General features: G+C 70.6%; 48 protein-coding genes and 4 pseudogenes (1 of these 52 cut by a window edge). 21 read left to right on the top strand and 31 right to left on the bottom strand.

The window, feature by feature from the left end; genetic code table 11:
* On the bottom strand, window positions 1–2,763 hold the 5' portion of the coding sequence (locus AB0F29_RS24685) for a VCBS repeat-containing protein (RefSeq protein ID WP_361875668.1). Its footprint begins 357 nt before the window's first position; only the first 2,763 of its 3,120 coding nucleotides appear in the window; its start codon is at window positions 2,761–2,763; the stop codon falls past the left edge of the window.
* Between the two features lie 330 nt (window positions 2,764–3,093).
* Here AB0F29_RS24685 and AB0F29_RS24680 point away from each other — a divergent pair, with 330 nt between their 5' ends.
* The 3 genes from AB0F29_RS24680 (at window position 3,094) to AB0F29_RS24670 (ending at window position 10,058) form a co-directional block, all read left to right on the top strand.
* The gene (locus AB0F29_RS24680; protein ID WP_361875665.1) at window positions 3,094–9,360 is read left to right on the top strand and encodes an RHS repeat-associated core domain-containing protein; all 6,267 of its coding nucleotides are present in this window, start codon (window positions 3,094–3,096) and stop codon (window positions 9,358–9,360) included.
* A 92-nt stretch (window positions 9,361–9,452) separates the two neighbouring features.
* Window positions 9,453–9,716 (top strand): hypothetical protein, encoded by a 264-nt coding sequence (locus AB0F29_RS24675; RefSeq protein ID WP_361875662.1) that lies wholly within the window; start codon window positions 9,453–9,455, stop codon window positions 9,714–9,716.
* Window positions 9,717–9,734: 18 nt separating this feature from the next.
* Window positions 9,735–10,058 carry a hypothetical protein gene (locus AB0F29_RS24670; protein WP_361875659.1) on the top strand — a complete coding sequence of 108 codons (324 nt, stop codon included), beginning with the start codon at window positions 9,735–9,737 and terminating at the stop codon, window positions 10,056–10,058.
* Between the two features lie 73 nt (window positions 10,059–10,131).
* Here the strand turns inward: AB0F29_RS24670 and pip are convergent, their stop codons facing one another.
* The gene (gene pip, locus AB0F29_RS24665; protein WP_361875656.1) at window positions 10,132–11,100 is read right to left on the bottom strand and encodes a prolyl aminopeptidase; all 969 of its coding nucleotides are present in this window, start codon (window positions 11,098–11,100) and stop codon (window positions 10,132–10,134) included.
* A gap of 89 nt (window positions 11,101–11,189) precedes the next feature.
* Here pip and AB0F29_RS24660 point away from each other — a divergent pair, with 89 nt between their 5' ends.
* A complete protein-coding gene (locus AB0F29_RS24660; RefSeq protein WP_361875654.1) occupies window positions 11,190–11,645 on the top strand; it encodes a VOC family protein in 456 nt (151 codons plus the stop codon).
* 10 nt (window positions 11,646–11,655) lie between these two features.
* On the top strand, window positions 11,656–12,147 hold the full coding sequence (locus AB0F29_RS24655) for a hypothetical protein (protein ID WP_361875652.1): 492 nt from the start codon (window positions 11,656–11,658) through the stop codon (window positions 12,145–12,147).
* Between the two features lie 54 nt (window positions 12,148–12,201).
* Here the strand turns inward: AB0F29_RS24655 and AB0F29_RS24650 are convergent, their stop codons facing one another.
* The 3 genes from AB0F29_RS24650 to AB0F29_RS24640 form a co-directional block, all read right to left on the bottom strand.
* Window positions 12,202–14,304 (bottom strand): serine/threonine-protein kinase, encoded by a 2,103-nt coding sequence (locus tag AB0F29_RS24650; protein ID WP_361875649.1) that lies wholly within the window; start codon window positions 14,302–14,304, stop codon window positions 12,202–12,204.
* Window positions 14,305–14,417: 113 nt separating this feature from the next.
* Entirely contained in the window at window positions 14,418–15,218 is an 801-nt protein-coding gene (locus AB0F29_RS24645) for an SDR family oxidoreductase (protein ID WP_361875648.1), read from the bottom strand.
* Window positions 15,219–15,373: 155 nt separating this feature from the next.
* A complete protein-coding gene (locus tag AB0F29_RS24640; RefSeq protein ID WP_361875645.1) occupies window positions 15,374–15,991 on the bottom strand; it encodes a TetR/AcrR family transcriptional regulator in 618 nt (205 codons plus the stop codon).
* Window positions 15,992–16,027: 36 nt separating this feature from the next.
* On the opposite strand from AB0F29_RS24640, the gene AB0F29_RS24635 reads away from it, so the two are divergent.
* Together AB0F29_RS24635 and AB0F29_RS24630 are read left to right on the top strand one after the other, a co-directional pair.
* Window positions 16,028–16,828: an alpha/beta hydrolase gene (locus AB0F29_RS24635; protein WP_361875642.1), complete on the top strand. Its 801-nt coding sequence runs from the start codon at window positions 16,028–16,030 to the stop codon at window positions 16,826–16,828.
* A gap of 172 nt (window positions 16,829–17,000) precedes the next feature.
* Window positions 17,001–17,330 (top strand): nuclear transport factor 2 family protein, encoded by a 330-nt coding sequence (locus AB0F29_RS24630; protein WP_361875639.1) that lies wholly within the window; start codon window positions 17,001–17,003, stop codon window positions 17,328–17,330.
* Between the two features lie 37 nt (window positions 17,331–17,367).
* On the opposite strand, the gene AB0F29_RS24625 is transcribed toward AB0F29_RS24630, so the two are convergent.
* The 3 genes from AB0F29_RS24625 to AB0F29_RS24615 form a co-directional block, all read right to left on the bottom strand.
* Window positions 17,368–18,885 (bottom strand): helix-turn-helix domain-containing protein, encoded by a 1,518-nt coding sequence (locus AB0F29_RS24625; RefSeq protein ID WP_361875636.1) that lies wholly within the window; start codon window positions 18,883–18,885, stop codon window positions 17,368–17,370.
* 74 nt (window positions 18,886–18,959) lie between these two features.
* A complete protein-coding gene (locus tag AB0F29_RS24620; protein WP_361875633.1) occupies window positions 18,960–19,781 on the bottom strand; it encodes an SAM-dependent methyltransferase in 822 nt (273 codons plus the stop codon).
* The gene (locus AB0F29_RS24615; RefSeq protein WP_361875630.1) at window positions 19,756–20,625 is read right to left on the bottom strand and encodes a helix-turn-helix transcriptional regulator; all 870 of its coding nucleotides are present in this window, start codon (window positions 20,623–20,625) and stop codon (window positions 19,756–19,758) included. Before AB0F29_RS24615 ends, AB0F29_RS24620 begins: the two co-directional genes overlap by 26 nt.
* 414 nt (window positions 20,626–21,039) lie before the next feature.
* Between AB0F29_RS24615 and AB0F29_RS24610 the strand changes: the two genes are divergently transcribed.
* Window positions 21,040–21,447 (top strand): hypothetical protein, encoded by a 408-nt coding sequence (locus AB0F29_RS24610; protein WP_361875627.1) that lies wholly within the window; start codon window positions 21,040–21,042, stop codon window positions 21,445–21,447.
* Window positions 21,448–21,673: 226 nt separating this feature from the next.
* Here AB0F29_RS24610 and AB0F29_RS24605 read toward each other — a convergent pair whose 3' ends face one another.
* Window positions 21,674–21,955 (bottom strand): transposase, encoded by a 282-nt coding sequence (locus AB0F29_RS24605; RefSeq protein WP_361875624.1) that lies wholly within the window; start codon window positions 21,953–21,955, stop codon window positions 21,674–21,676.
* On the opposite strand from AB0F29_RS24605, the gene AB0F29_RS24600 reads away from it, so the two are divergent.
* Window positions 21,944–22,573, top strand: a complete 630-nt coding sequence (locus AB0F29_RS24600; protein WP_361875621.1) for a class I SAM-dependent methyltransferase — start codon at window positions 21,944–21,946, stop codon at window positions 22,571–22,573. The genes AB0F29_RS24605 and AB0F29_RS24600 overlap by 12 nt on opposite strands.
* A gap of 97 nt (window positions 22,574–22,670) precedes the next feature.
* On the opposite strand, the gene AB0F29_RS24595 is transcribed toward AB0F29_RS24600, so the two are convergent.
* Entirely contained in the window at window positions 22,671–23,612 is a 942-nt protein-coding gene (locus AB0F29_RS24595) for an alpha/beta hydrolase (protein ID WP_361875796.1), read from the bottom strand.
* Between the two features lie 116 nt (window positions 23,613–23,728).
* Here AB0F29_RS24595 and AB0F29_RS24590 point away from each other — a divergent pair, with 116 nt between their 5' ends.
* Window positions 23,729–24,709: a WYL domain-containing protein gene (locus AB0F29_RS24590; RefSeq protein WP_361875618.1), complete on the top strand. Its 981-nt coding sequence runs from the start codon at window positions 23,729–23,731 to the stop codon at window positions 24,707–24,709.
* A gap of 343 nt (window positions 24,710–25,052) precedes the next feature.
* On the opposite strand, the gene AB0F29_RS24585 is transcribed toward AB0F29_RS24590, so the two are convergent.
* Both AB0F29_RS24585 and AB0F29_RS24580 read right to left on the bottom strand, forming a co-directional pair.
* The gene (locus tag AB0F29_RS24585; RefSeq protein WP_361875616.1) at window positions 25,053–25,562 is read right to left on the bottom strand and encodes a YdeI/OmpD-associated family protein; all 510 of its coding nucleotides are present in this window, start codon (window positions 25,560–25,562) and stop codon (window positions 25,053–25,055) included.
* Window positions 25,563–25,811: 249 nt separating this feature from the next.
* Window positions 25,812–26,444 (bottom strand): hypothetical protein, encoded by a 633-nt coding sequence (locus AB0F29_RS24580; protein ID WP_361875613.1) that lies wholly within the window; start codon window positions 26,442–26,444, stop codon window positions 25,812–25,814.
* A 258-nt stretch (window positions 26,445–26,702) separates the two neighbouring features.
* On the opposite strand from AB0F29_RS24580, the gene AB0F29_RS24575 reads away from it, so the two are divergent.
* The 4 genes and pseudogenes from AB0F29_RS24575 (at window position 26,703) to AB0F29_RS24560 (ending at window position 30,346) form a co-directional block, all read left to right on the top strand.
* The gene (locus AB0F29_RS24575) at window positions 26,703–27,134 is read left to right on the top strand and encodes a hypothetical protein (RefSeq protein ID WP_361875610.1); all 432 of its coding nucleotides are present in this window, start codon (window positions 26,703–26,705) and stop codon (window positions 27,132–27,134) included.
* Window positions 27,131–28,950, top strand: a pseudogene (locus AB0F29_RS24570) (alpha/beta hydrolase). Before AB0F29_RS24575 ends, AB0F29_RS24570 begins: the two are co-directional and overlap by 4 nt.
* A complete protein-coding gene (locus AB0F29_RS24565) occupies window positions 28,947–29,537 on the top strand; it encodes a hypothetical protein (protein WP_361875607.1) in 591 nt (196 codons plus the stop codon). The pseudogene AB0F29_RS24570 and the gene AB0F29_RS24565 overlap by 4 nt, the downstream one beginning before the upstream one ends.
* Before the next feature lie 176 nt (window positions 29,538–29,713).
* Window positions 29,714–30,346 (top strand): DUF1707 domain-containing protein, encoded by a 633-nt coding sequence (locus AB0F29_RS24560; protein WP_361875605.1) that lies wholly within the window; start codon window positions 29,714–29,716, stop codon window positions 30,344–30,346.
* 126 nt (window positions 30,347–30,472) lie between these two features.
* Here the strand turns inward: AB0F29_RS24560 and AB0F29_RS24555 are convergent.
* The 10 genes and pseudogenes from AB0F29_RS24555 to AB0F29_RS24510 all read right to left on the bottom strand — a co-directional run.
* Window positions 30,473–30,706 (bottom strand): annotated as a pseudogene (locus tag AB0F29_RS24555) (hypothetical protein); the annotation flags it as partial.
* 410 nt (window positions 30,707–31,116) lie between these two features.
* Window positions 31,117–31,743: a hypothetical protein gene (locus AB0F29_RS24550; RefSeq protein WP_361875602.1), complete on the bottom strand. Its 627-nt coding sequence runs from the start codon at window positions 31,741–31,743 to the stop codon at window positions 31,117–31,119.
* Window positions 31,744–31,879: 136 nt separating this feature from the next.
* Complete coding sequence (locus AB0F29_RS24545) at window positions 31,880–32,581, bottom strand: HNH endonuclease family protein (protein WP_361875794.1); 702 nt, start codon at window positions 32,579–32,581, stop codon at window positions 31,880–31,882.
* A 204-nt stretch (window positions 32,582–32,785) separates the two neighbouring features.
* Window positions 32,786–35,386 (bottom strand): hypothetical protein, encoded by a 2,601-nt coding sequence (locus tag AB0F29_RS24540; RefSeq protein ID WP_361875599.1) that lies wholly within the window; start codon window positions 35,384–35,386, stop codon window positions 32,786–32,788.
* Window positions 35,386–36,066 carry an ABC transporter ATP-binding protein gene (locus tag AB0F29_RS24535; RefSeq protein ID WP_361875596.1) on the bottom strand — a complete coding sequence of 227 codons (681 nt, stop codon included), beginning with the start codon at window positions 36,064–36,066 and terminating at the stop codon, window positions 35,386–35,388. Before AB0F29_RS24535 ends, AB0F29_RS24540 begins: the two co-directional genes overlap by 1 nt.
* A 225-nt stretch (window positions 36,067–36,291) precedes the next feature.
* Window positions 36,292–36,405: pseudogene (locus AB0F29_RS24530) on the bottom strand (IS5/IS1182 family transposase); the annotation flags it as partial.
* 40 nt (window positions 36,406–36,445) lie between these two features.
* Window positions 36,446–38,050, bottom strand: a complete 1,605-nt coding sequence (locus tag AB0F29_RS24525; RefSeq protein WP_361875593.1) for a tetratricopeptide repeat protein — start codon at window positions 38,048–38,050, stop codon at window positions 36,446–36,448.
* Window positions 38,051–38,373: 323 nt separating this feature from the next.
* Entirely contained in the window at window positions 38,374–39,162 is a 789-nt protein-coding gene (locus AB0F29_RS24520; RefSeq protein ID WP_361875590.1) for a hypothetical protein, read from the bottom strand.
* Window positions 39,163–39,351: 189 nt separating this feature from the next.
* Complete coding sequence (locus AB0F29_RS24515; RefSeq protein WP_361875587.1) at window positions 39,352–39,630, bottom strand: type II toxin-antitoxin system RelE/ParE family toxin; 279 nt, start codon at window positions 39,628–39,630, stop codon at window positions 39,352–39,354.
* 3 nt (window positions 39,631–39,633) lie between these two features.
* Complete coding sequence (locus AB0F29_RS24510; RefSeq protein ID WP_192815852.1) at window positions 39,634–39,912, bottom strand: type II toxin-antitoxin system Phd/YefM family antitoxin; 279 nt, start codon at window positions 39,910–39,912, stop codon at window positions 39,634–39,636.
* A 207-nt stretch (window positions 39,913–40,119) separates the two neighbouring features.
* Here AB0F29_RS24510 and AB0F29_RS24505 point away from each other — a divergent pair, with 207 nt between their 5' ends.
* Window positions 40,120–41,262, top strand: a complete 1,143-nt coding sequence (locus AB0F29_RS24505) for a hypothetical protein (protein WP_361875583.1) — start codon at window positions 40,120–40,122, stop codon at window positions 41,260–41,262.
* Here the strand turns inward: AB0F29_RS24505 and AB0F29_RS24500 are convergent.
* Window positions 41,235–42,020 (bottom strand): SAM-dependent methyltransferase, encoded by a 786-nt coding sequence (locus tag AB0F29_RS24500; RefSeq protein ID WP_361875580.1) that lies wholly within the window; start codon window positions 42,018–42,020, stop codon window positions 41,235–41,237. The two genes, AB0F29_RS24505 and AB0F29_RS24500, sit on opposite strands and share 28 nt — an antisense overlap.
* Before the next feature lie 362 nt (window positions 42,021–42,382).
* Between AB0F29_RS24500 and AB0F29_RS24495 the strand changes: the two genes are divergently transcribed.
* Window positions 42,383–43,285: a type II CAAX endopeptidase family protein gene (locus AB0F29_RS24495; protein ID WP_361875577.1), complete on the top strand. Its 903-nt coding sequence runs from the start codon at window positions 42,383–42,385 to the stop codon at window positions 43,283–43,285.
* Between the two features lie 83 nt (window positions 43,286–43,368).
* Here AB0F29_RS24495 and AB0F29_RS24490 read toward each other — a convergent pair whose 3' ends face one another.
* From AB0F29_RS24490 to AB0F29_RS24475, 4 genes are read right to left on the bottom strand one after another with little or no spacing between them, the layout of a single operon-like run.
* Window positions 43,369–44,568 carry an ABC transporter permease gene (locus tag AB0F29_RS24490; protein WP_361875574.1) on the bottom strand — a complete coding sequence of 400 codons (1,200 nt, stop codon included), beginning with the start codon at window positions 44,566–44,568 and terminating at the stop codon, window positions 43,369–43,371.
* Window positions 44,565–45,425, bottom strand: a complete 861-nt coding sequence (locus AB0F29_RS24485; RefSeq protein ID WP_361875571.1) for an ABC transporter ATP-binding protein — start codon at window positions 45,423–45,425, stop codon at window positions 44,565–44,567. The genes AB0F29_RS24490 and AB0F29_RS24485 overlap by 4 nt, the downstream gene beginning before the upstream one ends.
* Window positions 45,422–46,495 carry a peptidoglycan-binding domain-containing protein gene (locus AB0F29_RS24480; protein WP_361875568.1) on the bottom strand — a complete coding sequence of 358 codons (1,074 nt, stop codon included), beginning with the start codon at window positions 46,493–46,495 and terminating at the stop codon, window positions 45,422–45,424. Before AB0F29_RS24480 ends, AB0F29_RS24485 begins: the two co-directional genes overlap by 4 nt.
* A complete protein-coding gene (locus AB0F29_RS24475; protein WP_361875565.1) occupies window positions 46,492–47,169 on the bottom strand; it encodes a hypothetical protein in 678 nt (225 codons plus the stop codon). The genes AB0F29_RS24480 and AB0F29_RS24475 overlap by 4 nt, the downstream gene beginning before the upstream one ends.
* A gap of 134 nt (window positions 47,170–47,303) precedes the next feature.
* Between AB0F29_RS24475 and AB0F29_RS24470 the strand changes: the two genes are divergently transcribed.
* From AB0F29_RS24470 to AB0F29_RS24460, 3 genes are all read left to right on the top strand, one after another.
* Window positions 47,304–48,020 (top strand): response regulator transcription factor, encoded by a 717-nt coding sequence (locus AB0F29_RS24470; protein ID WP_361875562.1) that lies wholly within the window; start codon window positions 47,304–47,306, stop codon window positions 48,018–48,020.
* A 140-nt stretch (window positions 48,021–48,160) separates the two neighbouring features.
* The gene (locus tag AB0F29_RS24465) at window positions 48,161–49,648 is read left to right on the top strand and encodes a HAMP domain-containing sensor histidine kinase (protein WP_361875791.1); all 1,488 of its coding nucleotides are present in this window, start codon (window positions 48,161–48,163) and stop codon (window positions 49,646–49,648) included.
* Entirely contained in the window at window positions 49,645–50,163 is a 519-nt protein-coding gene (locus AB0F29_RS24460; RefSeq protein ID WP_361875559.1) for a GerMN domain-containing protein, read from the top strand. Before AB0F29_RS24465 ends, AB0F29_RS24460 begins: the two co-directional genes overlap by 4 nt.
* 127 nt (window positions 50,164–50,290) lie before the next feature.
* On the opposite strand, the gene AB0F29_RS24455 is transcribed toward AB0F29_RS24460, so the two are convergent.
* A complete protein-coding gene (locus AB0F29_RS24455; protein WP_018958676.1) occupies window positions 50,291–50,890 on the bottom strand; it encodes a TetR/AcrR family transcriptional regulator in 600 nt (199 codons plus the stop codon).
* A gap of 336 nt (window positions 50,891–51,226) precedes the next feature.
* Between AB0F29_RS24455 and AB0F29_RS24450 the strand changes: the two genes are divergently transcribed.
* Complete coding sequence (locus tag AB0F29_RS24450) at window positions 51,227–53,524, top strand: glycoside hydrolase family 3 N-terminal domain-containing protein (protein WP_361875788.1); 2,298 nt, start codon at window positions 51,227–51,229, stop codon at window positions 53,522–53,524.
* A 78-nt stretch (window positions 53,525–53,602) separates the two neighbouring features.
* Here AB0F29_RS24450 and AB0F29_RS24445 read toward each other — a convergent pair whose 3' ends face one another.
* Window positions 53,603–54,481 (bottom strand): hypothetical protein, encoded by an 879-nt coding sequence (locus tag AB0F29_RS24445; protein WP_361875556.1) that lies wholly within the window; start codon window positions 54,479–54,481, stop codon window positions 53,603–53,605.
* 353 nt (window positions 54,482–54,834) lie between these two features.
* Here AB0F29_RS24445 and AB0F29_RS24440 point away from each other — a divergent pair, with 353 nt between their 5' ends.
* Window positions 54,835–55,476: a TetR/AcrR family transcriptional regulator gene (locus AB0F29_RS24440; RefSeq protein ID WP_361875553.1), complete on the top strand. Its 642-nt coding sequence runs from the start codon at window positions 54,835–54,837 to the stop codon at window positions 55,474–55,476.
* 198 nt (window positions 55,477–55,674) lie between these two features.
* Here the strand turns inward: AB0F29_RS24440 and AB0F29_RS24435 are convergent, their stop codons facing one another.
* Window positions 55,675–56,385 carry a putative adhesin gene (locus AB0F29_RS24435; RefSeq protein WP_361875786.1) on the bottom strand — a complete coding sequence of 237 codons (711 nt, stop codon included), beginning with the start codon at window positions 56,383–56,385 and terminating at the stop codon, window positions 55,675–55,677.
* Window positions 56,380–56,853 (bottom strand): annotated as a pseudogene (locus AB0F29_RS24430) (DUF4157 domain-containing protein); the annotation flags it as partial. The gene AB0F29_RS24435 and the pseudogene AB0F29_RS24430, both read right to left, overlap by 6 nt.
* Window positions 56,854–57,041: the final 188 nt, after the last annotated feature.

Raw genomic sequence — 57,041 nt, 5'->3', positions numbered from 1 at the left:
GACGGGTGCTCGGGAATCGTCCAGGTAGAAGGACGTGGAGCCGTAGTACAGCCAGAGGAAGTCGCCCTCCTTGACGAGGAGGTCGGGGTATCCGGCGACATCGGCGGTGCCGTCGTTGTCGGTGTCCAGGGGGCCGTCGACGTCACCGATGGCGAGGATCTGGTCCGCGTTCCTCCAGTGGTTGTTGGCCGGGTCGAAGACGTCGAGCGCCTGGCGTTCGTACAGGCAGGAGCGGGAGTGCCCGTCGGCCTGTTCGTCCTGGGCGGTGCAGGCCCAGCCGACGCCGTTGTTCGGGTAGAGCTGGAGGGTCTTGCCCTCGTCGCCCGGGATCGCCGCGACGAGGTCCTCGAAGCCGTCGCCCGTCCAGTCCCCGCGGTGGGTGATGGAGGCCCCGGTGAAGTCGCCGTTGCTCGCGGTGGTGGCGGCTCCCACGTAGCCGTTGCCCTGGCCGGGGTACAGCCACAGCTCGCCGCTGCCGCGTACCCCGTAGAGGTCGGCGTTGTCGTCGCCGTTGAGGTCGCCGGCCTGGTCCGGGATGGTGAGACCGTCGGCGTAGAAGAGGTAGGAGGCCCGGTCGGAGCGGTTCTGGGCGGCGTCGAGGCTGCGGACGTAGAGACGCTGCGCACCGGCCGAGGGCGGGGTCAGGACGAGTTTGGCGTCGGGCTTGCCGTCTCCGTCGAGATCGGTGCCGGGGCTGACGTTGCGGACGGCGGGGTCCCAGTCGCTCCAGTACTCGTAGGACTTCACGTCGTTGACGCCGCCGTTGCCGAGGATGAACGTCCCCGCGGTCCGGGCCTTGCCGGTGGTGGCGGGCCAGCCGTCGGAGCCGTCGGGGAACTGCTGGGAGCTGACGGTGGGCGGGGTGCTGGGGCGGGTGGGATCGAAGTCGAAGCGGCAGGTGCCGGGGTTGGGATTCCAGGCGGAGTTGGCGGTGGAGTCGAGCGCCTGCACCTTCCAGCCGAAGTTGCCCTTGGCCGCCGTCAGGTACTTCTGCAACGTGGCCTTGGGCACCTTGACCCGGGCGACCGTGCCGGAGGTGACGGAGACGATCTGGTTGAAGATCTCGGCGCCGCCGGAGAGGTTGTTGGTGCCCCACAGGCGGAACTGCGCGCGCACCGTCCCGCCGTCAGGGTCGGAGACCTTCGCGGTGAGCGTGACGTCGGTGTTCCCGATGGTCGTGTACGGGGCGACCATGTCGCACCCGCCGGAACTGGGGACCGTGTCCAGGCTGTTGGGCACGTTGGGAACGGTGTTGTACGTGGTCGACAGGGCAGCCGTCGTGGCGTCGAACTTCTTCCACCCGAAGACGTCGTTCTCCATGCTGTCGGGCGCCTGCAGCCCGAAGGTGAGCGTGTTCCACTTGTTGGCGATGCCGTCCTTCGCCGCCGCTGTCACGTCGAAGGCGAGGTTCCCGGCGGGGCAGTCCGATCCCCAGCCGCGGGAATCGTTGACCGAGTCCAGCTTCTTACGCCGTTCGGGCCGGTTGTTCCAGGTGGTGGACGCGGAGATCGCGCTGGTCGCCCAGAGCTCGACGGGTTTGTTCGTGCACGACCACGACCAGGTGTTCCTGATCCGGAAGGTGGAGGAGGACACCACCTTCTTGGTGGACCACAGGTTGGAGGACTTCATGCGGAAGTAGGAACGGGCCAGGCCGTTGGTCTCGTTCTCGTACCCCACGCGGGCGGTCGTCGTGCCCTTGGCGCCGTCCCAGTTGGCCCCGTTGAAGTACGAGTTGTTCGGGTACCGCTTGTAGGCGATGGTCCAGGAGTGGCGGGAGCCGGAGACGGCCGGGTCCAGGAGAACCGGGTACTGCGTGTCCTTGCCCGTCAGAAGATCCTGGTCCGGTGTCAGACTCAGCGTTCCGTCCGTGACGGCGAGCCCCATGGCCGCCTGTCGCGCGCCGTAACCGGGCTCGAACTCGTCGGCAGGCGGCGGCGGTCCGCCTGTGGCGGTGTGGGCCGAGCGGGCGGCGGCGGGCGGCGCGGCCGTGCTGCTGTCCCACATCATGGGGGCCGGTGCGGTGAAGACCGTCTCGCCCGCCGGGTTGAGGGCCGAGAAGTTTCCATGGGGGTCGGTCTTCGTCACCAAGCCATCTGTCTCCAGGCCGAATTGGACCTTCCTCAGGGCGGGATCGGCGGCGGCCGCGGGGGTTTTGACGACCAGGAGACTGGTGAATCCGGCAGGGTTCGCCTTGACCTTGAGATCGACGTCGGTGAGGACGTTCCCATAGGTCACGGTGTCGCCGTCGACCTCCGGCTCGGGAAGTGAATCCGGCCACGTCCAGGACATGCTGCGACCGTCGCGAATCACTGTTGCCAGAGGCCCGTCGCCGCCGCCGGAAAGACGCACGTCCACTTCGGTGGCTTTCGGTGACAGAGAGCCGTCCGAAAGGGGCTTCAGCGTGGTGTCCATCGAAACGAGTTTGCCGCCCTGACGTACGAACTGCGGTAGTGCGTAGGTGTCTTGGGTGAAAGTCCCGTCGGGGTTGGCGAACACCTGGGTCGTCTCGGTGCGCTGGGCGAGCACTTCCGCCGGGCGGCCGGACTCTGCGGCCTTCGCCTGTGCGGCGGCCTCGGGATCCGCCTGGGGGACGGCCTTCGGGCCCGCTTCCGGGTCGGTGGCGACGGTGGCGGCCACGGGTTCCGCGGCGGAGGCGTCCGGAAGCTGCTGGGGGACACCGAGCGTCATGAGGGCGGCGAGTGCCGCCGCGCCGGTGATGCCCCCCTTTGCTCTCCATCTGGTCTTGCTTCGCAAAAGTTCCATTAAAGAAGTCCCTCCCGGGTCAGTTTGAGTCGCACCCTAGAACGTGAGGGAAGTGTGTTGAAAGTGGCCTCGATGTGACGGCGCCTCAATCCCTGAAATCGGCGACCTTTATTTCGTATTTTTCGGTGCATATAACAATGAATCCAGCACCCTTCCCTTCATGGAAGGGTGCTGGTTCGTCAAATCGTTACCCCCGCCCCGTGTTGATGCTGTGAAAGTCTTGCTAACTTCCGTGGTCAGCTGTGACTTTTGGGCAATGGGTGGGGAGTTCTGCGCATGTTTTCGGGTGGGGTCGTCAGTACGGGACGTTTGAGGAGACGGGCGCAGCCGGTGGCGGCCACTCTGGCCGCGATCCTGTTCACCGGGCTGCTGGGAGCGCCGATCGCGGCAGCCGCCGAACTCGACCTGTCGAGGCTGCGGAAGCCTGACGCGGTCAAGACCGACGAGGTCGAGAGGCGGGGTACGGCGAAGTCGGATCAGACGGCCCGGAACCCGTGGAAGAAGCCCGAGGTCACCTGGCCCGAGGCCGGTACCGGGACGGCCGCCCTGAGCGAGAAGGGCGCCCCGGCGAAGGCCGGTTCACTGCCTGTCAGCGTGAGCCGCCCCGCATCCGAGGCCGCGGCGCCGGCGAAGGCTTCGGCGCTGAGGTCCGCTCCCGGAAGGACTCAGGAGCCGGGTCCGCGAAAGGTCCAGGTCCAGGTTCTCGACCGCGCCACCACCGAGTCGTTGGGTGTCGAAGGGGTCGTGCTGGCTCTCCGTCCCACGGCGGGTGCCGAGGGCACCGTGGACGTCAAGGTCGACTACACGGACTTCCGGAACGCCTACGGCGGCGACTGGGCGTCCCGGCTCACGTTGAGTACGCTCCCGGCCTGTGCGCTGAACACCCCGGGCAAGAAGGGCTGCGCCACCGGCGAGCCCCTGCCCACCACCAACGATGTGAAGTCCGGCGCGCTCGAAGCCGCTGTCGAGCTGCCCGCGGCCGCGCCGGCCGGCTCCGGGGCCGCGGGAACCGACCCCGTCACGCCGAGGTCGGGTGCGCGTGCCGTCTCCGGCGGCACCGTGCTGCTGGCCGCGACCGCCGCGGCGGGAGGCCCGTCGGGAGACTTCGGGGCCACTTCCCTCTCCCCCTCCGCGTCATGGTCCGCGGGCGGCTCCAACGGCGCGTTCTCCTGGACGTACCCGATCTCCGCACCGGCCGTCGCGGGCAGCGCTGTTCCCGACCTGAAACTGGGCTACTCCTCGCAGTCGGTCGACGGCCGTACCGCCTCGACGAACAACCAGGCCAACGCCGTCGGTGACGGCTGGTCCATGGAGCCGGGCTACATCGAGCGCCAGTACATCTCCTGTACCGAGGACACCAAGAACAGCACCACCACGGCCAAGGTCGGCGACCTCTGCTGGAAGAAGGACAACGCCGTCATCAACCTGGGCGGCCAGTCCAACACCCTGGTCAAGGACTCCACCACGGGCAAGTGGCACCTGGAGAACGACGACGGCACCAAGGTCGAGAAACTGGCCAGCACCGCACGGGCCAACGGCGACAACGACGGCGAGCACTGGCGAGTGACGACCCCGGACGGTACGCGCTACTACTTCGGCTACAACCGCCCGTCGGGCTGGGCCGCCGGCAAGGACGAGACCAACTCCACCTGGACGGTGCCGGTCTACGGCAACCAGCCGGACGAGCCCTGCTACGCCGCGGCGTTCAAGGACGCCTGGTGCCAGCAGGCCTGGCGCTGGAACCTGGACGCGGTCATCGACCCGCACGGTGACGCCATGACGTACTACTGGAACAAGGAGACCAACTACTACGGCCGCAACGTCAACCCCAGCACGGGTGCGTCCACCGCGACCCCGTACGTTCGCGGCGGCTCCCTGAAGCGCGTCGAGTACGGCCTGCGGGGCGGCAACTTCTACGCGCAGCCCGCCGCCAAGATCGACTTCACGAACAGCGAGCGCTGCCTGAGCGACTGCGGCACCTTCGACAAGGCGCACGCGAAGAACTGGCCCGACGTCCCCTTCGACCGCTACTGCGCCTCGGGGACGGAGTGCAAGGACCGCTACTCGCCCTCCTTCTGGAACCGGACGCGGCTGACGAAGATCGACACGTCGGTCCTCGTCGGAACCGCCTTCAAGCCGGTGGACACCTGGGCCTTCACCCATCAGTTCCCCTCGACGGGAGACGGCAGCTCCCCCGCGCTGTGGCTGGCGTCGATCACGCGCACCGGGCACGGGGGAACCGGCTCGGTCACCCTGCCCGCCGTGACCTTCATGGGCAAGACCATGCCGAACCGGGTGGAGGGAGCGACCACGGGCGGCAAGCCGGATCCGGTGCCGCCGCTGTGGCGTTACCGCGTCCACGGCATCAACACCGAGACCGGCGGAACGATCGGCGTCACCTACTCCGCAGCCGACTGCAAGGCGGGCAGCGTTCCCACCCCGGCCTCGAACACGCGGCGCTGCTACCCGGTGAAGTGGTCGCCCCCGGACGCTCCGGCCGCCGACTACGAGCCGTACCTCGACTGGTTCCACACCTACGTCGTCACCCAGATCCTGGAGAACGACAGGACCGGCGGGGCCCCCGCCAAGCAGACCGACTACACGTACCTGGACGGCATGGGCTGGACCAAGGCCAAGGACGACGAGTTCACCGACGCCAAGCACCTCACGTACGGCGACCGCAGGGGATACGGCCGCGTCCAGGTGCGCAGCGGTGTCGCCCCCGACAAGCGGACCCTCAAGGAGTACCGCTACTTCCGGGGCATCGACGGGGCCGCGGTCAAGGACCACGAAGGCATCGCCGTCACCGACAGGGAAGCCTTCGCCGGGATGACCCGGGAAGAGGCCACGTACAACTGGGACGGCGGCAAGCTCGAAACCACCACCAGCCACGAGCCGTGGCGGTCGGCCGCGACGGCCACGGAAACCCGTGCCGAAGGACTGCCCACCCGCTACGCGTACGCCACGGCCGGCAAGAGCGAGCAGACCCGTACCGCCGTCGGCACGGGCTGGCGCGGTACCCGCACCGAGCGCACCTTCGACGCGCTGGGCCAGACCCTGACCGAGTCCTCGCTCGGGGACACGGCGAAGACGGGCGACGAGCGGTGCACCACCACCACGTACGCCCGCAACCCGTCGCTCAACATCCTCACCACGGTCTCCGAGACGAAGACGGTGGCCAAGGCCTGCGGCACCACACCGTCCCTCCCCGGGGACCTGATCTCGTCCGCGCGGCACTTCTACGACGGTGCGACGAGCCTGTCCACCCCGCCGGTCAGGGGTGACGTGACACGGCTGGACGAGCAGGACGCCAAGGGCACGGGACACCTCACGACCGCCACCCACACCTACGACCAGCACGGCCGCGAGCAGACCTCGACGGACGCGCTTCAGGCCACCACGCGGACCGAATACACCCCGGCAACGCTCAAGGCGCCGACGACGGTCGCCGTGACGAACGCCAAGGGCCACGTGGCCACGACCACGCACGACCCGGTCCGGGGAGCGGTCACCGCGACGGTGGACGCGAACGGCAAGCGCACCGACGCCGTCCACGACGGTCTCGGCCGGGTCCTGAAGGTATGGGAGCCGGGCTGGCCCAAGGCCACCCACGAGGACAAGCCCTCGGCGGAGTACAGCTACGTCATCTCCAGGACCGAGGCGAACGCCGTCGTCACCAGGACGCTGAAGCAGAACGGCGCCTACAACACCACCTACGCGCTCTACGACGGCCTGCTGCGCGAGCGGCAGACGCAGGCCCCGGCCACCGGCACCCAGAACCGGATCATGACCGAGACCCACTACGACACCCGTGGCTGGGCCTGGCAGACGTACGCCCCCTACTACGCCGAGGGCGCGCCGTCGGCGAAGCTGTCCTCCGCCGCGGTGAACACCGTGCCGACGGCGGTGCAGAACCACTTCGACGGGCTCGGCCGGGTCACGGACGCGCTGTCGGTGAAGTTCGGCGACGAACAGTGGCGCAGCAGGACGGTGTACGAGGGCGACCGCACGACCGTCGTCCCGCCGAAGGGCGGAACGGCCACCACCACGGTGACCGACGCGCGTGGACGCACGACCGAGCTTCTGCAGTACACGAACGCCCAGCGCACGGCGTCCCAGAAGACGACGTACACGTACGGGAAGTACGACGAGCCGAGCACGGTCAGGGACCCCGACGGCAACGTCTGGAGCCACACGTTCGACAGCCGGGGCCAGAAGACCAGGAGCGACGACCCGGACAAGGGCGTCACGGACACGACGTACGACAACCTGGGACAACCGGTCACCATGACCGACGAACGCGGTGTCACGCTCACCACGGAGTACGACGTGCTGGGCCGTAGGACCGAGGTCAGGCAGGGCAGCACGACCCTGTCGAAGTGGAGCTACGACACGCTCGCCAAGGGGCAGTTGACCAGCAGCACGCGTTACGCCGGAGGGGCCGCGTACACCACGGCGACCGACGGTTTCAACGACCGCTACCAGCCGACGTCCACGACCACCACGGTTCCCGCCGCGGCCGGTGGCCTGGCGGGCACGTTCACCTGGACCTACGGGTACAAGCCGGAAACCGGGGCTCTGCTCTGGACGCTCAATCCGGCCGTGGGCGACATTCCGGCCGAGCGGGTCGTCACCAACTACAACAGCAACGACCAGCCGTTCCGCACCAGCGGTCAGTTCGGCGCGCTCGTCTCCAACACCCTGTACGACGTCTTCTCCCGCCCCGTGCGTACCGAGTTCAGCGCCGACCTCGGCAAGAAGGCGTACAAGACGCAGGTCTACGACGAGCACACGGGCCGGGTCGTCCAGCAGACGACGGACCGGGACATCGCCCCCCAGCGCGTCGACGACACCACGTACGCCTACGACCCGTCCGGCAACGTCACCGGCGTGACCAGCACCAGCGGTCAGGACGCACAGCAGTCCACCGACACCCAGTGCTTCACCAACGACCCGCTGGGCCGGCTGACCGAGGCGTGGACGGCCACCACCGACTGCGCGGCGGCCCCCTCGGCCGCCACGGTCGGTGGCCCGGACGCGTACTGGCTCAGCTACGGCTACGACAAGCTCGGCAACCGCACGAAGCAGACCGAGCACGCCACCTCGGCGGGGACGACGGACGCCGTCACCGACTACACCCAGCCGGCTCCCGGCGAGGACCGGCCGCACGCGGTGCGGCAGGCCTCCGTCACCGGCGGACCGGACGACGGCCGTACGAGCGCCTTCGAGTACGACAAGACCGGCAACACGACCAAGCGCACCATCGGCTCGACGGTCCAGTCCCTCACCTGGGACCCCGAGGGGCACCTGGCGACGCTCACCGAGGCCGGCAAGCAGACCAGCTACACGTACGACGCCGACGGCAACCGCGTCATCGCGAAGAACGGCGACGGGTCCAGCACCCTCACGCTCCCGAACGGTGATCAGCTGAACCTCGCGGCGAACGGTGCGAAGACCGCGACCCGGTATTACACGCATAACGGCGAAACGGTCGCGGTGCGCAACGGCAAGTCCGTCGCCTACCTGATCAACGACCACCAGGGCACGGCGATGACGGCCATCGCGGTCGGCTCGCTCGCCCTGACCCGCAGGAAGCAGCTGCCGTTCGGCGGCCTGCGATCCGGGCAGTCGACGGTCTTCGGCTCCCGCGGCTTCGTCGGCGGGACGAATGACCCCACGGGTCTGACCCACCTGGGCGCCCGCGAGTACGACCCGGTCCTGGGCCGCTTCCTCTCCGTCGACCCGGTCATCGACTTCGACGACCCGGCGCAGATGAACGCCTACAGCTACGCCCACAACAGCCCACTCACCAAGTCCGACCCGACGGGCCTGCGCCCGGACGGCCCGGTGGGCGGCAACTCGTACAACGACGAGCGGTGGGCGAATGACCGGGGCATGACGGCCGGCTACACGAAGAAGAACAGCAAGTGGGTGTGGAAGCAGGCACCGAAGAAGGACGCCGAATCTCAGCGGAGGTACGCTAGTTACCGGGCGAGCCCGACCACTTACATGATTCCCAAGACCCCGAAGTACGTTCCCGGATACAAGATCTATCGCGGCAAGAACCTCCAGAACGGGCCGGATGTCGCCGGCGCGGTGAAGCGAGGGCTCTCCAGTGCGTGGGGAGGCATCAAGACGGCCGGTAAGAAGGTCAAGGATGCCGGTGAGTACGTCATGTCCTACAGCCGGACATCGGGTGGCTGCGTAAGTGTCGGCGGAATGGTCGGTGCCGGCTATGAAGAGTCCTACTGCTTCATGAGAGTCGGGGAGGACTACGCGTTCGCGCGCGTCCAGGAAGAGCAGTCGGGTCTGGAGGCGTCGGTCGGCGTGACGTTCGGCCTGGTGTGGAGCAACGCGGATTCGATCGATCAGGTCCGAGGCGAATCCGCTGGATTCGGTGGCAGCGCGGGGCCGTTGACCGTGAGTCATCGAGGCACCTTCGGAACCAGGAATTCGAGAGGCGATATCGTGCACGGCTACACCACATCCGCCGGAGCCTTCGGCGGTGCGGGGGGCAATTTCGGGGCCGGCTCCACTCAGATCGCGAAGGCGAGTACGGTGTGGGGTGAAGTGGGCGATTTCCTGAAGTTCTGGTAGCGGATGCTCTGTGCCGCCGGGGAACCCCGGCGGCACAGCTTTCCGGATGTTTTCTCCGGATGGAAGTCAGTCAACAATGCGCAGGGTGGAAAATGTCGATCAACAGCGAAATCCTTTCTGCCTCCGGGGCCGGATCTTCCTATCTGTATGCCGTGGTGCAGGGATTGATGGGGCTGTGCGGCTTCCTCCTCCTGCTGAACTTCCGTGATGCCGCCTACCGGGTGTATGAGTTCTTCCTCAACCACGGCCCCTTCGCTCCGGGCCCCGGTTTCGGCCCGGTGGTCATTCGGGCCGTGGGGGGAATCCTGGGGCTGTCCCTGACCTGGACGGCGGTCAGTACCCTGTTCTCCAGCTGAGAACGCACCGTTCACTTGGTGATCTCCCTTGCTGCGGTGCGCGGCCCCACGAGGGCCGCGCACCGCCGGAGGAACAGTATGTATGAGATTCTCGTTGCGGCTCGGACTTCCCACTCCGTGAACTACGGGGAGCTGGTGATAGGTGCCTTCATGGCCCTGTTCGGATCTTTGCTCGCCTTGAATGTGAAAGGCTGTGCGGAAATCGTTACTGACTTTTTTGGGATGCTCATTTCGGCCTTCCATCACCATGACCTTCTTCTGAGGATTCCGGCCGGGTTTTTCGCGGTGGCCGGCACTGTTTTGGTTGTGATAAATCTCAAAATCGCCTTCTTCGGGTTCTGAGGTGCCGTGCTGCCGACTGAGCTGAGGGAGGACGGGCCTCGCTCGATTCCGAGGCGTGTGCCGCCTCGTCGCTTCACCCCCCGAACCCGTCCAGCGCCCCCAGCACCGCCCGCCGGGTCTCCGTGCCGCCCGTGTGCCCCGCGTTCTCGATGATCGTCAGCTCGGCGTCCGGCCAGGCGCGGGCGAGTTCCCAGGCGGTGATCAGGGGACTCGCCAGGTCGAAGCGGCCGTGGATCAGGGCGGCCGGGATGCCGGTCAGTCGGTGGGCGTGGGCGAGGAGCCGGCCTTCCTCCAGCCAGGCTCCGTGGGCGAAGTAGTGGGCGCAGATCCGGACGAACGCCTGCTGGGCGCGGTCCGGGCGGCTGCTGTACGGGGGCGGGCCCTGGGTCGCCTCCATCGAGACGACCGCGTCCTCCCAGGCGCACCAGTCGGCCGTGGCCCTCTCCCGTACGGCGACGTCCTGGCTCTCCATGCGGCGGGCGTACGCCGCGACCAGGCCGCTCGGGTCGCTCGTCTCGGGGACGCCCGCGCGGAAGGCGTCCCAGGCCTCGGGGAAGAGCCGGCCGACACCCCGGTAGAGCCAGTCGGTCTCGCTGCGGCGGGTCGTCGTCACCGCGGGGATCACCGCCTCCGTGACCCGGTCCGGGTGCTCCTCGGCGTACGCCAGGATCAGGGTCGAGCCCCAGGAGCCGCCGTAGAGCAGCCACTTGGTGATGCTCAGGCGTTCCCGCAGACGTTCCATGTCGGCGATCAGGTGGGCCGTCGTGTTGTGCGACATGTCCGTCGTCGGGTCGCTCGCGTGCGGGGTGGAGCGGCCGCAGCCCCGCTGGTCGAAGAGGACCACCCGGTAGCGGTCCGGGTCGAAGTACTGGCGGGCGCGGGGTGTGCAGCCGGAACCGGGGCCGCCGTGCACCACGAGGGCCGGCTTGCCGTCCGGGTTGCCGCACACCTCCCAGTACACGTGGTTGCCGTCGCCCACGTCCAGCATGCCGCTCCCGTACGGTTCGATCGGGGGGTAGGGGTCGTTCGGTTCGCGGCGCACGGCGTTGTTCCCCTCGGTGCGGCGGGTGGCGGGCGGTGGGCCACGTTACGCGGATGCGGTCGTCGGAGGCGTCCCGTACGGTCCTGCCCATGACGACAGCACGTATCGATCTGACCCTGGACTGCGCCGATGCCCAACTCCTCGCCGCTTTCTGGAAGTCGGCCCTGGGCTATGTGGACCTGCCCCCGCCGCCGCCGTTCGAGACCCGGGAGGAGTGGCTCGCCCAGTTCGAGCTGCCGGAGGGGGAGACGGTGGACGACGGGGCGTGGCTCTGCGACCCGGACGGTGTCGGCCCCCGGCTCGCCATCCTCAAGGTCCCCGAGCCGAAGACCGCGAAGAACCGGCTGCACATCGACGTGCGGATCGCGGGCCACGGCACCCCCGCCGAGCGGTGGGACCGCGTCCGCGCGGAGGCCGCGCGGCTCGTCGCGGCCGGCGGGGCCGTGCTGGCGGAGGTCGACGAGCACCATGTGGTGATGGCCGACCCGGAGGGGAACGAATTCTGCGTGGCGGCGGCCGGCGCGCCCACCCCGGCAGCCGCGTAGCCTGGACGCCGTGAACGCCGCTCCCCGCATGCTCGCCGTCCTCGACGAACTGCTCGCCTCCGCCGCACCCGGCGAGCGCGGTGCGCTCTGGCATCTGGCGGAGGCGGGGCGGGAGTTGGACGCCAATCTGGTGCGCCTGCCGGCGGGCGCCGAGGTCGGTGAGCATCAGGAGGACGTGCTCGACGTGCTCCTCGTCGTACTGGAGGGCCAAGGGAGCGTCAGGACGGAGGAGGGCGGACCGGCCCTGGAGCTGCGGCCCAGCGCCGTCCTCTGGCTGCCCCGCACGTCACAGCGCGCGCTGGTCGCCGGGCCCGACGGGCTGGTGTATCTCACCGTCCACCGCCGGCGCCCCGGCCTCACGATCAAGCCGCCGGCCGGGGCGTACGAGGGCGGCGAGGCGCCCTGCATGCTGGACCGGGTCTGCCCGGAGTGCGGGCGGCTGTCCCAGGACCCCGCACCGGTCTTCTGCAGTCGGTGCGGGGAGCGGTTCCCCGAGCGCTGAACCCGGGGGCGGCGCGGGCCGGAGCCCTGGCGCACCCTCGGCGCCGCGCCCCTCTCAGTACCCCTCGCACTCCGTCAGGTCCGGGCGGCCCGGCGGGCTCTCCCTGCCCACCAGGCCGGCCAGGTTCTCCTTGTACATGTCCTCCCAGATCCGGCCGGCCAGGATCGTCCGGAGCGCCGAGCACACCTCGCCCTTCAGGAGCGGGCTCTTCGGCCGCATCGCCACGCCGTAGCCCTCCGCGCCCTTGATGGGCTCCAGCTGCCGCACCTTGCCCGGGTTGGCCTTCACGTAACCGGCGAGGATGATGTCGTCCGAGGCCACCGCGTAGACATCGGACTTCGGGTCCAGCAGTTTGTCCAGGCAGTCCTGGTAGGTGTTGGGCTGCGACTTCGCCATGGTGAAGCCCTGCTCCGGCAGCACCTTCTCGTACGTCGACTCCCGCGCCGTGCACACCTCGACGCGCAGCTCCTCCAGGTCGCTGGAGTCGTTGATCGTGTACTTGCTCGACTTCTCGCGGACCAGGAAGCTCCGGCTCGCGTCGTAGTACGGGCCCGCGAAGTCGACGCTGTAGCCGCCGGGCGAGGCGGTCTTGCGGTCGTCGGTGATGCTGTACGACGCGATGACCAGGTCCACCTGCTTGGTCTTCAGCGCGGTGCTCCGGTAGTCCGTGGCGACCGTGGTGAAGGCGACCTCGCCCTTGGCGTAGCCCATGCTCTCGGCGATCGCGTACGCCAGGTCGACGTCGTACCCCCGGTACGTACGTGTCTTCTCGTCGAACTTGCTCAGACCGGGCTGGTCGTCCTTGACGCCGATCTTCAGGGTGGGGTGGGTGTCCTTCCACCGCTCCTTGCTGCCGCTGCCGGCGGCACCCTCGGCGTCGCCCTGGCCCCGCACCGAGCCCGCCCGGTCGTCGCCGCCCCCGCCCTTCTCGCCGTTGCCCTGGGAGGCCATCCAGCCCGCGCCGGCCAGCAGCGCCAGGCACACCACCGCCGCGGCCGCCTTCCAGCCCCGGTACCGGCCGGGCGGGCCGCCCGCCACCGCCACCGGCGCCGGCGTCGGTGTGGGCGGCGGGACGGCGGGACCGGGTGCGGGCGCGGGAGTCGAGGGGCTCGGCGGGTTCGGCGGGTTCGGTGGGGAGACGGCCGTCGGCGGGTGCGTCGCCGACGCGGCCACCGCCGCGTTCGACGCGGCGGGGTCCGCTAGCACCTCGCGGAGCATCGCCCCGGCCGTGGCCGCGTCCAGGCGCTCCCGCGGGTCCGAGGTCAACAGCCCCTGGATGACCGGGGCGAGGGGCCCCGCGTAGCGGAGGGCCGGGTCGGGAGACTGCCGGATGTTCTCCTGGACCTCCCAGACCTCGTGCCCGGCGAAGGGCACGCGGCCCTCGACCATCTCGTACAGCGTGATCCCCAGCGCCCACAGGTCGGAGGCGGCGGTGGGGCCCGGGGAGGCGGGGGCGAAGAGTTCGGGTGCCAGGTAGGAGGAGGTGCCGATGACGCTTCCGGACCTGGTCACCCGGTCCGCGCCCTCGAAGGTGGCGATGCCGAAGTCCACCAGGATCGCGAGCCCGTCGTCGCGTACGAGGACGTTGCCCGGTTTCACGTCGCGGTGGACGACCGATGCCGCGTGGACCGCTTGCAGGCCCTGGAGGATCTGGAGGCCGATGTTCGCGGCCCTCGGCACGGCGAGGACCCCGTCGCCGCCCAACAGGTCTCCCAGGGACCTCGCTTCGAGCAGCTTCATCACGATCCAGACCTGGTTGTCGGTCTCGACCTGGTCGTGGACCGTCACCACGTTCTGGTGCTCGATCTTGGCGATGGCCTCCGCCTCGCGCCGCGCCCGTTGCAGCGCCGCCGTCTGTGTGGCGGCGGTCATCGAGTTCCGGTCGAGCAGGCCCTTCACGGCGACGAACCGGCGCAACCGCCGGTCGTGGGCCTTCCAGACCTCGCCCATCCCGCCGCTGCCGATCGGCTCCAGCAGCTCGTAGCGGCCGTCGATCACGGTCCGGGGGGAGGGCGGAGCGTCGTGCGGCGGGGGCGGCGTGCTCGGCCACTCCTGCGGCGCCACGGCGTCCGGCTGCCGGGGGTCGTCGTTCGACCGGCGGTCCTCGGGACCCCTGGCCCCGTCGCCCGCTCTGCCGGCCTTGTCTTCGTTGTGCATACGACCCCCTGTGCACTACATGGACCACGCCAGATTAGACGTTACGTCCTGTTCGGACGCACCGGCGTGAGGTGCCGGTTCGCGCCCCGGCGATCGGCGGTACGGACAGGAGCCTAGGAGGCCGCGCCGCCGTTGCTCTTCAGCAACTGGCCGTTGACCCACTGGCCTTCGGGGGAGCACAGAAATCCCACCAGGTGGGCGGTGTCCAGCGGGGTGCCGAGACGGCCGAGCGGGGTGTCCCGCGCCAGGGTCTCGCGCAGCTCGTCGTTCATCCAGCCGGTGTCCACCGGGCCGGGGTTGACGACGTTCGCGGTCACCCCGAGGTGGGCCAGCTCGTGCGCGGCGGCCAGCGTGATGCGGTCCAGGGCTCCCTTGCTCGCCCCGTAGGGGAGGTTGCCCACGGTGTGGTCGCTGGTGAGCGCGACGATCCTGCCTGTCGGGGTGCCGGGCGTGCCGCGGAAGCGGAGCCCGTACTCGCGGATCAGCAGCCAACTGGCGCGGGCGTTCACCGCGAAGTGCCGGTCGAACGCCTCCACGGTGGTGTCCAGCAGTCCCGAGTCCACCGACTCAGCGTGCGAGAGGACGAGTGCGGTCACCGGCCCGCCGAGGCGCTGTTCCGCCTCGTCGAAGATGCGCGTCGGCGCGTCGGGGTCGGTCAGGTCCGCCTCGATCGCCGCCGTACGGGCCCCTGTCTCCGCCAGCTCCTTCTCGATGGACGCGGCGGCCCCCGGCTCGGCGCCCCAGTCCATGCGGCGGTCGTACGGCGTCCAGTAGGTGAAGGCGATGTCCCAGCCGGTGGCCGCCAGCCGGCGGGCGATGCCCGCGCCGATGCCGATGCTGCGGCCGACGCCGGTGATGAGGGCGATGGGGCGGTCCGGGCCGGAGGCGGGCGGGGGCTGTTCGGTGTTCGTCACGCGGTGATCCTTCGTGACCCGTAGGCGTACGTCAATGGCCTTTCAGGACACGCGGGCGACACCGTTGCGCCTGCGCTGAGCTGCGGGCGGACCGTTCACCCGGGGGCGTCGCGGTGTGGTGCGACCTCCTCCGCCCGGGCCGCCCGCCGCGCGGGTCACGCGGCCGGCCCCCGGCGCCCGCAGATCAGCTCGTGGGCGAGCCGTGCCGTCGCGAGCAGACCCGCGCGGTCCGTACCGAGATTGGCCCGCGCCGACAGCCCGTGCCAGAGGGACTGGATGAGTCCTGTCAGGGCCTCCGCGTCCGTGTCGGCGGGCAGTTCCCCTTCCTGGACGGCGCGTTCGACGCGGGCGTGGAGGGCCCGTTCGTTGGAGTCCTGGAGTTCGGCGAAGTAGGCGCTGGTGTCGAGTGTGCCGGTGCTGTCGGCCATGGCGGCGCTGCTGAGCAGGCAGCCGGGGTGTTCGTCGTCGGGCCGGGTGAACTCGTGGACGGAGTCGACGAGGACGCGTTCGACGGCGACCCGGAACTCCGGTGCCGCGAGGGCCTGTTGGTAGATCTCACGGTAGCGCTCCGCGTAGGTCCGCACCGCTTCCTCGAACAGGCCGGCCTTGCTGCCGAAGGTGCCGTAGAGGCTGGAGGTGGAGAGCCCGAGCAGTGCGGTCAGGTCACGGGTCGAGGTCCCCGAGTACCCGCGTCGCCAGAAGAGGCGGGCGGCGTCCAGGAGGGCGCGGTCGCGGTCGAAGGCTCGTGGGCGTCCACGTTTCGGCTGGGGCACTCTTGCATTGTAGAGCGATCGCACCATAATGACTTTATGGAGCAATCGATTCGGAAAAGGTTCTCGGTGGGCGACGGCAGCTGGATCACGGTTGACGTGTACGGGGAGCCGGACGTGCCGGGCCTCGTCGTCGTCCCCGGGGCGATGAGCGACGCCCTCGGCTGGCGTACGGTCGCGACCGCCGTGGACGCCTGGCCGTCGGTGGCGGTCGTCAACCGCCGGGGCCGCGCGCCCTCGGGGCCGATGACCAGCGCGTACTCCCTGCGGACCGAGGTGGCCGACCTCGGCGTGGTGCTGGACGGACTGGGCGGCGTCCAGGCGGTCTTCGGCTGGAGTTACGGCGGGCTGATCGCCCTGCTGGCCGCCGACGAACGGCCTCTGCGCCAGGTGATCGCGTATGAGCCGGTGATGCGCCCGTTCGGCCTGGACGTGCTTCCGGGACTGAAGGCCGCGCAGGAGGCGGCGGACCCGGGCGCGGCGGTGGAGATCGTGCACCGGCGGCTCGCCGGCCTCGACGGGACGGTCGTCGACGCCCTGCGCGCCGACCCCGAGGTGTGGACGGCCCTGTGCCGGCTCGCCGGGCCGCTGTACGCCGAGCTGGCAGCGCTGTACGGGGAGCCCGCGCCGGAGGTCCTCGCCCGGCGGGCGGACCGCGTCGACCTGATCGTCGGCGGGACCAGCCGCGGAAGGGCCCCCTACGGCACGTCGTTCGACGACGTCGCGCGGCGCGTCCCCCACGCCGAGCTCCATGAGCTGCCCGGCCAGGGGCACCTGGCCCACCTCCAGGCGCCGGCGGAGCTGGGCCGCCTGATCGGTGGCCTGGCCGCCGCCCGCTGAGCACCGCCCGCGCCGAGTTGCCGACCGGGCCGAGGCAGGGGGCGCGGGCCCGGGCCGGGGCGCGGGCCCGCGCCCCGGCCCGGCACGCCCGACATGCGGTGGCGGGCATGCCGACAGAGACTCGGTGAGGGCCTCCGGGACGCCCGTCCCGGACGCGCCGAGGAGGTACACGATGCCCTCATCGATCAGCGACCCGGCGGTGGAGAAGTTCATCGCCGCGGTGAACGCGGGCGACCGGGACGCCTTCTTCGCCGACGTCCTCACCGAGGACGCCACCATGTCCGACGACGGCAGCGAACGGGACCTGGCGGCCTGGACGGACAAGGAGATCTTCTCCCCGGAGGCCAACGGCCGCATGAAGGTCGTGGACGCCTCCGACGACGGCCGTAGCCTCGTCGTCGACTACACCAACGACGCCTGGGGCACGATGCGGACCCGCTGGGTCTTCACGGTCGCCGGTGACCGCGTCAGCCGCTTCGAGACGGGCCAGGCGCCGTCCTGAGACCGGCCGCCCGCCAGGTGTACAGCCCTTAGGGGCGTCACAGGCGGCGGTAGGTGCGGCCGCCACGCCGGGGGAGGGCCGTCGGGTCGTCGGGACCGTTCCTGGTGGCCTTCAGCGCGAGGTGGACCTCGGCGCGCACGGTGGCGTCGCCGAGGTTGCGCGCGAGGCGGTCGGCGCACTGGGTGAGCCAGCAGGCCAAAGTGGTGCGGTGGACGTGCAGTTCGGCCGCGGCGGGGGCGGTGCGGGCGTGGTGGCGCAGCCAGCATGACAGGGCGATCCGCAGGTGCGGCTCCAGACCGCCGACCAGGCCGACGGCCCAGCTCCGGGCCGCCTCGGTGTCCAGGAGATCGTCCGGCAGCGCCTCCAGCCGGGCGAGGCCGGGCGGACACCCGCCGCTGCTGCGGCCACGGCTTCTGCTGAGGTCGGCGTCAGCGTCGTCGGCGGCGTCGGCGGCGGCGTCGGCGAGGTCCGGGCAGGGGGCGGGGGCGCGGAGGGCGAGCAGCAGATGCGCCTGCACGGTGGCGTCCTCCAGGTCCGCGCCGAGCAGCCGGGACAGGTCGCGTATCCGGGCCCGGACCGTGCCGGCGGACAGGCCGAGCGCGGCGGCGGCGCGGGGCTTGCTGCCGGTGCGGAGCCAGACCAGGAGCAGGTGCTGGTGGGCCGGGGACAGCGGGCGCAGCACGGATGCCGCCCACCGGGCGTACGGGGCGGCGGGCAGGAGGGGGGCGAGCCGGGACGTGCCCACGGCGTCGGCGAGGACGACGCGGCAGTCAGGGGTGGCGCTGTGCCGGGCGGCGGCGGCGTCGCTGTGGGCGGTGGACATCTCGGCCAGGGGCAGGGGTCCGGCCATGCCCGCGAGCAGGTGGTGCCGCTCGCTCAGCCGGGAGACCAGGCGCAGGATCCGCCCGTCGTCGCCGCCGTGGTGGAGCTCGGCGACGACCAGTTCGCCGTCCGGCCGGCCGATCAGGGTGCAGGCGTCGGCGTGCGGGGCGATGGAGGGGCGGGCGGCCCGCCAGAGCACCTCGTGGGCGGCGGGCAGGTCGGCGCCGGAGAGCCGGTAGACCGTGACATGCGTGAGCCTGTTCCCGCCGAGGGTCTCGGTGACGGCGGCGGCGTGGCCCGCCAGCAGCAGCCGGATGAGGGTGGTGTGCAGCCGCATCTGTTCGCCCCGCAGCTCCGCCGCCCGCCGGCCGCGCACCTCCAGGAGGGCCGCGGTGGTCGTGGCGACGTGGCAGGCGTGCTCCGGCGGCACGGTGGCCGCCGGGGCCAGGACGAGGACGGCTCCGGCCGCCGGGTGCCGCGTGCAGTGCGGGTGCTCCAGGGGCGCGGCGGCCGCGTGTACGCCGTCGGCCGCCGCGGCCGCGGGGGTGCTGTAGACGGCCCCGGCGATGGGGTCGGCCAGCACCGCCCACCCCTGGACCAGGGACGCGGCCTCGGCGATCAGGTGCGCACCGGACCGGGTCGCCGCCCGCAGCAGCCGGTCCGCCGCCTCCCGCTCGTGCCGGGCGCCCCGCGGGCCGGTGGCCCCGTGGCCGGTCGTGCCTGTGCTGCTCATGGGCGAGCCTCTGCGGGCCGTGCGCGCCGCGCGCGGGGAAGTCCCGCGTGCGGCACGCCAGTTGCGGACGTGGGTCAGGGAATGCGGGCGACCGCGCCCCACCCGGCCCGGGCCGTGGTGGTGCCGGTGTTCGCGTCGGGCCGCCAGTTCGGCCAGGACACCATGCCCGGCTCGACCATCTCCAGCCCGTCGAAGAACGCGATCGTGGTCTCCGGCTCCCGGAAGATGTACGGGATCGCGCCGCTCGCGTTGTACTCGTCCTGGACGGCGCGGTGGGCGTCGTCGGACGCGGTGGAGTGGCTGAGCGAGAGGTAGCTGCCGGAGGGCAGGCGGTCCACCAGCCGCCGCACCAGGGACAGGGCGTCGTCCCAGTCCACGATGTGCCCGAGGACGTCACTGATCACGAGGGCGACGGGCCGCGTCAGGTCCAGGGTCTTGGCCGCCCCGGTGAGCACGGTCTCGGTGTCGCGCATGTCCGCCTCGACGTAGGCGGTGGCGCCCTCGGGGGTGCTGGTCAGGAGCGCGTGGACGTGCAGGAGCACCAGGGGGTCGTGGTCGACGTAGACGATCCGCGATTCCGGGGCTATCCGCTGGGCCACCTCGTGGGTGTTGTTCGCGGTGGGCAACCCGGCGCCCACGTCGAGGAACTGGCGGATTCCGGCGTCCCGGGCGAGGTGGGTGACCGTACGGCGGAGGAAGTCCCGCGACTCCTTCGCGAACGTCTCGATCAGCGGGTACTTCTCACGGTAGGCGTCGCCCGCCGACCGGTCCGCCGGGAAGTTGTCCTTGCCGCCGAGCCAGTAGTTCCAGACCCGTGCGGAGTGCGCGACGCTCGTATCGATCTGCGCGGGCAGTTCAGGCCCGCTTCCTTCAGGCCCATTTCCGGTCGTACTCATCCTGCAACACCTCTCCTGTTCGGGCCGGCCGCATCGCCATCACGCACGACACGTCCAGCATTCCCTGATACGTCTGCACGGGGTGGGGGCTGTCCCACACCTCCGCCGTGCCGGGGAGCCCGCCCTCCCGCACCACGTGGTCCGCGATCTCCCGGATCTCCACCCGGTAGAGGGTCAGCGCCGGAACGCCGGTCAGCGGGTGCGGTGGAGCGTACTCAGGGTGCAGCTGCACCGTCACATCGCCTCGCTCCGCCAGCTGTTGGATGCTCCTGAGCTGTTCACGCATCACCTCGTCGCCGCCCACCCGGACGCGTAGCGCGGTGACGGGCAGCACGGCCCAGAGCCGGGTCTGCTGTTCCTGGAGCCGTTTCTGACGCTCGACCAGGAAGTCCGCCCGACGCCGCCGCCCGGCCGCGTCCCCGTCGGGGCACCTGATCTCGTCCACGGCCATCGCGTAGGCCGGGGTCCGCAGCAGCAGCGGAACCAGCGCCGGGTCCCAGGTGCGTACGACGCCGGCCGCCGACTCCACGCTCATCAGGTCCATCAGCCACGGTGCCATCGCATCGCGCCACGGATGCCACCAGCCGGGCATATTGGCCGCGTTGAGCCGCCCCATGATGTCGTCGGCCTCCGCCGCCCCCGCCCCGTAGACGGCGAGCAGGGCGCACACCTGCCCCACGTCGAGGGAGGTCTGCGCCTGTTCCAGCCGCCGCAGCGTCGTGGGATGCCACCCCAGCTGCAGGGCGGCCTGGGGCACGGAAAGGCCGGCGCCTTCCCGCAGTCGCCGCAGGCGGGCCACGAGGACCAGATGCCGCGCCGTCCGCCCCGACCTCTCGCGCGCCACGGCTTCCCCCTCCCCGTTCCGGTCCCGTTCCGGCCCCACATCGGTCCCGCTCCCGGTCCCGTTCCGACCCGGCCCCGGTCCTGTTTCGGCTCGATCTATCCGACATTCCGCGCAGTCTGCGCACAGTGCACACAGCGCACCTTGCGACGGTCGCACGGCGCTCTCAAGGTAAGCATGTCCGACTCGACCACACGCGAACTCGCTGAGACCGGACCGATCTTGCCCCCACCGCCAGCCCCGTGCGCACCCAGCCCCGTCCTCGGCCCCAGCAGCTCCCACCTCGGCCCCCGCCCCAGCAGCTCTCACCCCGGCCCAGACCCGCCCCAGCCTCGCCCCGGCCCCCGCCCCAGCCGTTCCGTGCACTGCCGTTCCACGCACCGTCGTTCCGGCGGCCCGTTCTCTGGAGCCCACCGCATGAACAACCTCACCGACCTGGCCCACCTGAACCGCACGTCCCACCCGAAGCTCCGGTCCGTCGTCGGGATCCCGAGGCCCACCCCGGCCCGCCCGCTCGACCTGCGCGTCCGCGCCCAGCGGATCCAGATCGACGAGCTCGTCGTCGACGACCCGTGCCAGGTGCTCGCCCATGCGGGCCAGGCCGTCCTCGAGGACCCGGACACGGCCGCTCTGCTCGGGCACGATCCGGCCACCCCGCTGTCGCTGCCCGCCGCGGCGGCGCTCCTGTGCGCGCTCTACGACACGGACGCCCTCACGGCCATGGGTCTGCGCCTCGCCCGCCACACCACGCGCGTCTCCGCCTCCAACCAGCAGACGGAGCCCGTCTCGCTGGTGCGGTCCACGGCCCCGGGCCAGGAGGACTGAGCTTCGGGGCCGGATGGCCGGATGGCCGTACGCAGGCTCGAATTCACCTGGAACACCACCCCCTTCCAGGACGCGTTGATCATCGGCGCGAACCGGCTCTGTGTAACTTCCACTCCGGGAACACCGATTGCTGGGCTCAGAGCTGGGCCATGGGTGACACCACCGTGCCGTCGACCTCGTCACGGTGGACCAACCAGCCGACCTGGACCCAGTACCACTCCTCCACTCAGACACGCGGCAACTCCGACTGCACGAGCACCCAGCCCGACCGGAGGATCAACGCGGATGGCGGCAACCGCACGGGCAGGTCGCGCCAAGGAGCCCCGGTCCGCAGCTGCCACAGCACACCAGTAACCACCTGCCGATGATCACGCCATGGACGGCCACGCCCGTCCGTCTGCGGCAACATGGGCTCAATCCGCTCCCACACCACGTCCGCCACCTCACCTCGACCTGTCACAAGATCAATTATCAGACCGGCTATAGAGTCCTGCCTGTGGCGAATCATCAGGACGAGACCAGGGCGGCCTACGACGGAGTCGTCGAGCTGTACGCATCGCTATTCGCAGGCCGGCTGGAGACACAGCCGTTCGCCCGGGCCATGATCGGCACCTTCGCCGAACTGGTGCGCGCGACGGGCAACCTGCGGGCAGCTGACGTCGGGTGCGGGCCCGGACATCTGACGGCCATGCTGCACGAACTGGGCTTGGACGCCTTCGGACTTGACCTCTCCCCCGGCATGGTCGACCACGCCAGGCAGGCCCATCCGGCGCTCCGCTTCCAGGAGGCGCGGATGGAGTCCCTGCCGATCGAGGACGGCGTGCTCGGCGGCGTACTGGCCCACTACTCGATGATCCACACCCCTGCGGGGGAACTGCCGGAGCTGCTCGCCGAGCAGGTACGCGTCCTGGCGCCGGGTGGCCTGCTCCTGGTCTCCTTCTTCGGGACCGACGGGCCTGAGCCGGTCCGGTTCGACCACAAGGTGGCGCCTGCCTATAGCTGGCCGGCGGACCGCCTCGCCGAACTGCTGGCTGATGCCGGGCTCGTTCCCTTCGCCCGGCTGCTCCATGATCCGGCCTCCGAACGGGGCTTCCTCGACGCTTACCTGCTGGCTCGCCGTTCGTAGGTCCTGCCCTGCAATACCCGCCGGACGGTCGGCGCACCTCCGGTAACTGCTGGCTCGGCGGACGCTCACTGATCCGACGGGAATTGTCAGACAGGCCCTAGCCCTGCCGGCCCAGCCATTCTGAGATCACGCGGTTGGTTTCTTCGGGCATTTCCCCCTGGATCCAGTGACCGCAGTCCAGGCCGACCACTTCCACGTCGGGCACGAACTCTGCCAGTCTTTCGAACCTCGGGACCGCGAAGTCCTGGTCGCCGTAGATCATGAGGGTGGGCTGCTTGATGATGGGGTCCACGTCCGCCAACTGGTGCCAGTTACGGTCGAGGTTCCTGTACCAGTTGATGCCGCCGGTGAATCCCGACGTCTCGAACGCGGAGATGATGACGGCCAGGTCGCTCTCGGTCATGGCGGGCTCACCGAGCGGTGTTTCCGCCTTGGCGAGATTGATGAATGCCATGCCCGGCTCAGGGGGCGCGGGGGGCGCGTTCTTCCGGTAGAGGTTGCGGATGAACCGGGAGGTGTTGGCATCGAGCACGGCGTCCGCGACGCCCGGCTGCCGGTTGAAGTGGACGAAGTAGAAGTCGCCGCCGAGGAAGGCTTCCATGGCCTCGATCCACGGTGTTTCGCCGCGCTCCATGTAAGGCAGGCTCAGGTTGATCAGCTTGTTCACCCGGCCGGGGTGCAACTGGGCCAGGCTCCAGACGACGAACGCACCCCAGTCGTGGCCGACGAAGGTGGCGTCCTCGTAGCCATAGTGGTCCAGGAGCGCGACGAGGTCGCCCGTCAGATGTTCGACGTCGTAATCGGTCACCTCGGTCGGGCGGGAGGAGTTGCCATATCCCCGCTGGTTCGGCGCGATGACGTGGTAGCCGGCCGCGGCGAGGACCGGCATCTGGCGACGCCAGGTGACGGCGTGCTCCGGCCAGCCGTGGCAGAGCACGATGGGCTTGCCCTTGTTCTCCCGGCCTGCTTCGAAGACTTCCAGCTCCACACCGTTGACCTGGATGAGGGTGGGCTCGGGAAATTCTGCTTGGTTGGACACTGCATTTCCTCTCTGAGGGTGCTTGCCGGTGGTCGACCTCCTCGATGAGGTCATGTCGCCAGCTTGCTATCCAAACCGGTCACCTTGTGACCGGTTTTTATGAGAGTTTTGTCTGTATGCGATCCGATCGGCTGGTGGCCGTACTCCTCTTGCTGCAACGGCGCGAGCAGGTGACAGCCGCGGAGGTCTCCCGGGAGCTGGACGTCTCCGAGCGCACCGCCCGCCGTGACCTCGACGCCCTGGCCATGGCCGGGGTACCCGTGTACTCCGTGCAGGGCCGAGGCGGCGGGTGGCGCCTGGTGGGCGGCGCTCGTACCGACCTGTCCGGGTTGACCGCCAGTGAGGCACGCGCCCTGTTCCTGGCTCTCGGTCCGGCCTCGGATGCGACGCCGGCGATGAAAGCAGCTCTGCGCAAGCTCGTCCACGCTCTGCCCAAGCCCTTCCAGGTGCAGGCCGAGGCAGCGGCGTCGTCGCTGGTCGTAGACCCGCAGCGATGGGGGGCGAGCCGGTTCGAGCACCAGCCGCCTCGCTTCCTCGACGAACTGCAGGACGCGGTGATCCGGGGCGTCCAGGTGTCGCTCGGCTACGTCGACAGCAAAGGTGTCGAAACCCGGAGAACTGTCCACCCGCTGGGCGTCGTCGCCAAAGGTCCTGTGTGGTACCTCGTCTCCAACACCGAGACCGGCCGACGCGTCTTCCGGATCGACCGTGTGTCGTCCGCCGACCCGACCGGCGACCCTGTGCACCGAGCCGGTGACTTCGATCTTGCCGAGAGCTGGAATGAGATCGCCGAAGAGGTCGATCGCAAACGAATGCCGCTGGAGGCCCAGGCGGTATGCACACCCGACGGGATAGGCATCCTCCGGATGGCGGTCGGCGACCGGCTCGACGTGGGAGGTTCCACGACCGACGGCCGGATCGAGGTCGTGATCCGCGGCCCCAACGAGTACATCCTCGCCGGCGAGCTCTCCGGGCTCGTCGAATGGGTCGAGGTGACCGGCCCTACGAGTGTCCGAGACCGCCTGGCCTCGATCGGCAACGCCCTCGTCGAACGATACGGTCGGCCGCGCGCCGGCGGAGACCTTCACCCGTCTTGAAGCGGACGAGGCAGGCTCCGAGAACAGTTCCGCTCCATGGTGTGGGCTTGTCCGTTCCTGCCGTCACCTGGTCACGAGTCGGCGGCTCTGCCGGCCTGGCTCGCTGCGGGTGGGCGGTGAGCCCGCTTGTGCTGGGCCGACATCGCCACGCGCTCGGCGAGCCTCCGGGGTGAGGTCGCGGCGGGCGGTGCAGGTTGTGGTGACGGCTGGCGCCTCTTGGGCTGCGGTGTCGATCGCCGACCGCGTGCTTGGGCACCGAAAGGGCAAGCCCGACGGGTTCCTGGAGCGGCAGGTCCCGCGCTGGACGGCTACGCGCTCGCGCTCGGCCCCTTCGAGAGGGCCCTCAGGTTCCCGGCCGCCGGAACTGCTTGAGCCGCACCCCCGCCAGGCTGTCGGCGATCAGCTGGTCCAACCGCCGCTCCCGGGTCTCGTCCCGCTTGGCACTGATCACATAGTGGATAGCCGACTTGCGGTAGGACGGCGTCTGCCCGCTGAACCAGTCCCACGCCTGCGGTTCTGCCTGGAAGCGAGCCAATTGCGCCGCCTCGAACTCCCAGACCGGCTTCTCCTCGTACTCCCGGTCACGGGCTTCGAACACCGCGATGCCGGCCGACCGCATCAGGCCCTGCGCGGTCAGCTTCTCGATCTTGCGGAGGTTGACCTGGCTCCAGTTGCTGCGCGGCCTGCGCGGAGTAAACCGGATCGACCAGGAGAAGTCGTCGATCGGACTCTGCCGGCCGTCGATCCAGCCGAAGCACAGGGCCTGGTCGACTGCCTCCGAATCAACGTGGCAGACGGAGCCGGCGGCGACACTGAACCTGACGACCCTGCTAGGGACTGCCCGGAGGATCATGGCTGGACTTAATGGACGCGGCGATCTGCTCGGTGGCCATGTGGATGGCGAGACGGAAGCTGGTGTACCGATATCCGGCATCTGAGTGGTGGTGGAGCAACTCCCGTGCGGTGACGGGGTTTCCGGCCCGGTCGCGCTGCCACAGCCCCATCTCCAGCGCGGACAGAACCAGCGGGGTCCCCGTGCTCGCCGTCAGCGGTACATGCCTGGGGCCTGTCAGCCAGTCGGGAACCCGGAACCCCCGGCGCGTCAGTGGATCGGGGTCCAGTGCGTGAGTGCCTCGTCCAGCAGCGGATGCTCCGGGTTCTCCCAGATGAGGCAGCCCCGCACCAGGCCGGGCACATCGGGGCCCATCGCATCCGCCGGGCCTTCGGTCACCGTACGCAGGACGGCGTCCAGGTAGGCGGCGATCGAGGGGAACGCGGCTGTGGCGCCGACGCCGGGCAGGCTGTCCAGGCCCCACCGGCCGACACCGATGGCACCCACCCAGTAGCCGGATTCGGGCCCGGCCTCGTCCCTGGTCAGCCACGGCACCACCGGCGCGCCTTCCCACCAGTCCAGTCCGCTATGGTCCGGAAGGCGCGGGCGCAGGGCGTCCACCGGAGCCATGATCACCCCGCCGGGCAGGAACGCCCCCGAACCGATCTCGCCTTCCTCGTCGTGTTCGATCTCCTGGTGATCCACGCCGCCGCACAGCCGCCACAGCGCGGCCAGCTCGGCGGGCAGCCCGAACCCGAGATGGTGCTTCAGCGCGGTGTCGGCGGCCTCGACGGCCGTCTCGGCGGCCGGAGGCAGGAGCGAAGCGCAGGAGACCGGAGCATGCGTCTTCAGCCAGCCGGTGAGGCGGCACCAGGCTTCCGCGACATTCTGTTGATCATTCATGCGCCCATTCTCAGCCGGTCGTGACGCCACTGCGGCGGCCCGGGCGGTTGATCATCTGAACGGGCCGCCGCAGTGCACCCGGTGGTCCACTGCCCTCACCGCTTTCCAGCCAGTGCGCATGCAAGCACGAACGCCTGACCGACACGGCTGTCCAGCCATTTCCTTGTCCGGAATTCATTCCCGATCGCGTACGCCGCGCGGAGCCTGAGCTAGCGTCTCCAGGCGCAGAAACGGAACGCAGGCAGACGGGGGAGTGTCGTGTTTGATGCGGAGCGCTGGCAGGAGCTGTTCGGACCGACCGAGGATGGGCCCGCGATGAGGCTCGCCTCGGCGTCCAGCGACGGCGGGGCCGGCTCGGGCGGAACCGGCAAACTCAAGTACACCAAGGGCCCTTGGACCAGTGCATCCGGCACCGCAGGCGACTTATGGACCAGGGCGGGGACGAGCAGGTCGGTTCTCGGGCGCGGCCACGAGGGTGTTGAGACGGGAGTAGCGGGCCTCAGTTCCGTCGCGGCCCTCAAGAGCGTGCTGACGTCCTGGGAAGAACGCCTTCAGGCAGTACGGGACGAGTGCGAGCAGCTCAAGGGAAACCTGCTGACGGTCGCCAAGGAGATGGGGGAGTCGGAGACCGGGATCAAGTCGTCCTTCACGGGGGTCCATGTCCCCGGCAAGGCGGATGTGAAGCGATGATCGGACCCCTGACTTGGCAGCTGCTGCGCGACCTCAAGGCCTCCGAGCTCACGCAGGCCGGCGACAAGTGGCACGAGGTGTCCGGTCGTTCGGCCTCCGACCGGGCCCAGGTCGACCGCGCGATGTCCGCGAAGCTCCGCGAGACCCAGGAGAGCGAATCGGCCGAGGCGGCCCTCGGCAGGCTCCGGCGACTCAGTCGCAACTTCCAGTACGTGGCGACCGAGTGTGGGCTGGTCCGTACAGCGCTCAACGGGCTAGCCGGCGATCTGGCCGAGCCCCAGAACCAGCTGAAGCAGGCACTGGAGGACGCTGCTTCCCTGAACTTCACGGTTCACGAGGACGGCTCCGTCAGCTACCCGGCCGCCAAGGTCGACGACCTGACCGGGGCGAAGCAGGAGGCGCCGGGAGGCAGCTCGCGGGGCAGCTCCCGCCTTCCGCTGGATCCGCCGGGCCTCAGATCGCCGGGGCAGCAGTCGCTGTATCCCGGCTACTCGGGCTTCAGGCCGGTCAACCCGAACGCGGAGAAGGCCCAGGACGTGGCCGACCGCATCGCCCGAGCCGTGCGGTCCGCGCGGGAGATCGACGCCCGGTACGCGAAGACCCTCAACGGCCTGAAGGCGGAGAAGGGGCTCGATGTCACCGCGGCCACGCTGAAGGACGTGTTCGGGGACACCGCCGACGGTGATCCGCCGCCGGCATGCACCTCGCCGAAGGCATCCCGCAGGACAAGGACCCTGCGGAGCGCAAGAAGTGGTGGGACGCGTTGACCGACGAACAGCGGCAGGAGTACGTGAACGTCGCACCGGACCTGATCGGCGGTCTGGACGGCATCCCGGCGGTCGTTCGCGACGAGGCGAACCGGAACTACCTGCCGGTCCTCATCGACGAGATGGCGAGCCGGGGCGGTGACGACGCCAGGACCAAGCTCGACGCCCTCCGCATGATTCAGGACAAACTCGGTGAGTCGAGTCACCCGCCCATGTTCCTTCTCGGCATCGGGGACGAGGGCAACGGACGCGCGGTCGTCTCGTACGGGAACCCTGATACGTCCAGGCACGTCGCGGCGTACGTTCCCGGTCTCGGCACCAAGCTCGACGGCGAATTCGTCACGGACACGATGAAGCGGGCCCAGGACACGGCCATCGGTACCCAGGATGTCGACCCGTCCAGTGCCTCGATCGTCTGGCTGGGCTACGACGCCCCGCAGCACTTGGACGTAATGACGAGAGGCGATGCGCAACGGGGTGCTCCGGCGTACAACGAGTTCATGGGAGGCCTTTCGGCGACGAATGCGAACGAGGACCCGCATGTGACGGCGATCGGGCATTCCTACGGCTCGCTCACCGTGGGCACGGCCGCCAAAGAGGCAGGCGGGATTCCGGGCGTCGATGACGTGATCCTGCTCGGCAGCCCCGGCGTGGACGCGCAGAAGGCGACGGAACTCGGCGTGGGCAAGGACCATGTGTTCGTGGGCGCCGCCGACAACGACCCGGTCACCCACGTGCCCACGAAGGGAGAGTCGGCGCTCGCCGCGGGGCCCGCCTGGGTGCTGGGTGGTCCAGAGGCGGTCAGAAGGGCTAATGACCTTCTCGACGTCGGCAACGACGACCTGCACTTCGGCAAGGACCCGGCGAGTGAGGCCTTCGGAGCACAGCGCTTCGAGGTCGACGATGGGCCCAGGATGGTTCTCGAAGCCGGAAAGTTCGACGCCCACTCCCAGTACTTCACTCCCACGAAGGATCAGGAATCGGCGCGCAATATCGCAAGCATTGTCGGCGGACGTCCTGAGGACATCGTGAGGGAGAAGCATCGATGAGGCGCATCACGCGAACTGTTCGCCTGGCCTGTGCGCTGGGCGTGACCGGCGCGTTGCTTGTCAGCTGCGGGCTGATGAGCAATGCCAAGAACGGGAATGGGGCAGTAGCAGGCATGGACATGCAGGGGGCGGCGGAGCACGCCGACGGGATGTTCTACGCGACGGTCGGAGAGATCAAGCCGGAAATCGAATGGGTCCACTACACCACGACGACCGGCAGCTGCGACGTAACGCGCTACTGGACCGTGATGACAGTCGTTTCCGAGCAGCGTCGGGGCAACCTTCTGGGAGTGGTCGAGCGTTTCTGGAAGGCGAGCGACTTTCGGATCAAGTCGGTGAATCCGAGCAAGGAGATGCCTTCGATCATCGCCGTATCCAAGGACGGCTTCGGCATCGTGGTCAAGTTCGGCTACAAAGGGCAGGCATTCTTCGAGGTAACCAGTCCCTGCGTGGACGAGTCGAAGGTGGCCGCGCCCATGAAGGTGGCGACCGGCCGCACGTACGACGGTAGGCCCCCCACCCCCAACGTCCGCTCCGACTTCTGGTCCGCCGAGACCCCGGTCCCGGATCCCGCCCACTCGTCCTGACCGCGCGTTGGACGGACTGCTCGATGGTTGCGGAGGATCGGCGGTCAGATGCCCCAGCGTGGCTCAGGAAGTGCCGAACTCCATGAGGTTGTCTGCCGTTTCGGTGCTCGGCGGGTGCGTGGACGGCGAGGGCTGTCGATAGGCAGTCGCCGCCCCGACTGCCTATCCTTGCGGCTATGACAGCCCAGTTTCCGGAGCCCTCTCCGCGCCCCGTTCCTCCTGGTGGAATTCGTGCCTCTCACGACGACCGGGAAGCCGTGGTGGAGCGGCTGCGTGATGCGGCGGCCGAGGGGCGCATCGACTTCGATGAGCTGGATTCACGCCTGGAGCTGGCACTGACGGCCAAGACGCACGGCGACCTGGACGCCCTCACCGCTGACTTGCCGACGCCGCACTTCTCCTCGGCCGCCGCCCCGGCCTTCGCAGCGGGGAGCCGACCGCCACTGGTGCTGAAGGGCGGCCTTCATGGTGCGTCCCGAGGCCCCGGGCGCTGGGAGGTGCCGGAGCACGTGATCGCTCACGGAGGTCTGGGCGGTGTGAAACTCGACTTCACCCGGGTCGAGTGCCGTCTCGCGGAGATCGTCGTGGAGGCGTACGGGGAGACGTCCGGTGTCACGGTCGTCATTCCCGACGGCTGGGTCGCGGACACCAGTGGCATCGACCCCGGCTTCGGCGGCCTCACGGACAAGAGCACGTCCGGCCGGCTCCCGGGAACTCCGCTGATCCGGCTCACCGGAGCCGGCGGGGTGGGCGGAGTGGTCGTCCGCCACCCCAACAAGCGGGAACGGCGCAAGCTGGACGTTTCCTAGGCGCCGCTCGCGGTCGGCCAGGGCGCAGGGTGTCGGGTCCGCCACGGTGGTGGTGGGCCCGACGCCCTGACGGTCGCAGCAGTTACCGCCGACCTGGGCCCCGCCGGCCCGTCGGCACCGCGGACGTCACTTCACCACGACGTTGTCCCCGGTCGAAGTCGACGGCCCGGTGGTGGTGTTGCCGTAGTAGGCCCAGCGCCACGTACCCGTCTTGGAGGCCTTCACGGTCGTCTTGAGGGCACCCGAGCCGTTCGCCAGCACCTTCTTCACCGTGGTGTAGGAGGTGGCGCCGGAAGGCTTGAACTGAAGGCTCACCGAGCGGCCCCCGTAGGAGGCGTACTTCCTGGTCTCCCAGTTGGCCGGCGCGTCCTGGTCCAGGGTGCGCGGCGTCTGAACCGTGGGGCTTCCGGCCAACAGCATGATCATGTAGGTGAGAGCGCAACTGGCGATCACGGCCAGGGAGAGCGCGATGACGGTACGTGTGGAGCGGCGTTGATCAGTCACGCGGACAGGCCTATTTGGCTGTCCGTGGTCAGACAGCCCCGAGGTGCCCTGTGGTGACAGGTGACATGAAGTCGCCTCCGCTACAGGGCCGCCCTCCCTCACGGGTGGGTCAGACCGGATCGGCACCGTGTGCGCAGTACGGCCAGGTTGGCGGCTCGGATGTACTCCTGGCTCGGCAGCTCCACAGTGTCGGGTGTGCTCGCATGGACGCCCCGGGGGCAGGGACGGTTCGGCTCGACGATTGATGCTCGCGTCGGCGCTGAAAGTCAGGGCAGCCCCACCAGGCCCCATCCCCGGTGAGCAGCCTCCGTGACCACTGCGCCCCATTCACGCAGCAGGGCAACGAAGTCCTCGAAGGTGTCCGGGCGGCCCGCCCAGCCCTCGCACTCGACCGCGAACGGGCCGCTCAACTTCTCCAGACACGGCTCCACCCGCTCCCAGGCCCGAGCCTTGCCCGCCACCGCCTCCGGCAGGCAGACCAGGAGCACATTCGGGTGCCAGCGGTCGACGGCCTGCGGGAAGACTCCTCCGCCGACCGGTGCCGGAGTATCGGCCTGATCCCCGCTCCGGATCAGACCTCCGAGGAAGCTGTCCATCACCTCACGCACGGGCGCGCCGACGAGCGGCCGTATGTCAGCCCATGCGGTGCCCGCGCGGACATGCGGCATGTGGGCGCCGGTGGTGGTGAGGAAGCTGTATACGGCGCACCACGCCGGTGCTTGTCCAGGAGGCCAGTGCCAGCCATGGGCGCGCTCGGGCCCGCCGTCGTACACGTCCACGTCGCCGAACTCGTCCGGCCACGCCACGTCCTCAAGCCGTCCGATACGGCTCGCGACAGGGATGGCACTCAACTGCCCCCAATCCACCATGAATACCGTGAGGTCCATACCCATGGAGGCAGCATAGGAGGGGGTACACGGCATGTCGCGTACGGGCCGCTGACCGGCCAGCGCCGGGATGCGGGTCTACGGGAGCGGCTGGTCCGCAGAGGGGGTTCCGGCGGACCAGCCGCTCCCGTAGGCGGGTGGGTCAGAGCGCCGGCGCGTAGCGGACGACGGCGTCCTCGCAGGGCCCCTCGGCGTACACCTTCAGCGCTTCCAGCTCGCGTTCGTCCGCCGTGAGTTGCCAGCGGAGCTTGGTCGCCACCCATTCCCCCGCATACCGGCACTGGACCTCCGGGGACGGCGGCATCCAGTCCGCCGGGTCCTTGTCCGCCTTCTGGCGGTTGGTGCGTGACGTGACCGCGGCCAGGGAGACGTCAGACCCCTGGTCGTTCGCGTAGGCCTCCCGCTGCTCCGCCGTCCAGGCGGAGGTGCCGGAGTCCCAGGCCTCGGCGGGCGCGACGAGGTGGGCGACGTCCAGGGACCCGGCGTCGGTGACCTCGTGGCCGTCGAAGTAGGACGTCCACCTGCCGCCGGTCAGCTTGCAACCGGACCCCACGGTCGGTGCGACGACCGCTTCGGCGAGGAGGACCTCGGCCCGGGTGTCGCACCCGTCCGTCGGGTCCTCACCCGCGTTCCAGTGGCGGAAGGACGAAGAGGTGTAGCCGGAGCGGTTCTCCTCGGTCACCTTGAGCAGACCGACCGCGTCGGCCAGGGTCGTCACCTCTGCCACCGGAGCGGCCGGAGCGACCGGAGCGGCCTGCGCTGTTGGACTGGCGGGAGACGGGAGTAGAGGGACGAGGGCGAGGGTGAGCGCGCCGATACCGCGCGCGAGGTTCTTGATCACCAGCGCGTTCTACTGGCCGCGTCCCGCCTTCGCGCAGCCTTCGTGTCCGCAATCACTCTCACGGCTCAGCGAGTTCACCGGAGGAGCGCTTCCACAGCCCGCGCTCGGTGCTCCCCGGTCGCCTCGCCCCCGACACGCCCCCGCGCCGGGCCGGTGGTCGCTTCGCTCACCCTGAGAACGATCGATCCATCGTGGACGGCGCTGCCCTTACCGGCGTAGAGCGAGCGTCGATCGGGTTGCGGCGAGGACGGAGGCCAGGCCGAGAGTGGCGAGGAGCAGGCTCATCTGTCCCCAGGGAATGCTGAGCTGGAAGTCGGGGATCTGGGTGGCCAGTGCCACGGTCGGGACGATGGCGATGAAGAGCCCGAGGAGAGTGGCGGTTCCCAGAAGCACGGCGTACTGCCAGAGGATGATGTGGCGGCCCCAGGATGGCGGGATGCCGAGCGCGATGAGGCTGTCGATGTAGGTCTTCAGTGCTCGGGTCTGGCCGCGGAGCGCGGTGAGGACGGTGGTGAGCGCAAGCAGGGCCAAGGCTGCGGCGGAGACGTAGAGCGCGGTATCCGGGACCGGTGGTTCTGGCTCGACGTAGATGTAGGCGGCGAGCGCGTCGATCGCGTGGTCCTGGAGGACCTGTTGCACGCGCTTGTCCTGGCCGTCGTCGATGTCGGCGACCATGGTCGGGCCCCGCACGGCGATGGGGAGGCCAAGGCGGCGCGCGGTGTCGACGAGAAGGATTCCGTCCGTGCCGGCGCGCCAGCCCGTGCGTGCGAGTTCCAGTGGTTTGGAGGGCAGGGGAGGGGTTTTCGTGAGGATGCGGTCGTCCTCAGCCACCACAAGCCGGGTCGGCTGTCCCTCGGGGGGCGGGGCATTGTCGCGGTCTGCCCAGACCAGGAGGCCGCCGCGGTTGAGCAGCGCACGCTGGTCGGCGGTAAGGGGGCGGCCGGTCAGGACGGGGACGTCGTCGGGTGAGTCGACGGCCAGGATGCCGCCGTTGTTGCCTTGGCGAGTTGTGCTGGGGACGGGGCCGGTTTCGTCCACGGACTCCTTCGAGAGGCGGTGGAGTTCCACCTGGGGAAGGCCTTCGAGAACTTGGCTCTCCTTGAGCACGGTAAGCATCCGCTCGGGTGGTGCGAAGGCGCTGCTGGCCCGGTGCGCCAGGAGTACCTGGCCGGGCATGACGTCCGGTTGCACGGTGTTCTCGCTGCTGCGGATCAGGGTGTCGAGAAGGGCGAGCATGCCCAGGCTGGCGCCGATGATCACGGTGAGGACGGCGAGGGCGGCCTGTGCCCGCCGTCGGTCGGCCTGCAGTTGACGGCGGGCCAGCCTGCGGCGGGCGTCACGCTCCGTGAGTAGACGGGTCGCGAGTCCGAAGAGCTCCGGCAACGTCAGCACCACTGCGGCCGTGATCAGGGCGGTCAGGAACATGCCCTCGGACGGAGTGTCGAGGCGTGTCGCCGTGTAGACCACGCAGACGCACCAGACGCCCAGCGCGGCCAGCCGGCGGACCTCGCGGACAACCCTCGCGGCACTCTTCTTGCGGAGGTTCTTCGCCCGCGGCTGGTGTGCCGGTGACGTGGTGGTGGGGTGAGGCTGCTCGCTGCGGGTCCGGCGGGCCAGGAGCAGCCCCGCGCCGGTCAGTACTCCGGTTGCCGCGACCAGAGCGAGGAGCTGCGTAGCAGCGTCTGTGATTCCTTCGACATCTCCCGCCGGCCGGTCTTGCAGGTACGCCAGGAGAGGTCGTAGGGCCCAGCCGGTGGCAACTCCGGCAGCGGCACCGGCGGTAGCTGCCGCCAGGCACCATGCCACGCAGGCGAAGCTCACGGCCGCTACCGTGGTGGCGGGTCGCAACCCCAAGGAGACCATGGTCTCCGTGGTGCGCCGCAGGCGTCGGTCGACGAGCCCGAACATCAGCAGCACGGCGCCGATGGGGACCAGAACGGCGGGGATGGCGTATCCGGCGGGGGACTTCTCGATCCAGTAATCGGCTGCTTTGGTCTCCATCTGTGCCCGAAGGGTCGGTGGGCCGGGCAGAAGCTCCGGTCCGCCCTCGGCCTCCTGTGAGCTGGAGCCATCGCTGTACGACGTGAGCGTCTTTGTCACCGCGTCCATGACGGCTTGTTCTGGGCCCCCGGTCCACAGCAGGTACGGCTGCGCGGCCAGGAAGGGGTAACCCTCAGCGACTTTCGGGTCCAGACTGCTCCACGTGCCCGGCGCGGCGAGCAGGGCCGAGGTGTTCGCGTAGTGGTTGTCCGCGACGCCCACCACGCGCAGCCGAACATCACCGAGCACGGTGAGCGTCTGACCGGCCGCGGCCTTGACGTCCCCTGGGTCGGTCACAACGATCTCGCCCGGCTGTTGCGGCCAGCGCCCGGCCGTCAACTCGTACACGTCTGGGTACGGGTTGGGCTTCCACTGCCCCTCCAGCAGGGTCACGTTCCGTGCCGGAGTGACGGCGAGCTGCACGTCGAGCGCGGTGAGGAAGGCGGCGGACTCGTTCGCACCGGCCTGCCGAGCCGCCCCCGCCATGGCCGGGGCCGGCGTCTTACTGCCGGGGGGAAGCGTCATCTCAGCGCTCGCGAGAGCGTCGAAGCGGCCCAAGTCGCGATCGGCCTCCTGAGCACCTGAGAGTGACAACGTCGACAACGCGATGAACATGGCCATCGTGAACAGACCCGCCACGAACACCGTTGAAGAGGCACCGATCCATTGGCCCCGGTGCCGGCCGAGCCGCCATGCCAGCCGTGCCGCGAGCCGTGGCTGCGGCAGGACCGAACTGCCCTTGTCGGGCTGCTTCGGCTGCCGCGCCATCAGCGGTGTTCCAGGCGGCCGTCGACGACCTCATAAACCGAGTCGGCGAACTCCCGGCAGCGGGTGTCATGGGAGCAGACCACTGCCAGCACCCCCTCGTCGCACAACTTCCGCAGCAGTGTGAACATCTCCCTCGTAGCGGCCGAATCCAGCGCTCCTGTCGGCTCGTCCGCCAGGAGCACGGCGCGGTCACCGGCCAGCGCGCGGGCGATACCCACCCGTTGTCGCTGGCCGCCGGACAGCTGACCGGGAAGTCGGTCCTCCAGCCCGGCCAGGCCCACGCGGGCCAATTGGGCGACAGCCTCTGCATGGGCAGCGGAGGACGTATCCCCGCGCGCCTCCAGCGGCAACGCGACGTTCTCGGCGGCGGTGAATTCCTCCACCAACTGGTGGTGCTGGAAGACCACTCCGACGGCAACCAACCGCAGCCGCGCGCGCTGGGCCTCATCCGCCGCGCTGACGTCGACACCGGCGACCTGGATGTCACCGGTATCGGCGACATCCAGGCCGGCCAGCAGGTTCAGCAGGGTCGACTTCCCGGAGCCGCTCGCCCCGTATACGCAGACGAACTCGCCCGCACTGGCAGCGAAGTTCACCTCCCGTGCGGCCCACACCGTTTCCACTGCCGATCGGTAGGCTTTACACAGGTCGCGCGTTTGTATCAGCGGTGCTCCGGTCATGTCGTCAGCCCTTCTGCTCTCTGAGCGGTTTAGCAGCCGTGCCTGGTTCGCCACGAGCTGACCTCGTCGCTGTTCAGCGGCGAGACGTTGTTGTCATTGGCTTCCGGAGCCATGCCCTGTCTGTCGCCGGTTCCGTTGAAGGCGCCGTACATGTAGCCGGCCTGGGTGCCCGACTCGTGGGCCCCAGCTCCGCAGGGAGGATTTGCCAGGGCCGTTGTAGAGGGCGAACAGGATGCCCTGGAGGCAGAGCGGGTCCGACACTTGCCGCGGCCCTGGTGACCGCTCCGGCCACGGAGGCAACAACGGCTCGATCAGCGCCCACAACCCGTCGTCCTCGATCGACGGTCGAGTACCCACAGCATCACGAACAGCCGAATCATCACCCCTGCCTCGCGCCCCGCCCCCGCGTAGCCGGTGTCTCCGGTGCCGAGGCTCGACCGAAGGCGGTTTCGGCCTCGTCGATACGACCCATCTCAGTCAGCAGTACCCCGAGATTGAATGTGGCCATGGGGTGTCCGGCGTCGGCGGCTTGGCGGTAGGCGGCTTCGGCGTCGTCCGTACGGCCCTCCCTGGCCAACAGATTGCCGAGGTTGAACGTGGCTTTGGAGTGTCCGGCGTCGGCGGCCTGGCGGCAGATGGCTTCGGCCTCACCCCGGCGGCCCGAAGCCGCCACCAGCACGCCGAAGTTGACCATCGCATCGGGATGTCCGGCCTCGACGGCCTGGCGGTAGGCGGCTTCGGCTTCGTCCGTGCGGCCGGTATCAGCCAACAGAATGCCCAGGTTGAACATGCCGTCGGTGTCGCCGGCTTCCGCCGCCCGGCGGTAGCAGAGCTCGGCGATGGCAGGCTCCACATCATGGGCGTGAAGCCCAAGGCGCGTCAGATCCTCGCTGTCTGTGGTGTGCAGGAGGGCGATGTGCCAGGTGGTGTCGGGGACGGGGACGGGGGTGTGGGTGTGGTCGGTGAGGTAGTCGAAGACGTTCCAGGTGTTGGGGTCCTGGGTGGGCACGAGCATGCTCGTGACGCCGTGGCGGCGCCGGGTCGCCCATGTCAGGGCGGCATCCAGCGGTTCGGGGCGCAGGAGAGGCCCGCCGGCGGCGGTGAGGTAGGGCCCGTGGGCGGACGTGAGGAGGTCGAGTGGGTAGGGGGGTCTCAGTCCGGTGCGGGCCAGGTCGACGGCTGCGGCGATGAGGGCGGCGGCGCGGGGGTGGCCTTCCGGGCGGGCGGCGCGGTGCCACTCCTGGAAAAGGGCGGGCCCGGCGGCGAGGTACTCCGCGATTCCGTAGGGCCCGTGGTGGGCCAGGGCGTCGGCGATCCGGTCGTCCTCCGTCTCACCGGCCCGTTCCAGTTCACCTGCGCTCCAGATCCGGTCGAGTTCCACGGGGTCCAGCTGTCGCAGTACGCGTGCTCCTGTGGTCGCGGTCCTGGAGTGCTCCGTACGCACCCCGGAGTCGGTCTCCGGGGCGGCGAAGATTTCGAACTGCTGGTGTCGCATCGTGGCCAGCACCGGGATGCGCAGACGGACGAGTTCGGCGAGCAGCCCGGGTTCCAGTCCGTCGGGGCTGAGGCAGGACTCCAGGTCGTCCAGCCACACGACGCACCGGGCCGCGGTGCGGCCGATCACCTCCACGGCGGTCAGCAGGTCCGGGCCTCCGGCCGGAGCCACCACCCGGTGTTCGGGAAGTTGCGCACGGAGCGCTTCGAAGCAGGCTCGCGTCTTGCCCGCGGTGGAGTCCCCGACCACCAGGACCAGTCCGCCCTCGTCCGCTGCCCGCGTGAGCCTGGTGCGAATGACCGCGTCGTGATCCCGGGGAACGTAAGGAGGAACGGCGTCGCCGGAGTCGTCGGGGCGTGATCGGTGAGTACCCGCCGCGAGCGCGTGCCAGCTGCCGACCACCGGCCACCGGAGAGGATCCTGCAGATACGCGGGGACACGCTTGCCCGCAGTGGTGAAGGTGACGGGGCCGGTGATGGTCCCGGCCATGACCACGTTCTCCTGCCGGCCGCCGAAGATCCTGTTACTCGCTCCCGGCACTTCCCCGCCGACGCCCACCCCGCACCCCCCAGTTCCGCACGCACACCCGGGCCCGGACCTCATACTCCACGATCCCGACCGGAGCAGCGGGCGAGAACGGACACTGCCCGAACTGGTTCGGCACCACCGGACCCAGCCCGCCCGCTGCCGGGCAGCACAGCAGAAGCCCGTGACCTGTAGATGGACAAGGTGGGCAGGGTGGCCCCTCACCCTTCGGTGAAGACCACTCCGGGCGTCCAGCAGCCCGTCCGCCAGGTTGCCGCCGACCGCGTCTACCGGATGGCGACCCGGTCCCCGGACGACGAGCTCGCGCCGGACGTCGTGTTGCCGTAGTACGTCCACCGCCATGTCCCCGCGCCGGTGGCCTTCACTGTGGTCTTGAGGGCTCCCGTCTTGCTCGACGTCGCCTTCTTGACCGTCTTGTACGAGGAGGAGCCCGCCGCCTTGAACTGGAGGCTCACCGAGCGGCCCCCGTACCCCTGATAGGTGTGGGTGTCCCAGTTCGCCCGGCTGACCTTTCCGGTCACGGTGAGCGTCTTCCCCTTCACGACCGGCTCCGGCGAGGCGTTGACGGTGACCCGGGTCGCCCGCTTCACCTGCAACGGGAGCTTCTCGTCGTCGATGTCCTCGGCGCCCTTGGGGAGATACAGCTGCGCGGCCGTCTTCCAGGCGCCGGCGTCCTCGTTCCCGAAGTCGTAGTGCCTCGGGTCGATGGTCAGCCACTCCTCGAAGTCGCAGATCCCTTTCGCCTTGTTCACGACCACGCAGTCGTTGACGAGGATGGAATTCCACAGCGTTTCGCTGGAGCCGAGCTTGCCCCGGTAGGGGAACACCGTCGGGTGGGACTTGTGCTTGAGTTTGGTCGTCATCCGGAAGGTCACGTACAGCTCGACCTCCTTCTTGACCCCGATCACGATCGGCTTCCCGCCGTTCACCGTGACCCGGGAGAAGGCGACCCCGCCCTCCGCCGCCCCGGCCGGTACCGCCGCCACCCCGGTGAACACGGCTGCGGCCGCACCGGCCACCACCGCTCTCCGCGTCGTTCTCTTCACGCTCTTCACGTCGATCCCGTCCTCTCCCCAGCCGCCCGGGGCCGCGCGCGCAGGCGCGCCTGCCCGAGGGTTTCCTCGCGGCTGACCAGGAGACCAGGGGCGGGGGTGCGCGGTTGTGCGCGGGGCGGCAACGATTTGATCACCAGGGCCCGGCCGCGCTCCCACTCGGTGCCGGGCCAGGGGGGGCGAACGGTGAGCTCAGAGGGATCGATAGATCTCGCGCCGATGGCCGACGGCGAGTACCCAGACGATGAGCTGACCGCCCTCCACGGTGTAGACGGCCCGGTAGTCACCTACTCGGAGACGCCATCGTGCCTCGTGGCCCTGGAGCGGCTTGACGTCGAACGCCGAGAGGTCTCCCGTGTCCAACGCTTTCTGGAGGTCTGCCAGGCGGCCGAGGACGCGTCGGGCCTCCGGCAGGGGAACCTTGAGAAGGTCACGCTGTGCGTGGGCCGTGAATCGTGTGACGTGGCCCATGGGTCAGTTAGCCGACCGGAGGAGTGCGGCCATCTCTTCGAGGGATACTGATCCATCGGTTCCCTCGGCCTCGGCCTCATCCGCGAGCCGGTTGAGCCACTCGTCCTCGTACCGCTCGGCGGCCTCGCGCAGGCGTCGGTATTCGTCGATGTCCACGAGGACCGCTTCACTCTTGCCTCGGCGGGTGATGATCGTGGGCGTCTCGTCACGGCGCGCGCGGTCGATGACGTCCGCTAGGTGCTTGCGTACCTCTGCCATGGATTCGGTCACGGGCTCACTCATGCACGCCAATGTAGCAGATGTGGCAGATGTACATGTGTTTCACCTGGTCGAGCGGAGAGTGGTTGGGGAGGTAGCTCTCTGCGGTACGGTGATCGTGACATCACGCTCCGTGCGCTCATGTTTTCGCAGCGCATAGGGCGGCCCCCGGGGGTGTATCAGCACTTACCCGAGGGCCTTCACCACCAGTGGATCAGGAGTCCACCCGCGATGCTTTCGCATGTTATCCCGCCCCCTCGGGGCTACACGAAGGCCCCCAACTGTCTGGTGCGCCACCCGCGTCTCGGCAGTGACGCCAAGGTTCTGGTCCTCTACGTCCAGGGGCTGCCCGAAGAGCAGCGCGACAAGGCTCTGGGCGAGCACGCCCGCGCTCTCCGTATGACCGGTCGCGCCTATCAGAAGGCCAAGTCCGACCTCGTGACACACGGGTACGTGCATGAGAAGCGGGAGAGCCTCGACGGAGGGCGCTGGCGCACCGTCCAGGTGTTCAGCAACGAGCCGCTGACGGCTGATCAGGCTGCTCGTCTCCGCGCCGGTGTTCCCGCCGACGGGTACGGGAACGTGGGCGCTTCCGCCGCCCCGGACGTGTCGCCCGCTCCGAGTACGCACTCTCCGACGGTCGGCGAGCCGACCGGTCGGACGGCCGGTGGTCCATTACCCGCAGGCGAAGAACAGGGCGAAGACTCTTCCCACCCACCCACCGAAGCGGTCGTGGAGGCGGAAAGCGGGTCGCAGGAGCAAGGCGACGAGCAGCAGGACCCGGACCCCTGTCCGGACCCGGACCCGGGCCCGGACCCGGGCCCTGGCCCTGCTGAAGTCCTCCTCGCCGAGCGCGTGTTGCTCTCGCTGCGGCACCAGACGCGCGAGCTCTCGCTCGGCGTACGCGAGGCCCGCAAGCTCGGCGCGCTCGCCGCCGAGTGGCTGCGGCGGGGCGTCAGCGCCGGCGACCTGCGGCTGGCGCTGTGCAGCGCGCTGCCGGAGGGCGGGGTGCGTTCGGCCTTCGGGTTCCTGGCGCACCGGCTGGTGGAGAAGCTGCCCCCGCACCCGGAGGTGACGGCGGAGCCCTCGCCCCCGGCGTCACCACTGCCCCCACCGCCACCGCCACCGCCCCTGATCGCCTGCGACGGGCCCGGCGAGGAGCACATGTTCCGGCCGCACGCGTCATGGGTCACGACGTGCGGGCCCTGCCACCGCGAGCGGCAACGCGCCCACTGGGCGGACGCGTTGGCCCGTGCCGAGGCCGACCCCGAACCTCCGAGGCCGCCCTGGCGGGAGCTCGTCGCCGCCGAGGCCCGGGAGGGCGGGGGCGTTGAGGGGCCTCCCGGTTACGGGACCCGGGCCACGGCCACGTAGATACCGCTGAACTCCTGGGTGGGCGCGGGCGTGCCGTTGAACCACTCCGGGGCCTTCACCAGGCCGGGGGCGACGATCTCCAGGCCCTCGAAGAACCGCGAGAACTCCTCGCGGCTCCGCAGGGCCAGCTGGATGCCGCCCTTCTTGTACTCGTCCTCGCTCTGCTTCCCGAGCTGCTCGTTCGCGTCGGACGCGCCTTGGGACAGCACGACGTAACTGCCGGGTGCCAGGGCGCTCGTGAACGTACGGACGATGCCGAGCGGGTCCTCGGCGTCGGGGAGGAGGTGGAGCAGGCCGAGGAGTGACAGGGCTATCGGGCGGTCGAAGTCCAGGGTCTCGCGGGCCGCGTCGAGGATGATCGCGGGCTCGCGGACGTCGGCGTGGACGTAGTCCGTCACGCCCTCCGGACGGCTGACCAGCAGCGCTTCCGCGTGGCGCAGAACGATGGGGTCGTTGTCGCAGTAGACGACCCGGGCGGAGGGGCGGATCTCCTGGGCCGTCTGGTGCAGGTTCGGCTCGGTGGGGATGCCCGTCCCGATGTCCAGGAACTGCGTCACGCCCTCGCCCGCCAGCCAGGCGGTCGCGCGGTTCATGAAGGAGCGCTGCTGCCGGGCGCCGACCTTCGCCTCGACGGGCAGGAGCTCGGCCACCTGCTGGTCCACAGGATAGTTGTCCTTGCCGCCGAGCAGCGCGTCGTAGACCCGGGCCGAGTGCGGCTTGCTGGTGTCGATCGGGGGGTGGGGCGTCGCTGCTGTCATGCCGGACTCCTGATACACGTGGTGTGGACCAATCGGTCGATGCAGTCTGCCACAGCAATACCGGCCCACCGGAAGGGTGTTCGGGTCTCGGTGCGCCCCCCGCGCCCGCCCTGCTGTTACGCCCGGCCGCAGGCGGGTCCGTCCCCGCCGGGCTTCCGCGTTGACCTCGTACGCCGTGCGCGCCGAAGATCGCTGGTGTGAACCCGCCTGCTGACGTGCCCCAGCCTCCGAACTCGTCTCCCTCGCCTCCTCCGTCTCCCTGGTCACCGCCGTCGTCCTCCGCCGAACCGCCCCGCCCGCCCGGCGCCACCTGGCAGGGCTGGGACCGGCCCCCGGAGTGGAGCCGCCCGCCGACCGGGCCGGTGCGTGCGCCCTCGGGCTCCCGCTACGACGAGCAGGGGCGCAACGGGCGGGGCGGACGGTTCGGCTGGCTGGGCGAACTGCTGGTCGCCCTCGTGCTGGTCGTGCTCGGCATGGTGGCGGTCGGCGTGGTCGGCGCGATCCTCGCGGACGTGCTGGACGCGGGGCCCGCCTCGGCGGACAGCGAACTCTTCTTCGACGACCCGGTCGCCGAACTGGCCATCTCGCTCGTCGGCATCGCGGTCGGCATACCCATCGTCCTGTGGGTCGCCCGCCTCCTCGGTCGGCGGCCCGCCGGGACCGTGTCCTCCGTCGTCGGGCGGCTGCGCTGGGGCTGGCTCGGACGCTGCGCCGCCGTGGGCTTCCCGCTCATGGCCGTCCAGATCGGGCTGCTGATCGCCTGGACCTGGGACGCGGAACCGCTCACGGAGTCCGGTACGGGCTTCCCGGGCTGGCCCTACTTTCTGCTGAGCCTGGCCGTGGTGCTGGCGCTCGTCCCGTTCCAGGCCGCCGCCGAGGAGTACGTCTTCCGGGGCTGGCTGGTCCAGGTGATCGGCCGGGTCGTGCGCTCACCCTGGCCCGCGATCGTGCTGGCGTCCCTCCTGTTCGCCCTGGCCCACGGGTTCGGTGAACTCTCCGGCTTCCTCCTGCTGCTCTACTCGGCGCTGTGGTGGGGCTGGCTGGTGATCCGTACCGGCGGGCTCGAAGCGGTGATCGTCCTGCACGTCGCCAACAACGTGCTGGCCTTCGGCCTGGCGGCGGGCTTCGGGGAACTCGACGACACCAGCACTGCCGCCGACGCCCCCTGGCAGGCCCTGGTCCTGGAGCTCGTCTTCGCCCCGCTGTACTGCCTGACCATGGCGAAGATCGCCGAGCGACGTGGCATCGAGCGGGTCAGCCCCTGACGCCCGTCCTTCTCGCGCCCTACCTCCTCTGGTCGCGCTCCTCTGGTCGCGCTCCCCAGGTCGCGCTCCTAAGGTCGCGCTCCTCAGGTCGCGTTAAGCGCCACCGTCGGGTGCAGGCGCGAGGCGCGGATCGCCGGGTAGAGGCCCGCGACCACGCCGATCACCAGGGTCGCGGCCAGGCCGCCCGCCAGGGACCAGGGCGGGACCACCGCCGTCCACCCCTGCGCCCGCGCGAACCCGTACGTGGCCGCCGAACCCAGCAACGCGCCCGCGACGCCGCCCAGCGAGGACAGGAGCAGCGACTCGGTCAGGAACTGGAGCCGGATCGCGTTGCGCGTCGCCCCCAGCGCGCGGCGCAGGCCGATCTCCTGGCGGCGCTCCAGCACGGAGATGACCATCGTGTTGGCGACGCCCACCCCGCCGACCAGGAGGGCCACCGCGCCGAGCCCGAGCATCAGGGCCGTCAGCCCCTTGTCGGCGGCGGCGCGGGCGGCCAGCGCGTCCGAGGGGCGCGAGACCCGGACGCCGGCCTCGTTGCCGGGGCTGACCGTGCGGGCCAGCACCGCCCGTACGTCCTCGACCGAGGCGTCCGTGGAGCGCTCGAAGATCGTGGTGGGGTGGCCGTCGAAGCCGAAGTAGCGTGCCGCGGCGGGGAACCCGATCAGGGCCACCCGGTCCAGGGTCGGGGCCAGCTCGACGGGTTCGAGGATCCCGACGACGGCCACCTGGACGTCGTTCAGCATGATCGTCTCGCCGGGGCGGGTGATGCCGAGGCGGTCCGCCGCCACCGCGCCCAGGACGGCGGTGGGCAGGCGCTCGCCGGCCCGGGTCAGCCAGGTGCCCCGGGCCACCTCGCCGCCGAGCGTGGAGAGCAGGTCGGTCCGGGCCGCCTGCGTGGTGACCCCGGCCGTGCGCTCCTCGGGCACGACGTCGCTCCGCCGGATGCGGGCATCGACCTCGGCGGTGGCCGTGGCGTGTCGCACCGGGCCGATCCGTTCGACCATCGCCACCGCGTTCTTCGGCAGTTCGACCGTGCCCCCGAGGGGGTCCTCGGCCGCCTCGGCGGTGAGGAGGTTGGTGCCGAGCCGGTCGAGCCGGGACATCAGGTCCGCCCGGCTCGACTCGGACAGGCCGACGACCGCGACCATCGTCGCGATGCCGATGGCGATCCCGAGCGCCGAGAGCACCACCCGGGCCCGGCGCGCCCGCAGCCCGACCGCGCCGACGCGCAGGACGTCCCGGGGGGAGAGGCGGGCGGGCCTGAGGCCATGGGTACGGGTCATGCGCCGGCCTCCGTACGGGGGGTGGGTGCGGTGGGGCGTGCACCCGGCGTACGGGGGGTGAAGTGGCCGGCCGGTCCGCGTGAGGTGGAGTGGCCTGCCGACGTACGTGCGGGGGAGCGTTCGTCCGCCACGATCTCGCCGTCCCTGAAACGGACCCGGCGCGGGAGCGAGGCCGCGATCCCGTGATCGTGGGTGATCACGCAGACCGTGGTGCCGGACGCGTTCAGCTCGTGCAGCAGCTCCATGACGATCTCGCCGGACGCGCTGTCCAGGGCCCCGGTGGGCTCGTCCGCCAGCAGGAGCCTGGGTTCTCCCACCAGGGCGCGGGCGATGGCCACGCGCTGCTTCTCGCCGCCGGACAGCTCGTTCGGGGTGTGCGAGGTCCGGTGGTCCAGGCGTACGCGGGCCAGCGCCTCGCGGGCCCGGTCGCGCCGCTCCCGGGAGGGGAGGCCGGTGTACAGCAGCCCGTCGGCGACGTTGTCCACCGCGTCGCGCCCGGCCGCCAGGTGGAAGTGCTGGAACACGAAGCCGATGTGGCGGGCGCGCAGGGCGGAGAGGCGGGCGTCGGAGAGCGCGGACACGTCGTATCCGGCGACCCGGACCGTACCCGTGGTGGGCCGGTCCAGGGTGCCCATGACGTTGAGCATCGTGGACTTGCCGGAGCCGGACGGGCCGACCACCGCGAGGAGTTCGCCCTCGTGGACCGTGAGGTTCACGGCGCGCAGGGCGTGGACGCCGCCGGGGTAGGACTTCGAGGCGTTCCGGAGTTCGACGACGGGGAGGGCGGGGGCGAGGGGGACGGGACGGGCAGGGGAGGCCAGGCCGTTCTCGGGGGTTCGGGAGGGCGGCGGGGTCATGGTTTCGCCACCCCCACCTTCATGCCCTCGCGCAGCTCCGCGCCGCTGACCTCGATCCGCCCGTCGGCCGTCATGCCCGTCTCCACCCGGACCATCGACGAGGTCGCGCCCCGGACGATCTGGAGCCCGTACCCCCCGTTCTCGCCGCGCAGCGCCACCACCGCCTCGACCGGCACCGCGAGGACCCCCTCGCGGGCCTCGCTGACGAACGTCACGCTCGCCGCCGCCTCGGCGTCCTCGCCGGCGGCCGCGCCGGGGCCACCGTCGAGGACGACCTCGACGGTGATGCCCTCCGGGGGCTCGTCCTCCGTACCGCCCTCCTCCGGGCGCACCGTCCCGGCGACCTTCCCGGGCACGGTCTTCCCGCTGGGCAGGGCCACCTCCACCTTCGTACCGCGCGCGGTGAGCGAGCCGTCGGCCTGGTCCAGGAGGGCCCGGACGACCGGCTCGGTGGAGGCGATCGTCAGGACGGGCCCGCCCGGGGCGACCTGGTCGGCGAGGGCCGCGTCGGCGGAGACCACCTTGACCCGGTCGGGCTGGAAGACGACGTCGCCCCGGCCGACCCTCCCGGTGGGCTCGCGGTTGAGGTGCTTCTGCCACCGTTTGACGGCGGCCTCGGTGTCCTTGCCGTACTCCGTGTCGACGTACAGCCCGGCCCCGTAACCCAAGTCCCTCAAGTTGCGCTCCAGTTGAAGGACATCGCTGCCCCGGTCGCCCGCCTTCATCCCGCGGAACGCCGGGACCGGCCCGTAGAGGAGCGTGACCGGTTTGTCGTTCAGCTCGTACAGGGCCTGCCCCCGCGTCACGGTCTCTCCCTCGACGGCCGCCACCGTGACCGTGCCCTCCACGGCGGCCTTGACGGCGCGGCGCTGGGCGAAGTCGATCCTGCCGTCGACGGTCCGGGAGAGGACGAGGTCGGTGCGGACGACGGCGGCCGTGGCGGGCGGGAGGCCGTCGCCGCCACCGCCCGGGGCGCCCGCCCCGTCGCCGGTACCGAGGAACAGGACGCCCCCGGCGACGGCGGCGGTCACCGCGCCCAGCGCGAGGAGAGCGGTGGTGGAACGCTTCACTGCATGCCGTCCAGACCGTCGAGCAGCTTCGACTCGCACGCCGCCCGGGCCTCCTTGTACGCGGGCGACTCGGGGTCGTAGACCGGGGAGGCCGGGTTCGGGTCGCCGCCGGGCACCGCGTTGCCGCCGGACATCACCGGGTTGGTGAACCGGCTGATGCCGTTGTCCCGCATGCACTGGGCGTGCGCGAGCATCGACTCGTAGGACTTCTGCTGGTCGCGCTTGGGCTCGACCGCCATGGACGCCTGGAGCTCGTCCAGGCAGACGTGGTTCTTCCCGGCCTTGATGCCCTCGTTGCGGCCGGGCCGGGAGCCGATCTCGTTGATCTTCTCCCAGTCCAGGTAGCCGCTGAGCTTGGGGTCGGGGAAGTCCTTGTAGCCGCCCTTGGCGCGCATGCACTGGACGAACGCGACCTGGGCGTCGTAGTAGGCGCTCTTGCCGGCGTTCTTCGCGCCCGAAGTGCCCGAAGTGCCCGAAGTGCTCGGGGTGCCCGGGGTGCCCGGGCTGCTCGCGGCCTTGGACGGCTCGCTCTTCGGGGACGGTACGTCGGCGACGGCGTCGTGGCTCCTGGTTCCGGAGGTCCCGTCGTCGCCGCAGGCGACCGTGAGGGCGAGGACGGGCAGGGCCACGAAGGCGGCCAGGCGGAGCCCGGCGGTGGGGGTGGGGAAGCTCATGGGCCTCACGCTGGCCGCCGAGGATGATGGCCCGTCCATGGCCAGATGATGGGAACGTAACAATGCCTCCGACCTGCGCATCCGTCCTCGGGGGAGGAAGCGGAGGCGGCCGGGGCGTGCGCATAATCGGCCCCATGCCGCATGTGCTGCTCATCGAGGACGACGCGTCCGTACGGGACGGGATGGAGCTCGTGCTGCGCCGGCACGGGTACGGCGTGGAGACCGCCGCCACCGGCGAACAGGCCCTCGCGCTGCTCGCCGGGGAGCGGGGGGCGCGGGTCGAACTGGCCGTGCTGGACCTGATGCTGCCCGGCATGGACGGCTTCGAGGTGTGCCGCCGCATCCGGGCCCGTACGGCGACGCTGCCCGTCATCATGCTGACCGCGCGCGGCGACGACCGGGACATCGTGACCGGGCTGGAGGCGGGGGCCGACGACTACGTGGTCAAGCCGGTCACCGCGCCCGTCCTGGAGGCCCGCATCCGGGCCGCCCTGCGCCGCGCGGAACCGTATCCCCGGCAGGGGCCCGCCGGGCGGGCCCCCGAAGCCGACCGCACCGATCACGCCGGCCTGGTGATCGACCGGGCCGGGCTGACCGTCACCAAGCGCGGGGCGGCCGTTCCCCTCCCGCCCACCGAGCTGCGGGTCCTGCTGGAGCTGTCGGCCTCGCCCGGCCGGGTCCTCACCCGGGAGCAGCTCCTCGCCTCGGTGTGGGACCACACCTTCCTGGGCGACTCCCGGCTGGTGGACGCGGCGGTGGGCCGGCTGCGGGCCAAGATCGAGGACGTGCCGGCCAGGCCCCGGTACGTACAGACCGTGCGGGGCTTCGGCTACCGCTTCGGGCCGCTGTGAGACGGCCCGCCCGCAGGGGCTCCGCCCGGCCCGTCCCCCGGGGGCCCTCCCATCAGGGGCCCCGGACGGGAGGGCCCCCGGGCCCCCGGCGCTCGTTCCGGCGCGCCGTCGGGCACGGCTCACGGCGGTTCGTCGGCGGGCTGCGGGTCAGGCTCGTCGTCACCTTCGTCCTCGTCGCCCTCGTCAGCGCGGTGACCGCGACCGCCCTCGCCTACCGGGACGCCCGCACCGCCGTCCTCCAGCGCACCCAGAACACCGCCGTGAACGACGTCCGGGAGCGGGTCGCCTCCGTCGCCGCGGGCTTCGATCTGCCGCCCGACCAGCGGGCGTTGGCCCGGTTCGCGGCGAAGGTCTCCGAGGGCCTGGGCGCGCGCATCGTGGTCGCCCGCCACCAGGACCTGTCCGCCGTCTCCGGCGCGTACGCCGACACGGAGGGCCGGATCACCACCGAGCTGCGGGCCGCTGTCCGCTCGGGTGACGGGGCCCGGTTCCAGCGGGTCCAGTGGCGGGGCGATCCGTATCTGGTCGTCGGCACGCCCGTGACGTACGCCGACGGGGACCGGCGCACGTCGGGCCTGGAGGTCTTCGTGATCACCGACCTGCGGGCCGAGCGCGACGACACCGCCGCCCTGCTGGACTCCGTACGGACGGGGACCGTGCCGGTGGTGGTGCTGGCCGCGCTGCTGGCGCTGCTGGCCGCCGGGACGGTCCTGCGGCCGGTACGGAAGCTGGGGCGGGCCACCCGTGAGCTGGCCGCCGGGGACCTCGGCAGCCGGGTCGCGGTCCGTGGCCACGACGAACTGGCCGGCCTGGCAAGGACGTTCAACGAGACGGCCGACGCACTCCAGGCGTCCGACGCGGAGTTGCGGGCGCAGGAGGCGAAGGCGCGGCGGTTCGTGGCGGACGTGTCGCACGAACTGCGCACGCCCCTGGCGGCGATGACGATGGTGGCGACGGTCCTGGAGGAGGACGCCGACCAGCTGCCGCCGGACGCCGCCCACGCCGCCCGTACCGTCGGCGCGGAGACCGCCCGGCTGTCCCGGCTCGTCGAGGACCTGATGGAGATCTCCCGCTTCGACGCCGGGGCGGCCCGCCTCAACGCGGCCCCGACGGACCTCGCCGACACCGTACGGGCGTCGCTGGCGCTGCGCGGGTGGACGGACCGGGTGGCCGTCGAACTCCGCGAGGACGTAAGGGCCGTGGTCGACCGGCGGCGGATCGACGTGATCGTGGCGAACCTGGTGGGCAACGCGCTGCGGCACGGGGCGCCGCCGGTCACGGTCACCCTGGCCGCGCCCGGCGGCGACCGGGTGACGCTGGAGGTCGCCGACCACGGCCCGGGGCTGCCGCCGGAGGCCCGGGAGCGGGTCTTCGACCGGTTCTACAAGGCGGACGCGGCGCGCACGCGCCGCACGATCGAGGACGGCGGCCGGGGTGGCGGCCCCGGGGCGGGCGAAGTTCTCGGGCAGGGCGAACTCTTCGGGCAGGGCAGCGGCCTCGGCATGGCCATCGCGCTGGAGAACGCGCGGCTGCACGGCGGAACCATCGAGGTCGGCCAAGGGCCGGAGGGCGGCGCGGTGTTCACGCTGCGGCTGCCCTTGCGGCACGTGGGGGAGGGGGACGAGTGAGGCGCTTGCGGGGGGTCGTCCCCTCGGTGCGGGGGGTCGTCCTCGCCGTGCTGGGGGCCGTGCTCGTCGGGTGCGGGGTCCAGCCGACCGGGGTGATAGAGGCGGGCGAGCCCGCGACCGGGCTGACGCGCGGGATGCGGCTGTACTACGCCTCCGACACCGGGCTGCGGGCCGTGCCCGTGCTGGACCGGGACATCAGCAGCCTCGACGCGGTGATGAAGCTGCTCGCCCAGGGGCCGACGGCCGCCGAGCGGCGCGAGGGGCTGACCACCCTGCTCCACGCCCCCAGCGGCTACACCGTGACCGGGGACGGGCCCCGCGTCACCGTGGATCTGGAGGACTCGTACTGGGCGGAGGCGCGGGCACAGGTGACGGGGCAGCTGGTCTGCACGATCGCCAGCTTCCAGTCCGTGCGCGAGGCGGAGGTCCGGGCCGACGACGTGGAGGTGACGATCCGCCCGAGGGAGGGGCCGGTGCTGGGGCCGCTGCGGTGCGCGGGGTATCTGGGCGGCTGAGGGGCGCGGCGGGCGGGCCCCGCCGTGAGGGCGGGGCCCGCTGCCCGGCCGTGGGGCGGGGCGCGGCGGGGTGCTAGGCCGTGGGGGCAGGGCCTGCTGCCCGGCCGGGGGAGGAGTGGCAGACCCGTCAGAACCGTACGGTCACCTGCGTCTGGACGTGGGCCCGCAGCACGCCCGCCATGTCCGTCGCGCAGTCGCTGATCAGCCACTGGATCTGGAGGCCGTCCATCAGCGCGATGAGCTGCTGCGCGGCGGCCGACGGGTCGACGTCCTCCCGGAGTTCGCCCGCCTCCCGGGCCTGGCGGTAGGCCAGCTCGGTGTTGGCGAGCGAGGTGCGGTAGCGGGCCTCGAAGTACGCGTGCGCCGGGTGGTCGGGGGAGGTGGCCTCCGCCGCGACCACCGAGAACAGCTCGACGATCCCGCGCCGCTTCGCGTTCAGCTCCGCGAGGTCGGTCAGCCGGCGCAGATGGTCGACGCCCCGGGTCACGCCCAGGGCCAGCCACGCGTCGTCCACGTCGTCGCGATGCTGGAGCACGGCGAGGAGCAGGGCCTCCTTCGTCGGGAAGTGGTGGAGGAGGCCCGGGTGGGATATGCCGCAGCGGGTGGCGATCACCCGGAGCGACGCGCCCCGGTAGCCGGCCTCGCCGAACAGGGCCATCGCCTGGTCGAGGATCTCGGTCCGCTTGGCCCGGCCCTTGGCGTAGCCGCGCGGAGTCCCGGAGGTCACGCGCGATCACCCGCCGAACCCGCCAGGCCGGCCGGGCCTGGGGAACCCGCCGAACCCGCCAGGCCCGAGGTACCGCCCGAACCCGCCGAACCCGTGGAACACGCCGAACCCGCCGAACCTATGGAGCTCGCCGAACCCGCCAGGCCGGCCGGCCCCGGGGAACTCGCTGAACCCGTACTCGCCGTCGTCATCGGAATCGGACACCTCTCTCGCACCGCCGCTCCCTCCGCTCCGGCCCAGATTCTCACAGGAGCGAATCCCGGTTCCCCCAATACTTACCAAGCGGTCGGGATTGAGCGTACGGTACGGCGGAGTGCTTTCGTGAAAGGAACTCCTGTGGGCCTCAAGCCGCCGTACCTCGACCCCGCGCTGCCCGTCGCGGAGCGGGTCGCCGACCTCCTGGGGCGCATGACGCTGCCCGAGAAGGTCGGCCAGATGCTCCAGCTCAACGCCAAGGAGGGGGTGCGGCACCTCGTCGAGGACCTGCACGCGGGATCGATCCTGCACGCCTCGCCGGAGCGGGTGAGCGAGGCCGCCGTGCTCATCGGGAGGACCCGGCTGCGCATCCCGCTGCTCGTCGCCGAGGACTGCATCCACGGGCACTCCTTCTGGGAGGGGGCCACGATCTACCCGACGCAGCTCGGGATGGCCGCCACCTGGGACCCGGAGCTGGTGGAGCGGATCGCCCGGGCCACGGCGGTCGAGGTCGCGGCGACCGGGGTGCACTGGACGTTCTCGCCGGTGCTCTGCATCACCCGGGACCTGCGGTGGGGCCGGGTGAGCGAGACGTTCGGCGAGGACCCGTTCCTCATCGGCGAGCTGGCCTCCGCGATGGTGCGCGGCTACCAGGGCGACGGCCTCGACGACCCGACCGCGATCCTGGCCTGCGCCAAGCACTTCGCCGGGTACTCGGAGACCCAGGGCGGCCGGGACGCCAGCGAGGCCGACATCTCGCGGCGCAAGCTGCGCTCCTGGTTCCTGCCGCCGTTCGAGCGGGTCGCCAAGGAGGGCTGCCGTACGTTCATGCTCGGCTACCAGTCGATGGACGGCGTGCCGATCACCGTGAACAACTGGCTGCTCAACGACGTGCTGCGCGGTGAGTGGGGCTACACCGGGACCCTGGTCACCGACTGGGACAACGTCGGCCGCATGGTGTGGGAGCAGAAGGTCTACGCCGACTACGCGCAGGCGTCGGCGGCGGCGGTCCGCGCGGGCAACGACATGGTGATGACCACGTCGAACTTCTTCGCAGGGGCCCAGGAGGCCGTGGCGCAGGGTGCGTTGACGGAGGCTGAGATCGAAGCCGCCGTACGCCGGATCCTGACGCTCAAGTTCGAGCTGGGTCTCTTCGAGGACCCGCGCCACCCCGACGCGGCCCGGCAGGCCGAGGTCATCGGCAGCGGGGCGCACGCCGTGCTGAACCTGGAGGCGGCCCGCCGCTCGCTGGTGCTGCTGACCAATGACGGCACGCTGCCGTTCGCGGGCGGCCTGGCGGCGGACGACGAGGGCCGGGGCCGGCCCCTCGCCTCCGGCAGCCCCCGTTCTCGTACGGTGGCGGTCATCGGCCCCAACGCGGACGACGCGCAGACCCAGTTGGGCGACTGGGCCGGATCGTCGGGCCAGGCCGACTGGCTGCCGGAGGGCCAGCCGCGCGCCATGATCCGTACCGTCCTCGACGGCTTCCGCGACCACGTGCCCGCCGACTGGACCGTCTCGTACGCGCCCGGAGCCCGCATCCTCGACGTGGGCCCCGACCCGGAGGGCGCGTTCTTCCCGGACGGCCAGCCCCGCCCGGAGGTGGTCGTCCCGGCGGCCCCCGACGCCCGGCTGATCGCGGAGGCGGTCGCCGCCGCCGAGGCGGCCGACCACGTGGTGGCCGTCGTGGGCGACCGGATCGAGCTGATCGGCGAGGGCAAGTCCACCGCCACACTCGAACTCGTCGGCGACCAGGTGGCGTTGCTCGACGCCCTGGCGGCGACGGGCAAGCCGCTGGTGGTCGTGGTGATCAGCTCGAAGCCCCTGGTGCTGCCGCCGTCCGCGCTCGGCGCGGCGGCGATCGTGTACGCGGCCAACCCCGGGATGCTCGGCGGCCGGGCGGTCGCGGAGCTGCTGCTCGGCCTGATCGAGCCGACCGGCCGGCTGCCGCTGTCCTTCGCCCGGCACGCGGGCCAGCAGCCGACGTACTACAACCAGGTGCGCGGCCAGCACGGCTCGCGCTACGCGGACCTCACCCAGCGCCCGGCGTTCGCGTTCGGCGAGGGGCTGAGCTACACGACGGTCGACTACACGGACCTGGAGGTGCTGACGTCGGTGGTCGACGTGTCGGAGACCGTACGGGCCCGGGTCACGGTGACGAACACGGGGGCGCGGCCCGCGCTGGAGACGGTGCAGGTGTACGTGAGCGACACGGTGACGTCGGTGACCTGGGCGGAGAAGGAGCTGAAGGCCTACCGGCAGGTGGCGCTGGCCCCCGGGGAGTCGCAGGAGATCCTCTTCGAACTCCCGGCGGCCGACTGCACTCTCGTGGACGCGGAGGGCCTCCGCGTCGTGGAGCCGGGCCGCTTCGAGCTGCTGGTGGGCCCGTCGTCCCGCGACGAGGCGCTGCTGCGGGGGGAGTTCACGGTCAAGGGCTGAGCCGGGGGGGCCGGGGGGCCGGGGGCACGGTGCCGGTGGTGGCCGGGGTGCACGGCACCGGTGGCAGGGGGTGTCCGGTCAGGAGCCGCCGGACGTCCTCGTCAGCTCGTACAGGTCCCCGGAGTCCGGGTCGCCGATGTACTGGTAGAGGGTGGGCCGGCTCTCCGTGCCGCCGACGTTCCAGTAGCCGAACCTGCACGGGTCGACGTGGATGTTCAACACCTGCGACCTCGTGTCCCCACCGGCTTCGTACGTCCAGGTGCCCTGCCCCGTACACGCGTCGGGTTCGCGATCGCTGTCGTCACCGCCGTCGGTGTCGTCCTCGGCGCCGAGACCGACGACGGCGACCCGGCCGTCCGCCGTGAACGCGATCGTTCCGCCGTGGCCGTCGGACCAGCGCCCGACCAGCTCCGCCGAGGTGACCGCCGGCGGACGGTACTCGGGAATGGCCCCCGTCGCCAGACCGACGCCGCCGAGGACGGCGGTGAGGACCACGGCGACCAGCCCCCACAGCAGCACCGGCCCGAAGACCCGCTCCCGGCGCGACCGCCAGAGCAGCGCCGGAACGGTGAGCGCGGCCGTCGTCAGCAGCCAGGCCACCGCGATACGGACAGGCTCCCTACCGCCGGACAGGACGACGGCGGGCGCGAGGGAGACGACGGCCGCCACCGCCGGAACCCACCACCACGCCTCCCGCCCGCCGAACCGGCGTCCCAGCACGCCGCCCAGCCAGGCGGTCGGGAAGACGAGGGCCACGGACAGCACGCCCGCGACCGCGATCCCGAACACGGCGAGCACGGGCAGGAAGAAGACGAACATCACCGAACCGCCGCCCGCGCTCGGCGACTCCTGCGTGAAGCCGTACACGACGGCCACGATGAGCGCGATGACCGCTTCGATGAGCAGGGTCAGGATCGAGAGGAGCAGCGACAGGCCGTACAGACGCTTCTTCTTCACTGTTCAGTCCCCCTTGAGCACAGTGATGCACGCGGCACGCCCCCATCGGGGCGGCGGCTACGACCATCGTGACAGAGCTGTTTGAACGCGTTCAAGGCGGGGCTGGCCGTGCTCGGGCGGCGGTCTGTCGAGGCTCTCGCGGGGTGAGTGCCGGACGAGTGCTGGGGGAATTCGGTGCGCAGCCGAGGCGGCGCATCCGGGGCGCGTAAAGAAGAAGCGTTTCCGCGTGTGGGTATTCCCCCATATGGGTGTGGCGTGGCCGTCCGGACGGCGGTGGGGCGAGCACAATGGGGCGGCGGTTCGTGCAGAGGCGCGCAGGCCCCTCTCCCGCACCTTGCGCTCAAGGAGGACCGGTGGCGGAGAGCTGGACGGTTCAACGGACCGGGCCCGGGGATGCCGCGCGCACACAGGCGCGCGAACAACTTCTGGAAGCAGCCAGGGAGTTGTACGGCATCAACGGATACCGGGCCACCGCCGAGCACGATGTGTGCGCGGCGGCCGGTGTGCCGGTCGAGGTGCTGCGTCAGGAGTACGGCTCCCGGGAGGGGCTGCTCATCGCCCTCCACAACCGGGTCACGACGACCGGGCTGCGGGCGGCGGAGAACGCACTCCTGGCCGATGGCACCGAGAATCACTCGATCGTGGAGCGGGTCCAACTGCTCTTCGACGCATACGTGGAGGCCGTGACCAGAGACCCGCGCGAGGCCCGGGTGACGTTCGTCGAGGTACTGGGTGTGAGCGCCGTGGTGGACGAGCACTGCAAGCTCTGGCGGGCCCTGTGGACGGAGTTCCTGACGGGGGAGGCCGAACGGGCGGTGGAGCGCGGCGAGGCGGAGGACCGGGACCACCGGGTCGACGTGATGGTGATGGTCGGCACGGTCCACGAGCTGATGGCCCACCACACCCGCCGCAGCCGCCGGGCCCGCCCCGGGGAGGTCTCGGGGGAGCTGACCCAGCTGGCGCTGTCGATGCTGGGATCGCTGCGGAGCGGGTGAGGGGGCCCGCGGGGTGCGTAGCTGTTTCCGTGCAGGGCGGCGCGGACGAGGTCGCGTGCCGACTTCCAGCAGGCGGCACCCACACGAGCGAGGAGAGGCACGAGTGAGGAGAGGGGTGACACCTCTCTCCTCACTCGTGTGCCGTTGTGAGGTGATGTGTCCGCGCGGTGGTTCGCTGCGCCTTGCCCTGGGCGTCCGTCAGGGGTTGAAGAGACCGCCGGGGTTGACAGCATCGCCCTGGTTCCTCGTGCCGGGCCTGCCGGTCTCGACGAAGCGACAGGCGGCGAAGTGCACGTCGCCCATGCCGGGCTTGAGGATGTCGCTCAGCAGCATGCTTCTGGTGAAGACGATCGAGTGGCCGGCAAGTCGGGGGTCGGTGAGCGTGGCGACGTTGATGGTGACGGCGGCCTGAGTTTCGGGATGGAGCTCGACGTCGTACCCGCCGCCCGCCGGGGTGGCGATCACGGGGTCGCCCTTGATGGTGAGCCCGCTGGGGTAGGAGATCTCGTAGTTCTGTACCGACCGCCCGCCCGTCACTGTGCGTGAGGCGCCGGCATGCTGGCCTTGTTCCACATTGCCGCGCTGCTCGTCGCCTTGCTCCACCTCCCCGCCCAGGTCGTCGGGGACGACCATCCCGTGCTGCGTATAGAAGTGCACCTTCGTTCCCGCAGGTATCCTGAAATAGCCCTGCACGGCCTTCCACTCGCCGTGACCGCTGAGGACGAGACCGTCCGTGCGCGCCGGTGCGGTGTCGTCGGCCTCCCAGTCGTCGTCCGAGTCGGCGTGAGTGATTTTGGGCCGGTTCTTCCCGGCTGTCGAGTCGGGTGCGCGCTGGATCGCGGTCTCACCGGTTCGCGGGACTCCAAAGTCCTCCTCCTCGGCGCGCTGCACGGCAGGGTTGTGCGCCATGGCCCTCGTCGCGTTGGCTTCGGCTTCGCGTTCGAAGCGGTCGGAGGGGTTGGAGACCTTGAGTCCCGACCCGTTGTCGGTACCGGCCACGGAGCCTTGCCGCTGCTGGATCACGTGGGTCAACTCGTGGGCAAGGGTGTGCTTGTCGCCGCCGCCGTCGCCGATGACGACATGGTGGCCGGAGGTGTAGGCGCGGGCACCGACCTCGGCGGCCGACGCCCTGGCCGCGGAGTCGTCGTGGATGCGGACGTCGGAGAAGTCCGCCCCCAGCCGGGTCTCCATGTCGGTGCGGGTCGTGTCGTCCATGGACCTGCCGGAGGTGCGGAGCACGTCGTGGACAGCGGACCGCTGTACTGGCGTCGTGTCCGTGGACTCGGCTCGCGGGGTGGTCTGGTGGCCGCAGTCGGGGTCGTGCCGATGCTGTTCGGGCCGCGGCTGGACACGGGGACGGCCGGGCCGGCGGAGCATCTGGACGACGGCGGCGTTCCCTACCGCGGCCTGCTGGGCCAACAGGCCCGCGGGCTGCACCTGCGGTGCGACCTCAGACGTCCGGGATGGTGCCCGGCCAGTGCTGGTGGGCTTCTTCAAGTTCGCGTGATCACTCAAGGACGGCTCCGCAGTAGCCGGGAAATGGCATCTCTTACTGGCTACACGGC

The organism is Streptomyces sp. NPDC026589 (assembly GCF_040638385.1).
Lineage (GTDB): Bacteria > Actinomycetota > Actinomycetes > Streptomycetales > Streptomycetaceae > Streptomyces.
Note: the sequence above shows the minus strand (reverse complement) of the source record. Positions and strands in the feature narration are given on the sequence as shown.

What these genes read in the sequence shown, in the direction of transcription:
- AB0F29_RS24675 (WP_361875662.1), top strand. Translation starts at nt 9,453, where the DNA reads ATGTCGATCAACAGCGAAATCCTTTCTGCCTCCGGGGCCGGATCTTCC.
- AB0F29_RS24660 (WP_361875654.1), top strand. Translation starts at nt 11,190, where the DNA reads ATGACGACAGCACGTATCGATCTGACCCTGGACTGCGCCGATGCCCAA.
- AB0F29_RS24650 (WP_361875649.1), bottom strand. Translation starts at nt 14,304, where the DNA reads ATGCACAACGAAGACAAGGCCGGCAGAGCGGGCGACGGGGCCAGGGGT.
- AB0F29_RS24635 (WP_361875642.1), top strand. Translation starts at nt 16,028, where the DNA reads ATGGAGCAATCGATTCGGAAAAGGTTCTCGGTGGGCGACGGCAGCTGG.
- AB0F29_RS24630 (WP_361875639.1), top strand. Translation starts at nt 17,001, where the DNA reads ATGCCCTCATCGATCAGCGACCCGGCGGTGGAGAAGTTCATCGCCGCG.
- AB0F29_RS24625 (WP_361875636.1), bottom strand. Translation starts at nt 18,885, where the DNA reads ATGAGCAGCACAGGCACGACCGGCCACGGGGCCACCGGCCCGCGGGGC.
- AB0F29_RS24620 (WP_361875633.1), bottom strand. Translation starts at nt 19,781, where the DNA reads ATGAGTACGACCGGAAATGGGCCTGAAGGAAGCGGGCCTGAACTGCCC.
- AB0F29_RS24610 (WP_361875627.1), top strand. Translation starts at nt 21,040, where the DNA reads ATGAACAACCTCACCGACCTGGCCCACCTGAACCGCACGTCCCACCCG.
- AB0F29_RS24605 (WP_361875624.1), bottom strand. Translation starts at nt 21,955, where the DNA reads ATGATTCGCCACAGGCAGGACTCTATAGCCGGTCTGATAATTGATCTT.
- AB0F29_RS24590 (WP_361875618.1), top strand. Translation starts at nt 23,729, where the DNA reads ATGCGATCCGATCGGCTGGTGGCCGTACTCCTCTTGCTGCAACGGCGC.
- AB0F29_RS24585 (WP_361875616.1), bottom strand. Translation starts at nt 25,562, where the DNA reads ATGATCCTCCGGGCAGTCCCTAGCAGGGTCGTCAGGTTCAGTGTCGCC.
- AB0F29_RS24580 (WP_361875613.1), bottom strand. Translation starts at nt 26,444, where the DNA reads ATGAATGATCAACAGAATGTCGCGGAAGCCTGGTGCCGCCTCACCGGC.
- AB0F29_RS24565 (WP_361875607.1), top strand. Translation starts at nt 28,947, where the DNA reads ATGAGGCGCATCACGCGAACTGTTCGCCTGGCCTGTGCGCTGGGCGTG.
- AB0F29_RS24560 (WP_361875605.1), top strand. Translation starts at nt 29,714, where the DNA reads ATGACAGCCCAGTTTCCGGAGCCCTCTCCGCGCCCCGTTCCTCCTGGT.
- AB0F29_RS24550 (WP_361875602.1), bottom strand. Translation starts at nt 31,743, where the DNA reads ATGGGTATGGACCTCACGGTATTCATGGTGGATTGGGGGCAGTTGAGT.
- AB0F29_RS24540 (WP_361875599.1), bottom strand. Translation starts at nt 35,386, where the DNA reads ATGGCGCGGCAGCCGAAGCAGCCCGACAAGGGCAGTTCGGTCCTGCCG.
- AB0F29_RS24535 (WP_361875596.1), bottom strand. Translation starts at nt 36,066, where the DNA reads ATGACCGGAGCACCGCTGATACAAACGCGCGACCTGTGTAAAGCCTAC.
- AB0F29_RS24525 (WP_361875593.1), bottom strand. Translation starts at nt 38,050, where the DNA reads ATGGCCGGGACCATCACCGGCCCCGTCACCTTCACCACTGCGGGCAAG.
- AB0F29_RS24515 (WP_361875587.1), bottom strand. Translation starts at nt 39,630, where the DNA reads ATGGGCCACGTCACACGATTCACGGCCCACGCACAGCGTGACCTTCTC.
- AB0F29_RS24510 (WP_192815852.1), bottom strand. Translation starts at nt 39,912, where the DNA reads ATGAGTGAGCCCGTGACCGAATCCATGGCAGAGGTACGCAAGCACCTA.
- AB0F29_RS24505 (WP_361875583.1), top strand. Translation starts at nt 40,120, where the DNA reads ATGCTTTCGCATGTTATCCCGCCCCCTCGGGGCTACACGAAGGCCCCC.
- AB0F29_RS24500 (WP_361875580.1), bottom strand. Translation starts at nt 42,020, where the DNA reads ATGACAGCAGCGACGCCCCACCCCCCGATCGACACCAGCAAGCCGCAC.
- AB0F29_RS24490 (WP_361875574.1), bottom strand. Translation starts at nt 44,568, where the DNA reads ATGACCCGTACCCATGGCCTCAGGCCCGCCCGCCTCTCCCCCCGGGAC.
- AB0F29_RS24485 (WP_361875571.1), bottom strand. Translation starts at nt 45,425, where the DNA reads ATGACCCCGCCGCCCTCCCGAACCCCCGAGAACGGCCTGGCCTCCCCT.
- AB0F29_RS24475 (WP_361875565.1), bottom strand. Translation starts at nt 47,169, where the DNA reads ATGAGCTTCCCCACCCCCACCGCCGGGCTCCGCCTGGCCGCCTTCGTG.
- AB0F29_RS24470 (WP_361875562.1), top strand. Translation starts at nt 47,304, where the DNA reads ATGCCGCATGTGCTGCTCATCGAGGACGACGCGTCCGTACGGGACGGG.
- AB0F29_RS24435 (WP_361875786.1), bottom strand. Translation starts at nt 56,385, where the DNA reads ATGGCGCACAACCCTGCCGTGCAGCGCGCCGAGGAGGAGGACTTTGGA.